The following is a 56,838-nucleotide window of genomic DNA, read 5'->3' on the forward strand; positions in this document are numbered from 1 at the left end:
AGCTTAAAAAATCAAATTCAAACTTGACCTAAAAGTTAGCCATTTCCCCCTCAATTTCAAACTGAAACAATAAATCCCATGTTAAACTATTCAATGGTTTTAGCAGGGACTCATCTATGCACTTTGTTCATCTTGGTATTCATACAGAATTTTCGATTACTGAATCCATCGTACGGATACCTGACTTGGTCAAAGCTGCCGAAGAAGAACAGATGCCTGCCCTTGCGCTCACGGATCTTTCTAACCTGCATGCTGCCGTCAAGTTCTATGGCAAATGTCTGAGCAAAGGCATCAAGCCGATTCTGGGTTCTGAAATTCGCCTGAATGATGCCGAACATCGCATGACCTTATTGGCCATGACCAATACCGGCTGGCGTAATTTGACTGAACTGGTATCTGAAGGCTTTATCAGTGGTCAGCAACTGGATATCCCCTGCGTTCAAAAACAATGGATTTTAAATCAGCCTGAGGACATGATTGCCCTGCTCGGTATGCACTCCGATGTCGGCAAAATGCTGATGAGTTCAAATCCGCAAAAAGCCGAACCGCTGCTGGAAGAGTGGGTCGAAAAATTTGGTAATCGTGTTTATCTTGCCCTGACCCGTACCAATCGTCCGGATGAAGATAACTTTATTCTGGAAGCCGTTAAGCTGGCAAAAAAATACAATATCGGTGTGGTCGCACATAATGATGTGCATTTCATGACCCGTGAAGATTATGAAGCGCATGAAGCACGGGTATGTATTGCAGATGGTTATGTGCTTGGTGACAACCGCCGCCCTAAAACCTATTCACCTGAACAATATTTCAAATCTGCTGAAGAAATGACGGCGCTGTTCTCGGATATTCCATCTGCGATTGAGAACACCTATCACATTGCCAAACGCTGTAATGTGACGCTGCAACTGGGCAAATACTTCCTGCCTGATTATCCGATTCCTGAAGGTCATACCATTGATACCTTCTTTGCACACTTGTCCAAAGAAGGTCTGGAAGAACGCCTGAATTTCCTGTATCCGCCTGAACAACGTGATGAAGACTGGCCAGAAATCCGCAAGCCTTATGATGAGCGTATCGAATACGAGATTAACATCATTAACTCGATGGGATTCCCGGGCTACTTCCTGATCGTGATGGACTTCATTCAGTGGTCGAAAAGTAACGGCGTTCCGGTCGGTCCGGGCCGTGGTTCGGGTGCAGGTTCACTGGTCGCCTATAGCTTAAAAATTACCGATCTTGACCCGCTGCGTTATGAACTGCTGTTCGAACGTTTCCTGAACCCGGAACGTGTTTCGATGCCCGATTTCGACGTCGATTTCTGTATCGCAGGCCGTGACCGCGTGATTGACTATGTAGCACGTACCTATGGCCGTGATGCGGTCTCCCAGATTGCAACATTCGGCACTATGGCGGCCAAAGGTGCGATTCGTGATGTTGCCCGCGTTTTGGGTAAATCTTATGGCTTGGCGGATCGTATCTCGAAAATGATTCCGACCAAGCCTTTAGGTCTAAGCCTGCTTGAGTCACTAGAAGCTGAACCCCAGCTTAAAGATATCGTCACCAATCCATCCAATCCAGACCATGACGATGCAGCCGAAATCTGGGAAATGGCACTGAAACTGGAAGGTATTACCCGAAACACCGGTAAACACGCCGGTGGTGTGGTGATCTCGCCAACCAAAATTACCGATTTCTCTGCGGTCATGTGTGATGCCGATGGTACCGGACGCGTGGCACAGTTCGATAAAGACGATGTCGAATCTGCAGGTCTGGTGAAGTTTGACTTCTTGGGTTTGCGTAACCTGACGGTGATTGAAGATGCGGTTAAAAATATCAATAAACGCATCAAATCTGACAAGCCTTTAGATATTGCTTATATCCCGCTTGAAGATAAAGACGCATATCTGGTCTTCGCCAATGCCAACACCACTGCGGTATTCCAGTTTGAATCCGTGGGCATGAAGAAGATGCTGAAAGAGGCACGCCCGAGCAAGTTTGAAGAAATTATTGCCTTCGTGTCACTGTACCGTCCAGGCCCGATGGATCTGATTCCTGACTTTATTCACCGGATGCATGGTGGTGATTTTGAATATTTGCATCCATTGCTTGAAGGCGTACTAGAACCCACCTACGGGATTATGGTGTATCAGGAACAGGTGATGCAGGCTGCACAGTACTGTGCCGGCTATACCCTCGGTGGCGCAGACTTGTTACGTCGGGCCATGGGTAAGAAAAAACCGGAAGAAATGGTCAAACAGCGCCAGATCTTTATTGAAGGTGCGGCAAAGAAAGACATTGATGAAGCGACCGCCAACCATATCTTTGACTATATGGAAAAGTTTGCCGGCTATGGTTTTAACAAATCGCATGCGGCTGCCTATGCTTTGGTTGCCTACCAAACTGCATGGCTGAAAGCGCATTATCCGGCTGAATTCCTGTCGGCAGTATTGACCTCGGAGATGCAGAACACCGACAACGTGGTATTCCTGATTGATGACTGTCGCAAGAATAATCTGGAAGTTTTACCGCCGTCAGTGAATATGTCGCTGTATCAATTCCATGCTATCGATGAGCAAACCATTGTCTATGGTCTGGGTGCGATCAAAGGCGTCGGTGAAGCGGCGATGCAGTCAGTGATTGACTCGCGTGCGCAAGAAGGTTCATTCCGTGACTTGTTTGATTTCTGTCATCGTATTGACCTGAAAAAAATCAATAAGCGTACTCTGGAAGCACTGATTCGTTCAGGTGCATTGGATTGCTTGGGAATTGACCGTGCCGACCTGATGGCGCAACTGCCTGAAGCGGTTCAAGCTGCGGAACAGGCACGTTCCAATCGTGAAACCGGCATCATGGACCTGTTTGGCGAAGTTGAAGAAGTTCAGCGCAAGCCATCTAAGCCAGTCAAACCTTGGGCGGATGAAGTTCGCCTGAAAGGTGAGAAAGACACGCTTGGCCTGTATTTAACCGGCCACCCGATTGATGTGTATCGCAATGAACTGAAAGCCTTTGTGCCTAGTCAGATCAATGAGCTGACGCCGACCCGCCGTGGCGTGACCACCGTGTTTGCAGGATTGGTGGTGGATATTGCCAACTTTCCGAACCGAATGATGATGACCCTGGATGATGGTACGGCACGGATTGAGATTTCAGCCAATCACGAACGCTTCAACCGCTTTAAAGAGATTATCCAGCTCGATAAAGTGGTGGTGATTGAAGGTGAAATTTATGAGCGTGAAGGCTTTGACCGTCCGATGGGACGCCTCACCAAAGCATTTAGCCTGAATGAAATTCGCCAGAAACGTGCCAATAGCATCAAGATTACCCTCACAGCCGAGCATTTCAGCAAGAGCTTGAGCCGTGACTTGCAGCAGATTCTGACTCCTTATTGCAATGTCGATATGTCGGCACATATTCCGGTGATTCTATATCTGGATTACCCGTATGCCACGACGGAACTGCATCTGGGTCTCAACTGGAAAGTCGCCCCACTGGATGAGCTCCTAGCCAAATTGCGTGATTATTTTGGTAAAGAAGCGTTGCATATTGAGTATCAGGTCAAGTCCAAAGCTGCCAAAGCCGTGTCCTATGAACAGGCCAAGCCGGTGGATATTCCCCCGCCGCCTGTGGGCATGAGCATGGATGATGCACTGGAGCTGTATCAGGCTGAATCTCAGCCACAATATTCATAAATCTTGATCTTTAAAACACCTTAAAATTGGAATCCTCATGAGTCAAATTGACAATGCTGCTGTTTCAGCACATCTCTCCCATGTGCGTATTGTCATGGTCAATACCACTTTACCTGCCAATATCGGCAGTGCCTTACGTGCCATGAAAACCATGGGCCTGTCCAAACTGGTTCTGGTGGCGCCAAAAACCTATCCGCATCCGGATATTGACGCGCTGGCAGCGGGTGCCACTGACCTGATCGAGCAGATCGAGATTGTCGAAACCCTTGAAGATGCCATTAAAGACTGCCAGATTGTATTCGGTACCAGCGCACGCAGCCGTACCATTCCCTGGCCGTTGTTAGATGTGCGCCCTGCCGCTGAAAAAGCCATGACCGCCGTGGTACAAGATCAGCAGGAAGTTGCGATTCTATTTGGCCGTGAAGACCGTGGTCTGACCAATGAAGAATTGGCAATGGCCAATTATCATCTGACTATTCCTGTGAATACGGACTATGGCGTACTGAATGTAGCTCAGGCGATTCAGGTAATCTGCTATGAGATGCGCATGGCAACGATGAGTCAAATTGAACAGCCACGTGATGCTAAAGCGACCATGCAAGTCATTGATGGCATTGAAATGGAATGGGATGAACCCTTGGTTAATCATGCCCAGATGGAACAGTTCTATCCGCATTTGGAAAAAATGCTGGCAGAAATTGAATTTATGGATCCAAAAAATCCAAGATTATTGCCTTTACGCTTGCGTCGTCTCTTCGGACGTATACAATTAGATCGTATGGAATATCACTTACTTCGTGGTATTTTCAGCCGTGTTCAGGCATTGAACAACGGTACCTGGAAAAAATCTTCACACACATCATCACAGGACGAGGATCAAATCTAATGCTAAAACAGCTCAAAGAAGATATACAAGCTGTCTTTGCGCGCGATCCTGCAGCACGCAATACCTTAGAAGTCTTAACCACTTACCCTGGCATTCATGCGCTGATCATGCATCGCATGGCACATGAGCTATGGAATAAAGACTGTAAAGGAACTGCGCGTGCGTTGTCTTCGTTTAGCCGCTTTGCCACCGGCATTGAAATCCATCCGGGCGCAAAAATTGGCCGCCGTTTCTTTATCGATCACGGTATGGGTGTAGTCATTGGTGAAACCGCTGAAATTGGCGATGACGTGACGCTTTATCACGGCGTGACTTTGGGTGGAACGACCTGGAATAAAGGTAAACGTCATCCAACCCTAGAAGATGGCGTAGTAGTCGGTGCCGGTGCCAAGATTCTTGGGCCATTTACCGTAGGTAAAAATGCCAAAGTCGGTTCTAATGCGGTCGTTACCAAAGCGGTTCCTGAAAACGCCACAGCTGTGGGCAACCCGGCACGTTTTATTACCAAAGACAAACCCAAAGATGATGCTGAAGCCCGTCGTCGTGACTATGCCGAAAGTATCGGTTTCCAGCCCTATGCCGCGACTGAAGATCAGTCTGATCCGATTTTAGAAGGTATGCGGATTCTGCTGGATCGCATTCAGCAAAATGAAAAACGCATGAACAACTTGTGCAATCGTCTTTCTTTGTTAGATCCGACCTTTAACAAGCAGCAACAGGATGGCCAGCCTTTGAGTAAAAAAGAGTTGGAGATTCTGGAAGAAGCGCGCCGTGAATGTGAAGCGCAAACCAGCCAATCCAAGGCCTGAATATCACACTTCACTCTGTAACACGGGTTTACTTGCATGATCGTTATAGTTTTCATAGACTGACGATCATGCAATTTTTGAATAGATGTTTTAAAAATAACAGAATGGATGACTATTATGACCTTTAAGCCCTTGGCACTTGCTTGCTTAGCATTCACAATTACTGCGTGTTCAACCACTCCTCAGAAATCTGCTGAGAAACCTGTAGATCAAGTGGTTTTTGTAGAACCTGAACTGAGCCCACCATTTTATGCTTTAAATCCATTCAATTATAATGAACCGCCTGAATTTGAAGTGCATTTGAAAAAGGCTGCAGCGCAGCCTGTAACCAAGATGGTGGTGACGGATCCTAATGATCCATCCAAGCAACTGACCCTGGATGTGAATAAACTGATTATTCCAGTGGTAGATAGCAATACACGTGCAATGCGTTATGCAGCACTTGCCAATTCAAATGAAATCGATATCACCGAAATTGACGATTTCCTGCAAATGGTCGAAGGTAAGGCACGTCATTATCCACCACGTTTCAGCGATCGTCAGGAACGCCGTGGTTTTGAAGCCAAATTGCGTGAAGTCACCCGACAACTGGATACTTTAGCGGCCCGTCCAAATGCCTCTTTTGATGTGTTGATGCGTGCTTTTAAAGCCAGCGTGATGGCACGTAACCTGGATCTGGGTTCAGTTTATACCACCAATTCCCTGACCTATGCCCAGCGTATTCTCAAAATTAACCCGGATGATCCTGAAGTCAACTTCTGGTTTGGTTTTGGTCTGTCTGAAGGCGGTGGTCAACGTGAAGCCATCGCTTATCTGGACAAAGCCATGAAAGCTGGCGTTCAGGAGGCTTATCTTTCTGCAGCCAATAACTATATTGCATTGGAACAGAAAAAAAATGCCACTCAAACCTTGGCGAACTATAAGGTGAAATATCCGCAAGAAGCTGAAGTAGCAGACCGTCTGATTCAGGAAATTGAGAAAAATGGTCGCTGGAATGTTTGGCAAATTTTGCAAACATCAACACCCGCTCCGGCTACAGACCCAGCAACAGCACCGGTGACCCCATAATAAAGATTCGCTTCAATTTGATTACAAATAGACTGCTACGGCGGTCTATTTTTATGGGAAAAAATTAGTAAAATACAAAACATTATCCCGCTTTATAACTTGAATTCAGTGAAAAGTTTTATGCACGAAAAAATAAATAAAAGATTAATGCTGTGCACTTTACTCATCACCAGCGTACTCAGCGGCTGTCAGGTGGTCAGTGTTAAGGAACAGGCGATTAATGTCACGCTGAACAATGAGCGTGACAGCATCTTGACCCGCGACAAGCTTAGCGAAGCCAGTCTGAATGTGTTGTCCATGACAGGTCGTGAAGCTCAGATCTGTATTGATCAGCCCGAAGAATGTGTGGAAGATCTGAAAAGTATTCCCCAGATTTTAGATGAACAATTGCTTTCTACAGCAAGTGAATTATATCTAGCCAACTCCTTACAAAATGCCAAGTCTGCTGAATGTAACACCGGAATTTTAAACAAAACCCGATCACCGGAAAAACAGCAACAACACAAGCAGAACATCCAGAACTGTCTGGATCAGCAGCTCACTATGCTGGATAAAAGCATTCGTTATAGCTATGCCTATCTGTTTAAAACCGAGCGTGCGCCGCAAGAGCGTATTTTTGATAACCGCCAGGTCCAGATTCGTGACTTTTATAACCTGGCAATTGCTCATCTGATTCAACGCTATGCTGAACGTTATGAAGCCAAACAGTCCGGCCAGCGCATTCAGGTCGGTGACAGTGTATACACCATTGATCTGGAAAATTTTCCGCAGCTGAAAAACCAGACCATTGAACAGCTGATGTCTACCTATAATATGAACTTTTCCGGCCTACGTTCCATCACCCGCCGTGATGGTTTTGGTTCAGAATTTTTAGTGGTCTTACCTGAAGCACAGCAAACCGAGCAGGATAAAAAATATATTGTCGATCCGCTCAAGCACAACTATCCAAATGGTAAAAATCCAAACATTCATTCAGCCCGCTATCTGGCGACCACCATTACCGCTGTGCCTAAATCAGCGAATTCGACCGAACAGATTTTATCTACTTCGGAGTTTCACCTGAAACTCTATGATCCTTATAAGCATGAAAAGATCAAAGTGGCTTCGAAAGAATATGCGCTGGCCGCCAACTTTTCTGCACCTTACGGCTTATGGCTGGCCGAGAACAATCTGGGGCGTTTAGCCTATCTGACCCTGATTAATCGCGAAGACAGTCTGAGCATGCCGCATCTGTATATGCTGGAACCTTATAATCCGGACAAGAAAGTGCTGGTATTGATTCATGGTCTGGCCAGTAGTCCTGAAGCTTGGATTCGTCTGACCAACGATATTATGGGTGATCCGGTATTAAGGGAAAATTTCCAGGTCTGGCAGGTATTTTATTCTACTAACATGCCGATTCTGGAAAGCCGTTTTCAAATTAATGCCCTGGTTCAGCAAGGCTTTGCCCGGGTTGCGAACAATGCACCAGCTAAAAAAGATGCAGTACTGGTCGGACACAGTATGGGAGGTGTGATTGCCCGTTTGATGGTCAGCCAGGCCGATATTACTCAAGATGCATTCAAGCTGGTACAAAATACCCGCATTGCACAATTTAAGGATAACCCGCTCTTTAAAGCACGCCTGCAAATGCAGCCTATTCCAAATTTCACCCGGGCCATTTTCTTAGCGACACCGCATCGTGGGACAGAATATGCCGATCGCTGGCATACCAAACTGGCCCGTAAAATTATCCGCATACCGGGTGCATTTTTGGGTGCCTTTGCCGATACCCTGCAAGGTGAGATCGGGCTAAACGAGTTTGTCAAAGAACTGGGGCATGACCTGATTCAAAATGGCCCAAGCGATTTGAGTGAAAATTCGAAATTCACGGCGTTGACCCAGGATATTCAGCCTTCTAAAAATATCAAATTTCATTCTATTATCGGCAATACCGTAGATACGCAAGATACCAAGCTCATGAGCGATGATATCGTTTCATACGAAAGTGCTTACTTGGAAGGTGCTGTATCTAGCAAAGTCATTAAGGGTGGCCACTCGATTCAGGAAACGCCTGAAGCCGTACTGGAATTACGCCGGATTCTCAGATTACATCTGACCGATCTTGGTCTTTATGATCCGGAATAAACTATCGTCTTGATTTAGACTCACCACCGCATGTTCACATCCGGTGGTTTATTTTTTAAAATTGCAAATAGTGCTGAATAAGAAGCCATAGCGGCAGATCTGAGCGCTGACTTAAAGATTCATCTGGAATTTCATTTCTTTCTAAAAATTAAATTTGATAGACTTGCTGCAATACAGCTTTAAAGCTGAATTGAATCAGCAGATTCATTTCACATTTTCGATCTCCTGTGCTCAACCATGTTGGATTGGCCTTATTGAAAATGTGCTTTAAATTTCCCTGCATAGCCTATTGAGCAGTATTTGCATTTATCTCTTGTTGAAAGGATTTATTTTTAATGACCAGTTCAGAAATTATGGCTGATCTTTTTACCTTAACGCCCATGATGCAGCAATACATGTCGGTGAAAATGCAGCATCCGCATTCTTTGATGTTTTATCGTATGGGTGATTTTTATGAACTGTTCTTTGAAGATGCACACAAGGCAGCCAAGATTTTAGGCATTACCCTGACCCATCGTGGTAAAGCCAATGGTCAGCCAATTCCTATGGCGGGCGTGCCTTATCATGCAGCCGAGGGCTATCTGGCACGTCTGGTCAAAAAAGGCGAAACCGTGGTGATCTGCGAGCAGATCGGCGAGGTTACTGGGAAAGGACCGGTTGAGCGTGGTGTAGTTCGGATTATTACGCCGGGCACCCTGACCGATGATGCCATGCTCGGTGCACATCAAAGCTCGAATCTGGTGGCTTTATGTATTCAGCAGAGTCAGATTGGCATTGCACTTCTCGATCTCAGCGCTGGCTTATTTAAAGTACAGCAGCAGGATTATGATCTTAACCAGCTCATGATTGAACTGGCACGTTTGATGCCAAGCGAAATTCTGCTGGATGAAAATATCGCTGATCCGACATTGACCGAACAACTCAAACAGCAACTGGATATCTCGGTCACCAAACGTCCAAATGTTGATTTCAACCTGAATAATGCACAAAAAACCTTATGTGACCAGTTTGCCGTCAGCACGCTTTCAGGTTTCGGAATTGATCATTTACCTTTGGCTAAAGCAGCCGCAGCGGCACTGATTCACTACGCCAAAGAAACCCAGAAAACTGCGTTACCGCATATCCGCACGATTCAGCTAGAACAGAGTTCAGATTTTATTGCTTTGGATCCGGTGACACGCCGTAATCTTGAACTGATTGAGCCTTTATTTGAACATGGGACATCCTTATTTCAGCTGATCAATGATTGCCAGACTGCCATGGGGGGGCGCTTGCTCAGTCGCACCCTGATGCAACCTTTACGCGATACCGCCTTGCTGGATGAGCGCCTGGATGCCATTCAAGCCCTGCTGCAAGGTTTCCACGAAGTACCTGTACGTTTGGTACTAAAAGAAATTAGCGATATTGAACGCGTGCTGAGCCGTATTGCGCTTGGCAGTGCCCGTCCACGTGATCTGGTGCAATTGCGACAGGCCTGCGCGCAAATTCCATTTTTACGCCATGCCCTGCAACCGATTGTCAGTCAGCAACAGTCCAAACTTTTAGTACAACTCAATGAAGAACTCGGCGACTTCCATGGTCTGCATCAACGTCTGATGTCCGCCATTGTGGAAAATCCACCCGTCCTGCTTCGTGATGGTAATGTCATTGCAGAAGGTTTTGACAGTGAACTCGATGAACTACGTCAGATTCGTGATCATGCCAGCCAGTTCCTGATTGATCTGGAAATTAAAGAGCGTGAACAAAGCGGCATTCCGGGACTGAAAATTGGCTACAACCGCGTCAGTGGCTATTATATTGAGCTGACCCGCGCACAGGCTGAACAGGCACCCGAGCACTATATTCGTAGGCAAACCCTGAAAAATGCCGAACGCTACATCACACCTGAACTGAAAGCATTTGAAGACAAAGTCTTATCAAGCGAATCGCGTGCCTTGGCCCGTGAAAAAATGCTGTTTGAAATGCTGCTGGATGAACTGCGTCAGGATATCGGCAGTTTACAGATGATGAGCAGCGCCATTGCCCAGATTGATCTGATTGCTAATTTTGCCCATCAGGCGCGTTTACGCAACTGGTCGCGTCCAAAATTTAGCCCTGAAATCGGTGTAAGTATCACTGCTGGACGACATCCAGTGGTAGAAGCCCTCAGTAAATCGGCCTTTACTCCGAACGATACGCGACTGGATTTTTCCCATCGCATGGCCATCATTACCGGCCCCAACATGGGTGGTAAATCCACCTTTATGCGCCAGACTGCATTGATCGTGTTGCTGGCTTATTGTGGTGCCTATGTTCCAGCGCAAGCTGCAACTTTAGGTCCGGTTGACCGTGTCTTTACCCGTATTGGTTCTGCCGATGATTTATCGACCGGCAAATCAACCTTTATGGTGGAAATGACCGAAACCTCGCAAATCCTGCATCATGCCACCAGCCAGTCTTTGGTACTCATGGATGAAGTTGGCCGTGGAACCAGTACCTATGATGGCTTGTCTTTGGCTTGGGCCTGTGTGCTGGATCTGACCAAACGCATTCAATGTTTATGTCTATTTGCTACCCATTATTTCGAACTGACTGAACTGGATAAGGAAAGTGGCATTAACAACTACCATGTCACGGCCAAAGAGCTGAATGGCAATCTGATTTTATTGCATAAGGTGCAACATGGCCCGGCCAGTCAAAGTCATGGCTTGCAAGTCGCGAAATTGGCAGGCATTCCGGCTGCGGTGATTAAAGAAGCGCAAAACCGCTTAAAGATTCTGGAAAAACAGCATCAGGCCAAGCCACTGAGCCCGCAGCATGATCTGTTTGCAATGCCTGAAGTTATGGAGCCTATAGAACGTATCATCGAAATTGAGAAAGAATCGCCTGCACTGGACTTACTCGAAGATATTGATGTAGATAGTTTAACTCCGCGTGAAGCCTTGCAGCAGTTATATGCGCTCAAAGACCTGATCAAACAGCCAAGTTAATTCTCGGTCCTAGACCTCATCTGGCATAGGGTCGATGTCCTGAACATACCGATGAATGCTGTAATTCATCGGTATGCGACCTTTTTTCAAATTTAACAGCCCTATATATAACAAATATCAATAAAAGGAATTGTTAGTTCCCCCTGTTTTTGCCTAAAATACAGCATTCGTAATTAGAACCATATTTTTTAGGTAGCTGTCGCCATGACCTTCGTTGTCACTGAAAATTGTATTAAATGTAAATATCAAGACTGTGTTGAAGTTTGCCCTGTAGACTGTTTCTATGAAGGTCCTAACTTCCTTGTGATTAACCCGGACGAATGTATCGACTGTGCGTTATGCGAACCTGAATGCCCGGCAAATGCAATTTTCTCTGAAGACGAATTACCAGAAGGTCAGGAAGTCTTTATTGAACTGAATGCTGACCTGTCACAAAAATGGCCAAATATCACACAAATTGGTGACCAGCCAGCAGACCGTGAAGAATGGAATGGCAAAGCAGACAAATTACAATACCTTGAAAAGTAATTAGTTTAAACTTTAAAAGATCAGCAAATGCTGATCTTTTTTATACTCAACGCACACATTTCATTGCAATATTCTCCAAATTTCTCCCTATATTTAGTCTAAAATAGCGCTATTTTGTAAATATCTGATTTCTATAAATGAAGAACTTGTTAAAGGGATTATTGAGTCTTTGTATAATTCCTCTTGTTTTTGTGGGCTGTACCACAACCACAAAACAACCTGGACAGGCCACCACACCTGCTGGAAAACGGATTTACATTCCACAAGAACGTGTTCAATACGATCGTAAAGCCCACCCAAAAACTGTGCCTTATGTGTATACCCACTGGGTATCGGCACTGGATAATTTGTCACGCGTGCGTGAATATGAGGTTTTTCTGGAACGTCATGGGGTTGGCAATATCATTCCGAGTTTCGAATTGATGCGTACTGCACGTGATTGGGCCAAGTGTGGCCGTTCCCAATACATGATTCCAAGCCGTGAATTATGGGCCAATCAGATCCCAACTTTAAAAGTCTTTAAATATCTGGTTGCAGCCAATGTACTGACTGATTTTGAAGTCACGTCAGTCTATCGTGACCTGCCTTTAAACCAGTGTGCCGGTGGTGCCAACTCTTCACGTCATCTGTACAACTCTGCCATCGATTTCCGGATTGGGCCTGAATATCCGCAGGCACAAGATTATAGCTATATTGAAAATACCAAGTTCAAATTGTGTCAGTTCTGGGTACAGCATGGTCAAAGTCTGAATATGGGACTTGGCATGTATGCTTCAGGTCAAATCCACATCGATACCCAAGGTTATCGTACCTGGGGACCGAGTTTAGGCCGTAATTCCTCGATGTGTAATTACTAAGTCATGACAACCACTCTACAAAGTTCATTCAGGACATTGTAGAGCCTAAAAAATCATCACCTATAGAACAATAAATTGCGCTCTGCCGCGAAAAGTTTAAAATGCACGCATCGCAATCGAGGTGCTAAGACTATGCAACAAATGTGGACAGACATTGATCACTACATTGATTCACATTTAATTCCTGAAGACCCTATTCTGAATCAAACTCTTGAGAATACCGCAGCGCACGGTTTTCCTGATCATCTGGCTGTAGCACCGAACCAAGGCATGTTGTTGCAGATGCTAATCCAGATGAACCAATGTAAACGTATACTGGAACTCGGCACATTTGCAGCATATAGCACCATGTGGCTGGCACGTGCCTTGCCTGATGATGGCTATATCCTGACGATTGAAGGACGTGATACCCATGCGGCAATGGGTCAGGAAAATATTGATCGCGCGCAGCTTAAACAGACCGTCGAACTGAAATGCGGCCGTGCAGCAGATGTGCTTAAAGCCCTGCCTGCAGATACTGAAGCTTTCGATTTCATCTTTATTGATGCAGATAAACAGAGTTACCCTGAATATCTGGAGCTCAGTTTAAACCTGTCGCACTCAGGTACACTTATTTTTCTGGACAATGTCATTCGTGCTGGCGAAATCATTAATCCGGACAATAATAAACCAAGTATTGAAGGCATTCGTGACATGTTTAAAGCGCTTCAAAATCATCCACGTATCTTGTCATGCACTGCTTTACAAACGGTTGGCAGCAAAGGACATGATGGTTTTGCACTCGCGATTGTGAAATAAAACAAGAAGAACAAAAATCACCCAATGACATATTTATTATAAATAACATTAACTTATAAATATTAACCACAGAGTTATCCACAATATATGAGGATAACTCTGGTCATTTTTAAATCAAGCTGTAACAATTTACGATTAGACTTCGCGCTTGGCTATTTTATGCAATCCTTACTTCGCAACCAGTAAAGGTACTTTGGAATTCCGGAAAATCGTGGTCGCAATACTGCCCAAAAAGAACTGGTGAATTTTACTGTGACTAAATGCACCCAACACGATCAGTTGAATCCCGAGTTCCTGTTGATAGGTCAAAATATTTTCTGCGACATCGCCATAGCGGTATTGTGGCACCACATCTAAACCGGCCTGATTTAAATATTGCAAAGGTTCATTTAGAATTTCAGCATGATCACCGATATATAACAGATGACATTGCAATAAGCGCAGCAGATCACTTTCCGCAATCCGTTTCATCATCTTGATACAGGTCGGTGAATATTCATAGGCGAAAATAAATCGTGTCGGCGGCTTAAACTGTTCTCCGACCGTCATCACGGTACAATTGGCCCCACGAATAAAATTTTCCACATTGGTACCGATCGGTTTGTTTTTTTCAGCCGAGCGTTCACCAAGCAATCCAATCACCGCGATATCATCAGGCTGCAGGATCTGGAAGCTTTGCTCCAGAAAATCACCCTTTTCCTGAATATGTGTGGTTTGAATACCGTGTTCTGCCAGAATCCGCTCGGAAATGTGTTGCAGCAGGTTATTGCTATAATCCAGCGCAATTTCACTTTGTTTTTGTTCAAGCTCGGCCAGTTCTTTGAGTAACATGGCATTACTTTCAAAGCCGATCACTCCACTGATTTCCCCCAGATGATAACTGGCCGGGTAATAATCCAAAACCTGTAACAGAACCAGTTCACGGCCAGTCTGTTTGGCAATCCATGCCGCCGCGTCTGCCAGCGCGTTTATACATGGTGATGAGTCGATGCAGGCGATGACACGTTTCATGTTTAGCCTCTCTTCTATTTATGATAAAAATTTCTTAGTTATTTTTAACTTAGCATAAGCATTCAAAAATGTGCAGCGAAATCTGTAAGGCTTGACTTGAAATATGTTAACTTTTATGTGAACAAATATAGATCAATATATCGAACCATCTGCTGAGTCAGGCTGTTGCATCAAGCACTTGACTTCCAAAAGCTTATTCACGATAGCGAATGAATTGGGCCGGATTACCGGCGACAATCGCACGCTTCTCGACATCCTTGGTCACCATACTGTTCATTCCCACCACGGCCTGATCTGCGATTTTAATTCCGTCCTTGATACCGACATGCGCACCGAGCCACACATCCCGACCAATCTCGATGCCTTGCGAACGTACTGGCTGCTGATAAATCGGCTGCTCCAGATCCATACCATGATCAAAGGCATAAAGATGACAATAAGCGGCGATGCGCACCTGATCATGCAGTTTAATCCCCACCCGGCCACCATCCAGAATACAGTGATGATTGATCGCCACTTCATTACCGATCTCTAGGGGGCCATGTAAGGTGCAATCTGCAGCAATAAAGCTATTATCACCAATAATGATTTTGCGTCCCGGCTCCGCGAAAATATGTGCAAGAGGTGAAATAAAACAGTTTTCACCAATCTCGACGGTTTCCATTTCCATCAAGTAAGCCTGATAGTCCTTTTGCCACGCTTCTGCCCAACCGCGATTTTTTGGCTTTAAAGACCAGTACAGCCAAGGCATGTAATTCAGGCGATGTTTATGCTGCTCACGATATTTCAGTAATGGATCTACGTCAGTCATCTGTCGCTTCTTCTATGATTTTGAGCTGTTCACGGCCGCGGGTCACATCTTGAATTTTTAAGGCAAAAGGTTGAATTTGATGTAACTGAAATAAGGCACTGACCTGTACTCCTTCAGCTGTATATTCTTCCTGATAGTCAATCTGTTGCTGATTCAACTCATATTGAAAGATGGCCCATTCATTGAATTGACAGGAAAATTGCACCTTTTTCTTTTCAATCAGTTCATTTTTTTCTGCCAACAACAAACATTGTCCAGCACAACCGCCATAGGCACGCACCAAGCCACCTGTTCCCAGCTTGACCCCGCCATACCAGCGATTCACCAGTACCAGCACATTGGTCAGCTCATTACCTTCAATCGTCGCCAGAATCGGGCGTCCCGCTGTGCCTGAAGGTTCACCATCATCATTAAAGCGTACCTGATGGCCAATTTTCCAGGCCCAGCATTGATGGGTGGTGCTTGGATCGCGATAAGCTTCTAGAAAATCTTTCACGTCCTGCTCATTTTCAACAGGGGTGGCAAAGGCCTGAAAGCGGCTTTTTTTGATGTCTTCCTCAAAACTGACCAGGCTGGCAATGGTAAATGGCATAACTTCAGGCTTTAAACTCTCACTGCTGCAGTATACCCGCTTTGCACAGACAAATAAAAAGCCTCTCCACGGAGAGGCCTGATTTTGATCGATTGTTTTACTCAATTGCTTGGCAAATATTACCGTTCACGCAAGGCTTCTTTGGCTTTATTAAATGGCTTGATCAGATAATCCATCACGGTTTTTGAACCAGTACGAATATCCACGGTGGCCACCATCCCTGGAGTAATATTGAACTCCTGCCCGGCATTATTGCTGAGCTTGTCGCTGTCGGTACGAATATAGACGCGGTAATAGAACTGATCTTGCTTGACTTCATCACGCAAGGTATCTGGTGAAATCATCGCAACTTTACCATTTAACCCACCATAGATCGAATAATCATAAGCTGTAATTTTAACCAGTGCTTCCTGATCAGGGCGAATAAAGGCAATATCACGCGGCGAAATTCGTGCTTCAACCAGTAATTTTTCATCCAGTGGCACGATGGTCATCAACTTGCCATTTTGTGGAATCACGCCGCCCAGCGTCATCACATCAATCTCTTTGACGACACCGCGAACCGGTGATTTAAAAACGGTTCGACTCAAAGTATCCGACTTGCCACGTACCACCTGTTGCTGGGTTTCTACATCAGTATTGGCTTTGGACAATTCTTCCCGCGCATTCACATAATATTGATTACGGATATCATTCATCTGATTACGCAGGTCATTGGCTTCACGTTTTAGACGCAACACTTCAACTTCACTGGCTGCCCCTTTGGCGACCAAGGGAGCGGTCATTTCCAGTTCTTGCTGCACCAGTAACAAAGCCTGTTCCAGGCCTGCAACAGATTCTTGCAAATTGGCTCGACGCGACTGATACAGGGCCGTTTCTTCTTTAACCAATTTGGGGTATTTCAACACTTCTTCAGGAAAGACCAACGGTGCGCCGGTGACTTCCGCACGTAAACGGGCTGAAGTGGCACGTGATGACACCAGCAAGGATTCTGATTCACCGACGTTGGATTCAAAGCGGGTCGGATCAAGCTGGGCCAATACTTGCCCACGCTCGACAATCTCACCTTCTTTGACATTAAGTTTAGTCAAAATACCGCCATCCAGAGACTGAATCACCTGCTCTTTGGATGATGGAATTATTTTTCCAGTACCAGTAGATACTTCTTCCAATTTGAATAACCAGGCCCAGGTCAGTAATACCAGTAGGCCAATGCCGATAATCCAGATGATGACACTTGATTTGGGTAAGGGCGGTTCCTGAAAGCTGACCTTGCTGGAACGTTTTAGTTGCTGTAGTTCACTCATGCACTTGCTCCCACAACCCGCTTATTACCACCCTGCGACTGATTCAGGATCTGATCCCGTGGTCCATCCATCACAATCTTGCCATCATTGACCACCAGAATACGATCCACCAGTTCCAATACCGCACGGCGATGAGTGGCGACGATCATCGTACGATGGGTTAAATAGCCTTTAAGATGATCAATCAACTGTTTTTCTGACACATCATCAATGGCAGCGGTCGGTTCATCCAGTAGCAAAATCTTTGGTTGACGGATCAATAGCCGTGCCAATAACAAGGCTTGGCGCTGTCCACCAGAAAAGCCGACACCACCCTCTAAAATGATATGATCCAGCCCTTCTTTTTTCTCCTGTACAAATCCCAGTGCACCGGTAATTTGTAAGGCTTCCAGAATTTGCTGATCGGTGGCCAAAGGTGCACCCAAAGTCAGGTTTTCACGAATTGAACCATAAAATAACTGCGAGTTCTGATTTAGCAAACTCATATCACGCCGCACATCTGAAGGATCAATCAGGGTCAGATCAATCCCATCCAGCTTGACCTTGCCCTGTAACGGTGTCTGCATCCCAGACAAGAGCTGCAACAAGGTCGATTTTCCTGCACCATTACGGCCCAGAATTGCAATTTTCTCCCCGGGCTTGATCTCTAGCTTGGGAATCATCAAACTCGGTTTCGGATCATCATCGCCATATTTGAACACCACACCGTTGAGCTCATAATGCCCATCCAGTGCCGGACGATGAATCAGGTGCGAATAATCCGGCTGGTCCACCGGTTTTTTCATGAGTTCATCCAGACCGGATTTCGCGACTTTGGCCTGTTGCAAGCGACCCAGTACACCCGTAATTTGTGAAATTGGTGCCAGCATGCGTGAAGATAGAATCGAACAGGCCACCAGTGCGCCTGTGGTCATGTCACCCTCCATCACCGCAAAAGCCCCGACCAAGACTACAATTGCAAAGGTCAGTCCCTGAATTTTTTGGGTCCAGGCGGTCATCAAGCCGACAATTTTACGTTGCTGCATGCTGACATCGGCTGACACTTCATTCATATGATTCCACTGGTTCTGGAAACGCGTTTCAGCTCTTAACAGCTTGATGTCTTCAATGCCTTGTACAGCTTCTACCAGCAAGGCATTGCGGATGGCAGATTCGCGCATGCCCAACTGAGCCAGTTGTGCCAGTTTTTTCTGCGCCAGAATTCCCGGAAGAATCATTAAGGGTACAACGAGTAGCATGACCCAGAACAGATTGCCACCGATCACCCAGAAGATCCCTAAGAACAGGAAGAAGAATGGCAGATCGGCAATTGCTGTGACTGTGGTTGAAGTCACCAGTTCGCGGACGCCTTCCAGCTCACGAATTTGTGAAATAAAGGTTCCTGTTGATTTGGAACGTTCGCTGTTTTTAATCCGTAATGAATGACCAAAAACCCGGTCAGAAATTTTTAAATCCGTACGTTTACCAATAATGTCTGACAGATAGATCCGCGAGACACGTAATACAAATTCAAAAATCGCAGCGATCAGCACGCCACCGGCCAACACCCATAACGTCGGAATAGATTGCGATGGAATGACACGGTCATAGACATTCATCGAGAAAACTATCGTGGCCAGTGTCAGAATATTGGCAATTAAAGACGCAAACATCACATCGATATAGCGCTTCCAGTCATTCAGGACAATCGACCAGAACCAGTTTTTCTCAAAGGGTTTGATATATTCATCCACCCGCGCATCTGGAACTGAAGATTCAGGACGCAGCACATAAAGATGCTTTATGCCAACCTCTAACTGTTCAATCGTGAAACTTTGAGATAAACCTTCATCACCACTGAGCTGGATGCTGACATTGCCCTGTGTGTCGATGCGTTCAATCACCCCCACATCACCACTATCGAATTCAACCAGTAAAGGTAAACGCCATGGATTCAGCAGGCTGCGCTCAAATTTATTTTTACGGACATTTAAACCCATCTGACGACTGACTATCTTGAGCATGTCATCGATGTCATGATGCTGGTTCCAGTCCAGTTGCAGGCGTATCCGCTCCTCAGAAGGCTCGATCCGGTAATGCCGGGCAATATTTAAAACCGCTTTAAGCCACGGTTGATAATTTATTGTAGTACTCATGGCTGAACTTCAAACCCCTGAATAGAAATACGGTTAAGCGCGTAAATATCCCGTGTACGGCCGGTGACCTGAATGTACTGTACGATCGCCGAATAAATGTCATAGTGCGCCAATTCAATTTCCTGCGCGGCAGTATGAATGGCTTGCTCGGCGTTCAGCAAATCCACTACAGTTCGGGTACCCAATTTATATTGTTCTTGATACAGCTCTTTGGTGCGTACCGTGGTTGCGCGGCGCTGGGATAAAACCCCCATTTGTTTTTGTTTATTTTCAATCTGCTCGCGGATCAAGCGCACCTGATCCAGCACATCCAGATAGACCGTATTGACCTGTGCGCGTGCAGCTTCTTCGGCATAGCTTGCGGCACGGGTCTGTGAACGCGTTGCACCACCCTGATACAAATTACTGCTGGCTTCAATCATGACTGAATTATAAAAGCCATCATCTTCATTATTATTTGGATTCCGTCCATTCATCGCCTGACTTAGACTACCTTTAACACTAATGGTCGGATAAGGGCTTAGCCGCGCCTGATCTTTTTGCAAACGGGCAACATTGACCCCGGCATGGGCCAGAATCATGTTCGGAATCTGGGTAAATTCCGGATCCTGATAAAGATCGGCCTGTGCCACAATACGATCAGGAATATCCCATTCAACAGTGGATACATCAAATCCTAGCAAGGTACGCAAGCGTTGTTGATATTGTCTGAGCTGGGTCTGCTGTACAATCAGATTCGATTGCGCTGCTTCCAGATTGGACTGGGCCTGAATCGGGTCGGCCTGACTGCTGATTCCGGCGCGGGCACGCAAATTGGCAATTTCTGCAATCCGTCCAATGCCCTGAATCTGCTGTTGGGCAATCTGGGTGATTTGCTGATAACGTTTGATATTCACTATTGCATCTGCTACTTCAAATGCAATCTGATCCAAACTAACCAGCACTCTTGCCTGTTCTTCTGCCAAGCGGGCTTCTTCCACACTGATATTGGTTTTAATTTTGCCAAAGTCATACAGCATCTGGGTGGCATTCAAAGAAACGATTTGTCGTCCACGTTCACCGGAAGTGAGATCCCCTGTCCCGATACCACCGGACACCTGCGGATAATAACCCGCTCTCGCTACATCAATATTCGCTGCCTGCGCAGATAATGTCGAAATACTCTGGGTGATTTCAGGACGTCGCTGCACTGCGCGGTGTACGGCTCCCACCAGATTCATTTTTTGTGGAATACCAGCTGTGATCGTAGGATTTAAAGTTGGCTGTCCTGACTGTGAACGAGTAATCTGTGGCAGCTCAGCTTCTTTTGATGTATCTAATGCATAATGACCCAGCGACGTGATATCAATGGTATGCGCGGATCGTGTGGTTTGGGTGCAATCAGTTGACCCAAACCATTTTTGAGATTGGCAAAATAATGGGGTGAGCTTTCTGCATGCCCCAAAGACACAGATAAAGGCAAAAGAAGAATTAATCTCCTTCTTTTTCATTCTGTTTTCCCCTGATTTCTTTAAAAGTGTTCTGCTCTAAATCGCATAATTATGTAATGTTTTCTTGTTTTAGCATAACAATAGGTCAAATCACTTTAAAAGAAATCTTTTTCACTTTGATTTGATCAAAAAAAACCCTGCATCCGACAACTGGCGTCTGATGCAGGGTTTTTATATAAAGCAGGATTATTTAAACAGTGAAATCATCACCCAGATAAACTTTTCTTACGGTCTCATTCGCCAGGATTTCTTCTGGTGTACCTTCAGCAAGCAATGCACCTTCACTAACAATATAAGCATGCTCACAAATCGCCAGCGTTTCACGTACGTTATGATCGGTAATCAGTACCCCAATCCCGCGATCTTTCAAGGTCGTAATAATATCCTTAATATCTCCAACCGAAATCGGATCGACACCGGCAAAAGGCTCATCGAGTAGCATAAATTTTGGGTCCGCCGCAAGTGCACGTGCAATCTCGGCACGACGTCGCTCACCACCGGATACACTCATACCTAAAGAATCTTTGATATGAGTGATTTTAAAGTCTGCCAGTAACTCCGCCAGACGTTGCTGACGCTGTGCCTTGGTCATATCTTTACGGGTTTCCAGAATTGCCATAATATTTTCTGAAATCGTGAGTTTTCGGAAAATCGAAGCTTCCTGCGGCAAATAACCAATTCCCTTACGTGCCCGTTCATGCATTGCAAGGTCGGAAAGATCCAGATCATCCAGATAAATTTCCCCCTTATCCATCCGCACCAGACCGACTACCATATAGAAACTGGTAGTTTTACCGGCACCATTTGGTCCGAGCAACCCAACAATCTGGCCACTTTCCATGCTGAATGACACATCTTTTACTACCCAGCGTTTATTATAGTTTTTCGCCAGATGTTTAATGGTGAGGGTTTGAACCTGCTGCGATTGCTCCATTAATCACGCGCTCCCGGGAAGGATGTTGAACTAGAAGGTGGAATCACGATTTGTACACGGCCAGACGATGAACCGGTTTTGTTTGGTGTTCCGGTGGCTTCGATATCGCCTTTGTTCATGCTGTATTTTAAAGTTGCACCACGAATACTGGCACCGTCCTGTTGCAGGAAGGCATTACCTGACAAGGTAATAATCCCGGTTTCAGCATTATAGACAATTTTCTGCGCCTGACCTTTGGCAAGACCTTTGGCCGGATCCACTTTTTGCTGGAACTGTGCCGGGCTGCCAGTAGCCGTAATCAGGCTGATCTGGCGCTTATTGTTCAGATTGGCCACAATCGAATTGGCTTGCAGCTTCATGGTGCCCTGTTCAATGATGACATTGCCCGAATACGTCGTCACACCCGTCCGCTCATTGAAAGTCGCCCGGTCAGCCAGCAAGGTAATTGGCTGGTTACGGTCAGATGGCAGTGCAAAAGCAGCGATTGAACCGAGTCCAACCACAGTCGCCAGCGTCATACGCTTCAGGAAAGTGTGCATCATTTTGGCTTTAGGAGTTTGGTTCATACTTTCCTCGAATATTAAAGAATTCGTATTGACCATCATTAAGATTGGCTTTAAGACCCTGGCTGACAAATTCAGCCTGTGGAGATTCCACAATCACTGTCTTGTCTGTTTCAATTTCACGTGTTTTCGGAAAAGTGGTCAGTTCTTCAGTACGAAACTGCATTTTCCCATTTTGCATGATTTTGGTGGCGAGCACTTCTTGAGAGAGTACAACTTTTGTATTGTCATCATAACCATGCGCCATTTTGGCAAAGAAAGTCGCATCGACTTTACCATTGTCATAAGTCGATGCTTGCAGATTTTCCAGCTTTGAGGTTTCTAGCTGCAGATTCTGCTCAAGTCGGTCCACTTGGGCACGAACCGACACCTGGCCTGCTTCATCCGTCTGGGTTAAGTTAATATTTTGAGCGGAATAGGTCATGCTGCGCGCAGAGTCTGCCTGCAGCTTGTTGCCCTTGCCGCTGTAATAGTAATAACCACCACTTATTGCGGCAATAATCACGGCCGTAATATATAAAACTTTAGTATCCATAAGCGGTGTACTTAATCCAAAAGATATGACTTATTAATAAGGCGCACGAGTATATTTTTCAAGTAACTCTTGGTACATGCCTTTGGACATTAACAGCATATCGCAGATTTCACGCACCGCACCACGTCCACCCTGCGCCTGAGTCACCAGATCGGCACGGCGGCGAACTTCGACATGACCATTAGGCACGGTCACTTTCATGCCCGCAATGGCAAAAGCAGACAGATCAGGCCAATCATCGCCCATGTACAGGCAATCTTCAGGATCAATATTGAGCTGCGCACAGGCTTCACGAAGTGCTGTACCTTTGTCTTCACGGCCCTGATAGACCAGATCAACACCCAGATCCGACATACGCTTTTCTACGATATTGCTTTTACGTCCGGTGATAATAATCACCTTGATTCCTGCTTGTTGAACCAGTTTCATGCCCAGACCATCACGAATATCAAAGGATTTGATCTCATCGCCAGTATTGGTCAGCGTTACAAAGCCATCACTTAAAATACCATCTACATCAAGCACCAGTGCTGCAATATGACGTGCCTGCTCTAATAATACATAAGATGCCATTTATTAATTTACCCCAGCCTGAATCAGGTCATGCATACTAATCACGCCAATGACTTTATTGGCATCATCAACAACTACAAATTGATTAATTTTATGTTCATTCATACGTTCCAGTGCGACCACTGCACGTGCTTCCTGAGAAATGGTCAACGGATTTTTGGTCATCACGTCCTGAATAGCCAGATTGACATCAAAACCTTGCTGCTTATCAATCAAGCGACGCAAGTCACCATCGGTAAAAATCCCCAGCAACACATCATTTTCATCGACGACTGTGGTTAAGCCCAAGCGCTTGTTGGAAATTTCGTACAATACTTTATTCATGGCGGTATCTGGCGAGACTTTAGGTAAATCTGCGCCAGTACGCATCAGATGCTTCACGTGCAATAACAGACGCTTACCCAGCGCACCTGCAGGATGTGAGCGTGCAAAATCATCTGAGGTAAAGCCGCGAGCATCCAATAAAGCTACCGCCAAAGCATCGCCCAAAGCCAATGTTGCCGTCGTTGACGATGTCGGCGCTAAACCCAGTGGACAAGCCTCCTGAATATTACCCAGCGTTAAAGCTACATCAGCATTTTGTGGCATTGGACCACGATCATCACCACTGATGGTAATCAGCGGAATTTCCAGATGTTTGATGAGTGGCATCAACATCATGATTTCATCACTCTTGCCCGAGTTTGAAATCGCAATCAGCACATCACCAGCCACCAGCATCCCTAAGTCACCATGACCGGCTTCACCTGGATGCATAAAGAATGAGGGAGTTCCGGTCGAAGCAAAGGTCGCCGCCATTTTACGGCCAATATGACCTGACTTGCCCATTCCGGTAATCACCAGACGGCCAGTACACTGTAAAATAATTTCACATGCCCGGCTAAACCGGTTATCAATCTGTGTTGCTAAAATCTGTAGTGCATTTTCTTCGATGCGCAGTGTTTCAAGTGCGACTTTCTGGAAATCTAGTTGATTCGCTGTTTTCTGTGAATTCAAAGCCTGTTTACCTACGCTAAGGACAGAGAAAAACTCTGGTTTGATGGGCATAATTTTCGCAATTTTAGCATAGCTATGCAATTGTAAGCTTTCTAAATGTAGAAGATTCGACGGATTTTTAATATATTCAGATTGTATTTAACTTGCACAATCTGGTATCTCCACCTCTACATTCGCTTCATTTTTGACGCTGTAAAAGGCGCTTGTTTTTATTTTTTAGGGGAACGCGCTTACGCTATCCAAAATAGTTTTGGTTCAAATCAGACCAGACTCATTCAAATATAATTTAATCATACTGGCAAACACTACCTCTGAAAATGTAAGCTCAATATCGCTATTTCACTTCCTGAACCTCTTCTTTCTAAATCACTCTCGTTGCCTAACTATCCTAAATAACTGAGGCTTTTTGCGCTTTTATCTTTATGAATAATTATGCTTAGGTTAAGATGATTCATCCTTTTATTTGAAGTCTTTTGAACAGCTATGCAACCATTTGTTCTATATAACTCAGAGCAACGCAAAAAAGTAGAATTCGTACCTCGTGTTGAAGGTCAAATTGATCTGTATGTCTGTGGTATGACGGTTTATGACTACTGTCATATTGGACATGCACGTACAGTGGTTGCATTTGACTATATTATCCGTTTCCTGCGTAGCCAAGGCTGGAAGGTCAAATATGTGCGCAATATTACGGATATTGACGACAAAATTATTAAACGTGCCAATGAAAATGGCGAAAGTATCTCAGAATTAACAGGTCGCTTTATTGATGCGATGAATGAAGACTTTGCCAAACTGGGCTGCCTTGCACCTGATGTTGCACCTAAAGCGACAGATTACATCGATCAAATGCAAGATATGATCGGCAACCTGGTCAACAAAGGTACGGCTTATCCTTCCAATAATGGTGATGTCTACTTTGAGGTCGAAAAATTCGCCAAATACGGTCGTCTTTCTGGCCGTAAACTGGAAGATATGCAAGCGGGTGCGTCTGAACGTGTCGACGTCGAAGTTGAAAAGAAACACCCGTTTGACTTTGTCCTCTGGAAACATGCCAAGGAAAATGAACCGTCATGGGCATCACCTTGGGGCAATGGCCGTCCAGGCTGGCATATTGAATGTTCAGCAATGTCGACCTGCTGCCTAGGCAATCATTTCGATATTCATGGCGGCGGTGCTGATCTGACCTTCCCGCACCATGAAAATGAAATTGCACAATCTGAAGCATCTACTGGCGAACAGTATGTCAATTACTGGATGCATGCCGGATTTATTAATGTCGATGGCGAGAAAATGTCGAAGTCTTTAGGCAATTTCTTCACCATTCGCGACGTGATTGAAAAATTCCATCCGGAAGTGGTACGTTATTTTATTGTGTCTTCACACTATCGTAGCCCGGTGAATTACTCGGATGTTGCCTTAAAAGAAGCAAAAAATACCTTGTCTCGTTTCTATCACTCATTTAAAACCTATCAGGCGGTTTATGGTGATCATCTGATTGAAACTCTGGATGAGGCTTTAGTTGAACGCTTTAATACCGCTATGCGTGATGATTTCAATACGCCTGAAGCGATTGCGGTATTGTTCGAAATCAATAAAGAGCTGAATCGTGCGGTGAAAGAAGAAAATGCAGAACAGGCAGCGATTTATTATGCAACTTTGCGTTACCTGACCAATATTCTCGGTCTGGTACGGCAAGACGTAGAAGAGTTCCTCAAGTCTGACATTGGTCAGGAAGCATTGGTACTATCACCTGAACAAATTGAAGATTTGATTCAACAGCGTCAGGATGCCAAGAAAGCCAAAGAATTCGCACGTGCGGATGAGATTCGTCAATCTTTACTTGATCAAGGTGTTGTTCTTGAGGATACCCGTCAAGGTACGGTTTGGCGCCGTGCTGATTAATTAATCAAACAGATTTATAGAGAGTTGACACTGCTGTGGAATTCTCTATAATTCACCTCATTGCGGGAATAGCTCAGTTGGTAGAGCATAACCTTGCCAAGGTTGGGGTCGGGAGTTCGAGTCTCCTTTCCCGCTCCAGAATACGAAAAACCCTTATCGAAAGATAAGGGTTTTTTTATTGTGTTTGAAAAAAATTTATTAATAAAATGCATATCTCAAATCACTTATTCATTCTCTTTCACCCTGACATTTTTTTGGGTTATTCATGACAAAGTGCTATTGTAAATAAACTTCAAAACTTTCAATTCTTTTAATTACGATATCGTTTCATGACTTATAAACTGAATGCACGTCATCTTGTTTTAGACCTTCTCTACGCTTCTAAAAACTCCACCCTGTCTATTAAGCGGATATTAACTGCTGCTGAATTATTGGGTATATCTGACAATGGTATCCGTGTCGCTGTAGCCCGATTAAATCAGGAAAATGTCATTCAAGCTGTAGAGCGCGGCGTATATCAATTGCTAGAGAAAAAATTCGATACTTCTTTTATCAGCTTAAACAAACACCCTGATATGCAAACGGCGACCACATGGAACGGAAAATATGTATTGGTCTATACCGGCACTTTGGGACGTGTAGACCGTACTGCCTTATCTAAAAGAGAAAAAGCGCTGCGTTATTATGGTTTTCAGGAACTAGAGCAAAATGTTTTTATTCGTCCCGATAATTTAACGCTAAACCTAAGTCCATTAAAAACAGCTGTAATCCAGTTTGGATTAGATCCTGACGCACGTTTTTTCCAAGTCAGTCAACTGGAAAGTGAAACCGAAGTTCGTGATTTATGGGATATCGAAGAGCTACATCAGACCTATCATGCAGTACAGCATGATATTAACGACTGGTTTGAAAATTACCAAAATCTGACTTTAGCAGAGGCTGCAAAAAGTGCCTTTTATCTAGGTAAATCTGCCCTGTTTAGTTTACGTGCTGATCCTTTGCTTCCTGCAGAATGGATAGACACCGATGCCCGACAACAATTTGAGCTCGCAGTCCGCAAAATAGAAAAACAGGGTCAACTTTTATGGCAACATTATTTTAAAGACCAAGGGGTCTAATTTATTTCTATTTTATACACAAAAATAAATTGACTGTAATATTTCATCCAAATATATTGAATACAGCAATAAGAACTAAATATAGGCAGAAGAATGAACAGCAAGGTCAGTGTCACAGAACTTTTTAGTCGTGATGAAATTAAAGAACTCACCACGACCTCAGACTTGCACGGTGCCTGGGCAGTAGGTTCGACATGGACCGTAATTGTCATGACCTTTGGCACGGTAGCCTATAGCTGGGAATATTTACCTACGTGGGGGAAAGTCCTGATGTGCGCGCTGGCATTGGCCATTCTTGCTGGACGCCAGCTTGCCATGGCTATTTTGATGCATGATGCCTCGCACCATAGTCTTTTTAAAACCAAATGGTTGAACACTCATTTGACTGACTGGCTCTGTGCACGCCCGATCTGGAATGATGTCAGCAAGTATCGTCCTTATCATCTGAAACATCATGCTAAAACCTCGCAACCAGATGATCCTGACTTGGGGTTGGTAAAAAACTTTCCCATTACGCAAAGCTCACTATTCAGGAAATTCTTCCGTGACCTGAATGGGCAATCGGGGCTTAAATTTCTCGCTGGTCGAGTATTAATGGATCTGGAATTACTGGAATGGAGTGTTTCCAATGACCCCAAGCCAATTCCGCGTGATGATCGCAGCAATTTAGAGTTAGCGAAAAACTTGCTTAAAAATAGTTCTGGTATGTTAATTTCAAATGCAGCAATTTTTTCTGCGCTTTGGGCCAGCGGCCATCCTAAACTGTATTTATTATGGCCTCTCGCCTATATCACCCCATTTCCTTTGTTCATCCGCATCCGTGCCATGGCTGAACATGCCGGATTAGAAACCAGTCATTCTGCCCTTAGCAATACCCGAACTACTCGTGCAGGCTGGCTGGCACGTGCTTTGGTTGCCCCGATTCATGTGAACTATCATATTGAACATCATTTGATGGCCTCTGTTCCGCATCAAAAGCTGGGGAGAATGCACCAGATGTTAAGGGAGCGTGAGTATGTCGATGCTCCGCCAAGTTATCTGGATGTGATTCGTTCACTTTTAAAAAAATAATCAACTTTCCCGATGCTTAGATTATTCCACTTCAATGCTGATGGGTTTCAGCATGTGAATGCGGATGTGAGGATTGTCCCCGATGTTCCGGCGGGCAATCTTCCGCTTCAATCTGCAAGGTCATCTCGGTAATATGATGCTCATGGTGAAGCATCTCAAAGGTCTGATGCCGCAGTTTCTGATAATCCACATTCGGTGCAACCAGATGCACGGTCAGCATGACTTTTTTGGAAGTAATCGCCCAGACCTTGAGCTGATGAATATCCTGGACCCCATCAAGCGCCAAAAGATCGTGACGTAATTTTTCAATATCAATTTCCTCCGGCACACCTTCAAGCAGAATATTGATGCTCTGTTTCAGCAAAATCCAGGTTCTTGGCAATACCCAAAATCCGATTAATACTGCAATGAGTGTATCTATCCACATCCAGCCGGTGAAATAAATCACTAGTGCTCCAATAATCACGCCTACAGATCCCAGTGCATCACTGAGCACTTCCAGATAAGCACCTTTGACATTGAGACTTTCCTGACTACTAGACACCAGAATTTTCATGGAAATCAGATTAATGATCAGCCCCAAAACAGCAACAATCATCATGCCAAGGCTTTGAATTTCTGGTGGATGACTCAAACGCTGATAAGCTTCAAACAAGATATAAATCGCAACCACAAACAGCATTAAGGCGTTAAACAAAGCAGCCAAAATCTCAAAGCGCTGATAACCAAATGTCCGTTTATTGTCTGCCGGTTTTTGTCCAATTTTGATAGCGACTAAAGCGATAGCCAGTGCAGCAGCATCGGTAAACATATGCGCAGCATCAGAAAGTAAGGCCAAACTTTGAGTTAGAAAACCAGCAATCACTTCCACAATTAAAAAAGTGGTGGTTAATCCCAGCGCTATTGATAATTTTCTGGCATTTTTTGCAGTCACGGTGACATGACTATGCTCATGATGATGTGAATTTCCCACCGGCCACTCCTTCCTTCTTATTCAACGAGGACTGTATCCTCAGCATCTTTCAAGTCTTGTTCTGATTCATATTACGCTTGAATTTTACCTATTTAAGTAGTTTTTTATGAACTGTTTTATCAGTCGGCATTAAATTAAAGTTTTAGCTTTTTCATGTTCTTCCAGCCACGCCTGTACCGAAGCACGCTTAAAATTACCCTCGACATATTCTATTATTTTCACAGGAAGTTTCACCTGATGGCTCAGCAACCGATGCAATATAAAGGCCAGATCAAAGTCTGCAATTGACCAGTGTTCAGTTAACCATATATCCTCCAGCATATGTTCTGCCACATTTAACAATCGCTGAATTTCTTCAGTGATCGGAGCTGTAAGAGGTGTAGATATTTTTGGTGGATGAAATACCGAATCGGAAGGCATTTGCTGGCGGATTTGCATAAAATCCGTTTTGACCAAGGCTTGTATGGCCCGACATTTAGCTCTGGCATGAATTTCCTTTGGATATAAGGCTGGATACTTAGGTGCTGGAAAGGCATCTTCCAAGTATTCAGTGATCGCCCATGATTCAAACAGGCTAAAGTTATCTACTATTAAATACGGAACTTTAGCACTTGGACAAATGGCTTGATAAGCCGCAGATTTCTGTTGCTGCTGATCTAAATCGACCACTATTTCCTGAAAATCTAAACCCTTTTCTTTTAAGGCAACATAGACCGACATGGCATAAGGGCTGATTCTGTTTTTATCGACATATAAACTTATATTTTGCATATCCTTGATCCTGATAGGCTTGTTGTTTTTATTCAGTACGGCAGCCTTACTCTACTCTCTTTCCTATATAAAAGGAAAATGACCCGCTTCATGTAGCAATCACACAAAAATGTTTATACAGTTGCCGATAGCGAAGCGATATTCATTATTTTCTATAATGTATGTGATGTGAGGCATAAAGCCTTTTATTTTGCTTTTGATTCACGTTAAATTAAATCATTCTCTTGATATCAAAAAACTATGCTGAACTTAGCTCACCTCCCCGATACCGTGTATGCCATTCAACATTTGGCTTTTGAAGACTTAGGTGCTTGGGAAGATATTTTTTATCAGCTCGGCTTACGTGTGCGTTATTTCGAAGCCGGTATCGATGATCTCACCAAGGCGTTTGAACATCCCGGATTAACAGTTATTCTCGGTGGCCCGATTGCAGTCTATGAAACTGAGGATTATCCTTTTTTACAACAGGAAATGGACTTACTTAAAGTTCGCCTGCAAAAGAATTTACCGACGTTAGGCATCTGTTTAGGTGCGCAGTTAATTGCTGCTGCCTTGAATGCCAAAGTCTATCCGGGAGATGTGAAGGAAATTGGCTGGTCTAAACTCAGTCTTACTTCTATTGAAAATAATCCACTAAAAGCTCTGGATGATATTGACGTCCTGCATTGGCATGGTGATACCTTTGACCTACCTGAACAGGCTGAATTGCTGGCCAGCTCTGATCTTTATCCAAATCAGGCCTTTCGGGTAGGACAGAACATTCTAGCACTACAATTCCATGCTGAAGTGGCCAGTGAAAGTTTAGAGAAATGGCTGATTGGACATACCTGTGAGTTACGCAAAGCCCAGATCAATATCCCTGCCTTGCGGGCGGATCATCAAAGCTATGCACCCGCGCTTGAACAGGCAGCCAGTTCGGTATTGATGCATTATTTAGAAAACCTGCAACTTAAATAACCGTAATAAAAAAGCACCCAACTGGGTGCTTTTTTATTTGTCATTTTTACTTTTTCGGAGCAGGTACAGAAGCCTCGGTAGTAATGTTTACTGTAATTTTATCGCCCACATTTGGAACATAACCGCCTACCCCAAAGGCTGAACGGTTAAATGAAGTGGTTGCATTGAAACCAATCGTTTGTAATTTAGTCATTGGATGTACGCCTTGTTTATTTAAAACTGCATCCAGTACCACAGGTTTAGTGACATCTTTCACGGTTAAGTTGCCGGTGATTTTATATTTGTTTTTGCCTAAAGCCTGAACTTTAGTACTTTTAAAAGTAATATTCGGATATTTGGCAACATCAAAAAATTCTGCTGTCTTAATATGGTCATCCAGTGCTTTCACATTCGTATTAATGCTTGCAACCGGGATGTTCACATTGACCGAAGAATTCGCAGGTTTTTCATTATCAACATTAATGGTGCCTTGGATGTCACTGAAGTTTGCAGATGGCGTAGAGAAACCAAAGTGGCTCCAAGAGAAAACAGTTGCTGAATGAGTCGGGTCAATCGTATAGGCCACTGGTTTTGCCATAGAAACTGTTGCTACAGATGCGACCGCCAAGCCTAATGCTAATGTTTTGAAATTCATGTTTTTATCTCACGTTTTGGATGTAATTAAGTGTATAGAATCTGGAACCGTTTACAGCCCTAAAGATAAAACGTTTTGTTGCAGCGATGAAACGATAAAATTGTAAGTTATTTTTTTAATTTTTGAGCTTTAATCCATACGGTACTGAATGAATCCTGTTTTCTTGGCGACTTTGTTATACAACGCTTGTGCCTGATGGTTTGATTCCTGAGTCAGCCAGTAAACCCGGTCGCAATTACGCTGCTGCGCGACCTGATAGACATGTTGAATCAGCTTGCGCGCCACGCCTTGTCCGCGATAGTCCGGATGGGTAAATAGATCCTGCAAATAGGCATAAGGTCTTACTGTCCAGCTACTGTTATGTTCGATGACATGCACAATCCCAACGACCTTTCCATCTATCAGCGCCGCAAAACCGTACATTGAATCTAGCTCATAATTGGTTAATTTATCCTAGGTATTTTTACTTACCTCATCCGAAATTTGGGTATGATAAAAGCGTTGATAGTCTTGCCATAAAAATAGCCATTCTGGCTGTGATATTTGCTCTAAAGATTTGATCTGGGATGATATTTCCATATTGAGTAACTTCTTTGGTTTATGTATTTAATTATCTTTAAGTCAATTACTTACGATATAAGTCATTAAGTTTTTATGATGACATAAACTTAGATTTATCTTATCTAATGTTCATAAGCAACTGCCAGATGAAAATCATCCGATATAAAAAAAGCCCCGCTCAGGGACTTTTAGTATTTTCTATTAAAGTTTTTCAACCAGAATACGATCCACCTGTTTCAAACCAGAATGCTTTTCATGGTTCTTGCGACGTACTTTAATGATTTTTTCTTCAGCCATTTCCTGAAGTAATAGCTCAACCGCCACCATTGCTTCAAGGGGTAGATCCTGCCCGATCCATTTCTGCTCGCCTGCATCCATTAAAGTAATTTCATCACTAATTTGTTCATACAAGCTCATGTTTATCTCACTCTTTCATTTCAATTATGGGAGAACACTTTTTAGCGGTTGCCACATGAAAACAAGGCTAGAAAGCGGAAAAACAAAAGACGCCCCAAAACTGGGGCGCCCTTAAAAAACCACTTAATCAGTTGATTAAGCAATAATCTCTTTTACAGCTGCTACAACTGCTTCAGTGGTAATCCCGAAGAACTGGAACAGATCTTTTGCAGGTGCAGATTCACCATATGTCGTCATACCGATGACGCGACCATCAAGACCTACAAATTTCCACCAGTAATCTACATGTGCAGCTTCAACAGCAACACGTGCACGAATATTCGATGGAAGAACCGCTTCACGATAAGCCGCATCTTGCTTCATGAATTCTTCAGCACATGGCATAGATACCACACGCACGCCTTCAAGCTGTGCGTAAGCTTCCATTGCCAGAGAAACTTCAGAACCAGTTGCAATGATGATGGCTTTCAATTCGCCTTTTTCTTCAGCCAGTACATAGCCACCTTTCGCAGCATTCTCAATTTGAGCTTGAGTACGAGTCTGGAATGGCAAGTTCTGACGAGAGAAGATCAATGCGGTCGGACCTTCAGCACGCGTTAATGCAGATTTCCAAGAAATTGCTGCTTCAACGGTGTCACATGGACGCCATGTGTTTAGATTTGGCGTACCACGAAGGGATGCGATCTGCTCAACAGGTTGATGCGTTGGACCATCTTCACCTAGACCAATTGAGTCATGCGTATACACATGGATCACGCGCTGTTTCATCAATGCAGACATACGTACGGCATTACGTGCATATTCCATAAACATTAGGAATGTTGCTACGTAAGGGATAAAACCGCCATGCAGTGCAACACCATTCGCGATTGCAGTCATACCGAATTCACGTACGCCATAGTGTACATAGTTACCTGCCGGATTGTCCTGTACGCCTTGCGCGCCTTTCCAAAGGGTCAGGTTAGAACCTGCAAGATCCGCAGAACCACCTAGAACTTCTGGCAATAATGGAACAAGTGCTTGTAATGCATTTTGGCTGGCTTTACGCGTCGCAATCGTTTCAGCTTTGGCATTCACTTCTGCAATATAGGCATCCGCTTTTGCAACGAAGTCAGCCGGTAATTCACCAGATAAACGACGTTTAAGCTCAGCTGCTTCAGTTGGATATTTTGCAGCATAAGCAGCAAATGTTTCGTTCCAAGCTGCTTCTGATTCAGCACCTTTAGCTTTCGCATCCCAAGCTGCATACACATCTTCAGGAATCACAAATGCTTCGTCAGTCCAGCCTAGTGCTTCACGAGTCAACACGATTTCGTCATGACCGAGTGGTGCACCATGACTGTCTTCTTTACCTTGCTTGTTTGGTGAACCCAAACCAATCACGGTTTTACAGATAATGATGGTTGGTTTAGCAGTTTCAGCTTTCGCCTCAACAGTTGCCTGACGGATTGCATCTGCATCGTGACCATCAACTTTAATCACTTGCCAGCCGTATGCCAGGAAGCGTTGTTCTGTATCGTCAGAGAACCAGCCTTCCACTTCGCCATCAATCGAGATGCCATTGTCGTCATAGTAAGCAATCAGTTTGCCCAGACCCAATGTTCCTGCCAAAGAACATGCTTCGTGAGAAACACCTTCCATCAAACAGCCATCGCCAAGGAAGCAGTAAGTGAAGTGATCTACAACTTGGATGTCGTCTTTGTTGAATTGCGCAGCTAGAGTTTTTTCAGCCAGTGCAAAACCGACAGCATTCGCGATGCCTTGACCTAAAGGACCAGTCGTCGTTTCAATCCCTGGTGCATAGCCCAACTCCGGGTGACCAGGTGTTTTAGAATGAAGTTGACGGAATGCTTTAAGATCTTCAATCGAAAGATCGTAGCCCGTTAAATGAAGAAGCGCATATTGAAGCATAGAGCCATGGCCATTTGATAATACAAAACGGTCACGGTTTGCCCAATTCGGGTTGGTCGGGTTATGGTTCATGAATTCACGCCAAACCACATCAGCGATATCTGCCATCCCCATTGGAGCACCTGGATGTCCTGAGTTTGCTTTTTGCACAGCATCCATTGCCAATACACGAATCGCGTTTGCAATACGACGTTCATTAAGCGGGGTTGTCATAAATCAGAGTCCAAAATATTCAGAAATAGGAAATGATGAAAAGACTTTCAAAACTGCTGTCTATTGTCTTAAAAAAACAGCGAGGGGTAAAGACTAACCAACAATATTTATCAGTTTATTGAGTGTCTCTTGCCTTATCGTACAATTATTCCACATTTCTTCTTCGGCTTTGATTCGCTCTACTGGTTTTCAGATTGAATTATCCTTCATTTCAAAAGCGACTTTAGTTTCTGTATCTGGATTCCAAGCTGATAAACAGGATTGAATTTATGCTGATTTTGTTTCTATTTCATATGTCTCACACTATTATTTTTGAAGAAAATTTATATGACTCTCTGATCTATTCATAATGTAATTTGTATTAAATTTTATAAAATATTGGCAGGATTGTTTGATATACAGGTGAAAATCTAATTTGCTTAGGCTAATTTCCAACCTCGGTAGACTTATTGTCCCTGACAGTCTTTAGGCAAATAGCGCTGCTGAATATCAGTGGAGTAACATTTGCCACTATGAACGTCAAAAGCAACCGATTTCCCGCGAATCGCAGCATCTACTCCCTGCTCTCGTATCTTGAACTCTATCCGGCATGCGGCATTAATGATCACTTTTTCGATATATTGACCATGCCCACCAATCTGGCGTCCGGCATCACAGTGCTGATCCGAAGCAATAAACTGAGTTCGATATGCTCCAGCCTGCTCAAACACTTCGGCCAATTGATTCCGCACGATATAAGCTTGATAACTCATAAAAGCCATTGTCACTAAAATCACGATAATGATGAGCACGATCAGCACTTCAATCAGGGTAAATGCCTTTTGATACATGATTTCTGATCTCCGTACAGTCTTGCTCCAAGAAGTCCATAGCAAAAGATATCGCCATTCCTAAACGGCTAATGTGGAAGACTTAGCGCTAATATGAAGACACGCTTGAACATCAACAAGACATTTGGTCGCAAGGCGCACAACCTGAATCTGCTTTATTGATGTAATGATCACTTGCTTAAGTAAATTTTGAATTTTGAGCTTTGTATTTTTTCTATCGTCTATTTTTTTAAGATTTAATCGGAAATCTAAGCATTTAATTTTATGAGAGTCTGAGGGATTAAAATATTGTTGCTTCATATTCTCCAATCAATAATGCTGTCTAAATAGACATATCAATTTTTTTAATTCTATTAATCAATTAAAAACACAATAATTTGAAACAATTTCGACCAATTTTGTCGTGTTAAGCTAGTCCTAGAGCGCAACTCGATGTAACATATCGGGTCTTTAAAATTAACTGTGATAGGACTATGCGCGAGTACGCTGTATTTACTTCGGAATCTGTAAGCGAAGGCCATCCAGATAAAATGGCTGACCAAATCAGTGACGCTATTTTGGATGCAATCTTAAAAGAAGACCCATATGCACGGGTTGCTTGTGAAACGCTTGTAAAAACAGGTGCGGTTGTACTTGCCGGTGAAATCACAACGACAGCAAATGTTGATTTTGAGGCAATTGTACGTCATACCGTAAACGGAATTGGTTATCACCATTCTGATCTTGGCTTTGATGGTTCAACCTGTGCCGTGATCAACATGATTGGTAAACAGTCACCTGAAATTGCTCAGGGTGTCGACCGCCAGAAACCTGAAGATCAGGGTGCCGGTGACCAAGGACTGATGTTCGGTTATGCAAGCCGTGAAACTGATGTACTGATGCCTGCCCCGATTTCATATGCTCATCGTCTTATGGAAAAACAGGCTGAATTACGTCGTGATGGTACGTTGCCATGGTTACGCCCAGATGCCAAAAGTCAGGTCACTTTTGCTTATGAAAATGGTGTGCCAGTACGTTTAGATGCCGTAGTCCTTTCGACTCAACATGATCCTGAAATCACGCAAGCGAACCTGAAAGAAGCTGTGATTGAAGAAATCGTGAAAAAAATCATTCCTGCTGACATGTTCCATGCCGACACCAAATTCCACATCAACCCAACGGGTATGTTTGTGATCGGTGGTCCTGTAGGTGACTGTGGTTTAACTGGCCGTAAAATTATCGTAGATACCTACGGCGGTATGGCACGTCACGGCGGTGGTGCTTTCTCTGGTAAAGATCCCTCTAAAGTTGACCGTTCTGCTGCGTACGCAGGTCGTTATGTGGCGAAAAATATCGTTGCTGCTGGCTTGGCTGACAAGTGTGAGATTCAGGTGTCTTATGCGATTGGTGTTGCTGAGCCAACTTCAATTTCAATCAATACATTCAATACTGCAAAAGTCTCTGAAGAATTGATTATTGCACTGGTTCGTGAACATTTCGACTTACGTCCATATGGCATTACCCGTATGCTTGACCTGATCCAGCCAATGTATAAGCAAACTGCTGCTTATGGTCACTTCGGTCGTGAAGGTTCAGATACTGCATTTACTTGGGAAAAAACTGACAAAGTGGAAGCGCTTAAAGCCTCTGCTGGTCTATAAGTTTTTCTTAAAAAAAGCCTGCATCATGCGGGCTTTTTTATGTCTTTCATTTCTTCATTTTTAGAATTATCTCTGGCTCATGATGCCAAATATCTAAATACCAAACTTCATACTATAATCTGCATGTCGAATGATAGTTTTGAAGCTCCCCTCTCTGTGAATATCACTATTCCATGAAACTTAAAACAACTTCCGACTGTGCCATTACAGTATAAGTATCGAAAAAAGTTACAGTTAATCAACAAATGTTGATCTATTTGCTAGCATAAATCTAAACAAATGGCTGCTAAATTAGATTGCAGCTCTACAACAACAAAAGGATATTACTCGATGAATAAATTACTGATTGCTTTAGGTTTGGCGACCACTGTTGCCTTAGTCGGCTGTAGTAAAGAAGAAGCGCCTGAAACCGGCGCAACCACAGGTGAGCATTTAGAAAATGCAGCCAATCAAGCCGGTCATGATATGGAAGATGCCAGCCGTGAGGCTGCGGTAGAAACCGAACGAGCAATGGATAATGCCGCAGAAAATACTGCTCAGGCAGCGGACGAAGCAGCTGCTGCAACGTCTAGAGCAGCAGATGCCACTGCGGAAGCAGCACGTAAAGCAACTGCAGCAACAGCTGCGGCAGTTGAGGAAGGTGCCGGAGAAGTTCGGGAAAAAGCTGAAAACTGATTTTAGGATTCAGCTTGATGTTTAAAAGCCTGCGATTGCAGGCTTTTTTATCAGAGATGATTTTAAATATCGAATGATCTAAATTGAAATTGCATTATTTGTTGATGGGATCAATTTTTTATCTAAGTGAGTGGATAAAATCAGATAAACTGATAAAACTTATCAAGTATTAGAATGACTTAATTGTGATTCAATCGGCAAAACGGGCTGCATTTAAACTGAAATTCAGTAGAATACCAGCCTTTATTTTTAAAATTTAATCTCCCATGTCAGTCATTGTTGCTGCTTCCCAACGGTCGAATATTTCGGTCTGGGCAGCTTTTATTTTGCTTATCATAGGTACAATCGGTGCCTATCAAATCGTAGGCTTAAATCAGGCCCTATTATTTTTGGTTGGTGGTGCACTGGGCATGACCCTGTACCATGCTTCATTTGGTTTTACTTCGAGCTGGCGTGTCTTTATCAAGGAACGTCGCGGCCGTGGTTTACGTGCGCAGATGATTATGCTGGCGCTGGCAGTTTTACTGTTCTTCCCCGCTTTAGGTGCAGGTGAATTGTTCGGCAACCCAGTCAAAGGCAATGTTAACCCTGTTTCCATGTCAGTCATGATTGGTGCCTTTATTTTCGGTATCGGTATGCAGCTGGGTGGCGGTTGTGCATCAGGTACCCTGTATACCGTAGGTGGCGGTAGTGCACGTATGCTGGTGACGCTCTTGTTCTTCTGTATCGGGTCTGTGATTGCGACCTCCCACCTTGACTGGTGGTTTGCCCTGCCACATCTTGAGCCTATTTCACTGGTAGAAAGTTTAGGCGTCCTCCCTGGATTGCTGTTGAGCTTTATCGTTTTTGCCATCATTGCTGCGGCGACTGTTTATTTTGAAAAGAAACGTCATGGTAGCCTGGAAATTGAGCCACGCAGTGAATATCAGGGCTGGAAGCGCTTTGTTCGTGGTCCATGGCCTCTGATTTGGGGCGGTATTATTCTGACCTTGCTCAACTTTGCCACTTTGGCACTGGCAGGTCGTCCTTGGGGCGTGACCTCTGCACTGGCAGTTTGGGGTGCCAAAGGTGCTACGCTTGTGGGTGTTGATGTAGCTTCTTGGGATTATTGGCAAAAAGCAGGCAATGCCAAAGCACTGGCAGAATCATTATGGTTTGATATTACCTCAATGATGAACTTCGGTATCATGCTGGGTGCTTTGTTGGCAGCAAGTTTGGCAGGTAAATTTGCGCCGAATTTCAATATTCCAAAACGTTCACTGATTGCTGCTGTTGTAGGTGGCATAATGCTGGGCTACGGCGCACGCTTAGCTTATGGGTGTAATATCGGCGCATATTTCAGTGGGATTGCCTCTGGTAGTCTGCATGGCTGGTTGTGGCTGGTGTTTGCCTTTATCGGCAATGGCATTGGGGTAAAACTTCGTCCAATCTTCTTCCCGGATGAGAAACCGCAGCCTGAAAAACTGAGCGGTTGTTAATTTTTAAAATCAAAAGCCCATCTTGATGATGGGCTTTTTTCTATCTTTGAGATTTACAGCACAGCTTTTAAATTACAGCCATAACCCATGGTCTGCTGGACCTGACGATAAGTCGTATAACGATCCAGAATAAAAGTATAAAAATGATCAGCATCAGAGAAATTAGCTTTTAAATTTTCATTCTTGGCATTGGGCAATTTAATGTCATCGACCAGTTCCAGATTGTAATGTCCCAAACGGAACATATCGGCAAAATAACTATTCATCATATCGCAATAGGCGATTTTACTAGGTTTTAATGCGGTACTGCTAACGAGATGCTGGTTCAAGCTTTGCAGATTATTGACATCTAAAGGAAACTGGTGTGCGAAAGCAATGCTTTCGACTTTCTTAAATTTCTGAAAGTCTTGGGCTAACTGGACATTGAGTGCATCAAAACGTTGCTGCAGTTCCTGTGCGGTCTGAACCTGATATTTGGCTGGATCTACGACCGGTTTTTGTGGTTGTTCCGAACATGCAGTTAATCCAGTGAGCAGTGCTAATGACGTTAGCCATACCTTCATGTTTATACACTCAATTTAAATATACCAATGCTTATTATGCCTGAAAGCAGCTTGATGTACTGTTTAAAGTAATTTCTCATTCATATAACGCCAGTAGCGCTTTGGCACATATTGAATATGCAATTTCATGTTCTTGCGCGCCTGAATATTCACACTGTTAAAATAGTCTTTCCAGAGCTGATCATATAGCAGCTCTTGATCATCCAGTTCAATACTGAATGATTGACTATGACCAATCCGGATTTGTGGATCGATTATTTCAGCGTTCATCTCGACCTGATGCATCTGCCTTAAATCATAATAAATACCGTAATTACGCTGCTCGTCATAAATCAGCCAACTTTGATCCTGATAACGCTCCTGAAAATGTCGGGAAATAATCGGCAAGACATTAAAATCCGGTCTGACCAGACTCAGAAACAAACCATCTTTGGCTTTTTTAAAGCGTACAAAAGCCTCCATACGATGCTTTTCCCGCCCCACTTGCTTGGCCCATTGCGACATGCCGATCACCGCAGTATGACCATAATCTTTATCGACTGGACGCTGGTTTTGAAAGACATAGACTGCAAAATCAAAAAGAGTCTGGAACGCTGCTTCCTGCTCTGACAAAAACGTATAGTAAAAAGTACGCAAACTGCTGGAAGATACTTTCTGCTTTAATCCCTGCCACACCCGCTGCCCATGCTGATCATTAGAGGCCACATGGATAAATTCATCAAATAAACCTGTTTGTGCTTGAGGATTGGCCGTCACTATCACGTTAAATTCTTTAAACTCGAAAGCACGAAATACACAACTGAGCAGACCAGTCATGCTGCCATCAAAACAGTAACTTGCCACTAGAAACCAAATCCTAATTGAGGTGAAAGTTGCTGCTGATATTTGGATTGCCCTGACATCAAAATTTGCTGGCGAATCTGATGGGACTGCTGATCTTTCTTAAATTTCGGTGTATCTGCACAGCGGATAAAATGCTGCGCCCGGTTATAAGCCACGCCCATGCGTTTTAGCTGGTCAATATGAATCTGTCCAAAACGGCGGGCCTGTACAATTTTCTGGGCAGAACGTACACCTATACCGGGTACCCGTAGAATCATTTTATAGTCGGCACGGTTAATATCGACTGGAAAGGCTTCAGGATGACGCAAGGCCCAACTGAGTTTGGGATCAATATCCAGCTCCAGATTCGGATGCTGCTCATCGACAATTTCATCAGCAGCAAAGCCATAAAAACGCATCAGCCAGTCAGATTGATACAGACGATTTTCTCTTAATAATGGCGGTGCTGAACCGATGGCGGGTAAGGCTTTATCTTCAGGATTAATCGGGATATAACCAGAGAAATACACCCTTTTCAGCTTGAATTCCTTGTAATGCCGATCAGCCATCAAAATAATATCCTGATCGGTTTCACTATGCGCGCCCACCACCATCTGTGTGGTTTGTCCGGCAGGTACAAACTTGGGGACTGACTTGATCAGCTTGCGTTCATCTTTGAGCTGGATCAACCGGTCGCGTACAATGCCCAAGTCTTTTTGTACTTCGGCATGGGTTTTCTCAGGCGCAAATTTTTGCAGTCCCGCTTCCGTCGGCATTTCAAGATTAATACTCATACGGTCGACATACAGCCCAGATTCGGTAATGATCTCCTGTGATGCACCCGGAATAGTTTTCAGATGGATATAGCCATTAAAGTTTTCTTCGAGTCTAAGTTTTTTGACCACCTGTAGCATCCGTTCCATGGTGTGATCGGCCGATTTAAAAATTCCCGAACTGAGAAACAGCCCCTCAATATAATTACGCCGATAAAAATTCATGGTCAGATCGACGACTTCCTGCACGGTAAATGCTGCACGCTGGACGTCATTGGAACGGCGCGAAACACAATAGGAACAGTCAAAAATACAGACATTAGAGAACAGAATTTTCAATAAGGACACACAGCGGCCATCTTCGGTATAACTATGACAGATACCATTCCCGGTATTGCCCACACCCTTGTCTTTATTTTTACGGTTGCTACCACTAGATGAACAAGACACATCATACTTGGCAGCATCGGCTAAAATTTGCAGTTTTTCACGGATACGATCAGACATGAGCTCAGAGAATATGTGACCAAAAAGCTATTATAAAGTGTTCAATTCTAGGCTAATAAAAGTTCTATCTTCTTGGCGACGTAGCGTGTCGCAAGAAATGTAAATAACACGTAACCCATGCTGCAGTATTTCAAAATAAAATAACCAATATGATTTGCTTAATTTTGTGCTCAAAGGCAAAGTAAAAGCATAACAAGGAGGAAATCTATGTCTTTATTAGAAAATCTCGGAATTAAACATCCTATTTTCTTGGCACCGATGGCAGGTGTCTCTACGCCCGAGCTTGCTGCCGAAGTGTCCAATCAGGGCGGCTTGGGTTCACTGGGTCTGGGGGCCAGCAGTATTGATGCAGCTCGGCAACAGATTTTAAAGACTCAAGAACTGACAGATTGCCCTTTTCAGGTTAATTTTTTCTGTCATGACACTGTTCCTGTAGATGAGGCTGTAGCGCAGGCATGGATTGCACAGTTTAAAGATAAATTTGCCGAATATGGCGCTCAGGCACCAGATCATTTGGAGTGTATTTATCCGAGTTTTAAAGACAATGATGACTTCCTAAATCTGGTATTAGAAACCAAACCGCGAGCAGTCAGCTTTCATTTTGGGATTCCACATCCGCATCAGATTCAAGCCTTAAAACAGGCCGGGATTCTGACCATGGTATCTGCAACTAATTATGCCGAAGCCAAAGCCATTGAAGCAGCCGGAATTGATATCATTATTGCGCAGGGTATTGAAGCTGGTGGCCATCGCGGGATTTTCTCGACCAAGTTTGATGCATCAGTTAAAACCTCGAATCTGGTGAAGCTGATCAAACAGCATTCTTCCCTGCCGATTGTGGCAGCAGGCGGGATTATGACGGGTGAACAAGCGCGTCAAATGATGGATTTCGGTGCAGATGCCGTGCAACTTGGAACTGCATTTGTGCAATGCAAATCCTCCAATGCTAACGAGGCTTATCGTAAAGCACTATTTTCCAAGCCACTCACTCAAGTCAGTGCCAGTATTTCCGGTCGTCCTGCACGCGGCATCATTAACCACTGGCATATTGAAGTGGATACACCCGATCGGCTGGATGTTCCGGCTTATCCATATACTTATGATCTGGCCAAGCAACTACATGCTGCTGCCGCCAAACATGGGGATCAAGGTTATGGCGCATTCTGGGCAGGTTCAAATGTGGCGCAGATTCGTGAAATGGAAGCTTCCGATTTGATTAACCAGCTCGTACTGGAAATGAAGCATCTTTAATCATTGAATCATAAAAAAACCTCTCACATGGAGAGGTTTTTAGTTTATTTAGAATTAGCGTGTGACACGATGCCAGGCATCTTTAACTGCAAATTTAGCTTCTTCCCAGTTGAGGCGGGATTCACCTTTTAACTGCTCCCATTTGGTACGCAGTTCAGGTTCGGCACGATCAAAATCCGTATCATGCTCATACATCGGACGGTTTTCATAACCGACCCGATAAGCACCGCGATAATCACGATCATAATCTAAATCGCCATATGTGCTACGCGTTTCATTGAAATACGGGCGATTATGATACTCATCTCTCCAGTAATTATCTTCTGCACTCAAATGATCTGGATGTCGATAATTATTTGCCTCAGGCAAGTTCTCTGGATGCTGGTAATTATCTGTCTGCTTCCCATGATCAGACGTTGCAATGTCATTACCTGCAATACCGCCAACCACTCCACCGATAATACCACCCACCACTGCACCTGGAGGGCCACCCACCAGACCTGCAACTGCACCTACCGCAGCTCCGCCCAAAGTACCGGCACTGGTCGCAGCCAGATTATCTTCACCTTCATTCATGTCTGGAACACGAGGATTATCTTTCACGGGTGTATTCAAATCTGGACGCGCATTGGTATCAGTCGGATTGATATTCAGGCCTTCACTGCGTTCTTGTGGCAATTCCGTTGACGTTTTATGGCTAAACTCTGTGACTGGACGATTGGTATTTGTCATTACAGATCTCCCTCAATGATGACGATAAACAAGATGGATCACATCTGGTTTATATCTGGATAGGTTCATCATAGAGGAAGCTTGAGTAAGCAATGTCCAAGTCCTGTCCAGTTTAAGTGAACAAACTGTGCTGCTATGTATTAGACAGGCTGAAGTGTAAACAGAATGCAAAAATCCGCCTGCTCAAGATAAAAAAGGTAGGGATTTCATGCAAAAAATATTACATGATTCGCTGAATTTTGCCCGTCATTACTTGGTTTCCATTAAATTCACCTGCTCGACCTGTACATCATTCATGGTTAAACCATGTTCTAGCAGTGCATTAAAATAATCTTCTACCACACGATACTGGTCAGCGGTATTTTCTACCTGATACATGCTTTGACGAAACTCGTTACTGGAACGCAGTCCTTTGGTGTACCAGGCAATATGTTTACGGGAAATCCGGCAACCGGAATACTCGCCGTAAAATTCGTATAACTCTGTCAAATGTCCCAATAGAACATCTTTCACTTCTGTAATACTTGGTGCATCCAGATGTTGACCGGTTTTTAAATAATGGGCAATTTCACGAAAAATCCAGGGCCGACCTTGTGCTGCACGACCAATCATAATTGCGTCTGCACCGGTATAATCCAGCACGTATTTGGCTTTTTCAGGACTGTCGATATCTCCGTTGGCAATCACGGGAATCTTCAACATTTCCTTTACGTCTTTGATTAAAGAATAACGCGCGGTATTCAGATACATATCTTCACGGGTACGGCCATGTAAAGCCAGTGCCGCAATCCCGGCTTGTTCAGCCCGTTTGGCGACCCGCATAATATTTTCCTGACCGTTCAAATAACCAAGACGGGTTTTTAAAGTCACTGGCACGTCAACTGCGGCAACGACTGCATCCAGAATGCGTGCAACTAGATCTTCATCCTGCAATAAAGCAGAACCGGCAAGTCGGTTACAGACCTTTTTGGCTGGGCAGCCCATATTAATATCAACAATTTGTGCGCCATTCGCCACCTGATAACGTGCCGCTTCAGCTAGATCTTGCGGATCTGAACCAGCAATCTGCGCTGAAATCGGTGCCAGTTCGCCATCAAAATTAGCACGATATAAGCTTTTCTTACTCATGCGCAAAGTTTTGTCAGATGTCATCATTTCACTGACCGCATGGCCTGCACCAAAGTATTTGCACAAGGTTCTAAACGGACGATCGGTCACACCTGCCATGGGAGCGACAATCAAATTGTTTGACAGTTGATATGGACCAATATACATATAAATTCATCACTTTTTTGATGGGCATAGTATACTGCATCTGCCTTATTCGCTCATCTTTTCAATTAATTTACGACACCATGAATAAAACTTTCGCTTCTTGTTTTTCTTTTAAGTCATTGTCTGTACTTGTACTTTCTCTGGGTCTTGCCGGTTGTGGCAATGGTTCATGGTGGTCAAAAGATGATGAACCGACACTTGAAGTTGAACATATTCGCAAAGCTATTCCAAACCGTGTCAACCAACGTGAGTCTTGGGCACAAGATATTTATGACATTACCGAACAGCTCGGCATTCCTCAGACCAAGGAAAATGTTTGTACGATTGTGGCAGTGGTTGATCAGGAATCTAACTTTGTTGCAGATCCTACTGTTCCGGGTTTGGGTGAAAAGGCGGTTAAGGAAGTCCAAGGTCGCCTTGATGAAAAATTCAAAGATAAGCTTGGTCAAGCAATTGGTGGCACAGTTGCAGGATATTTCCAGGAAGTTCTCAAGAACCATCCGAGTCCTGAAGACAACTACTTAAGCCAGATGCGCCGGGTCAAAACCGAACGTGAACTCGACGAATTATATCGTGAAATATTTGACTATATGTCGAAGCACTATCATGTTAGTGCCCTGACTGGTGCTGCCAAACTGGTCGGCCAGAATATTGGCGAGAAAATGAATCCAATTACCACCTTGGGTTCAATGCAGGTACATATCAGCTATGCGAAAGAACATAAACGCCAAGGCGGCAATATCGCGGAGTTGCGTACCGATCTCTACAGTCAATATGGCGGTCTGTATTATGGGATTCATCGCCTGATGATGTATCCGGCGGATTATGACAAGCCAATTTATCGTTTTGCGGACTATAACTCGGGCATGTATTCCAGTCGAAATGCCGCTTTTCAGAGCATGTTAAATGATTTAACTGAAGCCGAACTTGATCTGGATGGCGACTTATTGCTCTATACTAAAGATGGCGCGATCCGTTCGCAGAAGAGTCAATCTGAGCGTGAGTTAATCAGTGTTTTTGCCAAAAATAATTTTATTATCACTGAACGTCAAATCCGAGCTGATTTAAAGAAAGAAAAAGATAAAGACTTTGAAGATACGATGACTTATCGTGGTGTCAGCAAGCTTTATCAGGAAAAAACGGGTAAAGATCCTATCTATGCCATTATGCCTGAAGTGGTCATTTCCGGACCAAAATTAAGTCGTGATTATAATACTAACTGGTTTGCTACCCGCGTCGATGGTCGATATCAAACATGCATGCGCAAAATCAAAAATCTAAAACTCTAGCCTTATTTGATTTTGATGGAACCCTGTATCTACATGATAGCTTTACCGGGTTCATTTTCCATGCCTTAAGAAAACGGCATATTGTGAAACGCGGCATGCAAATTTTGCCATGGATACAGGCCTATTATTTAAATTTCTATCCGGCACACCGCATGCGACCCAAATTGTATGCCAGCATGTTTAAAAACAGTGATGCAGAGGAAATTCTGCAATTAGCTCAGGATTATGCACAACAACTAATATTCAAGTTGAATCCGAAATTATTAGAACAACTTAAACAGCATCAACAATTAGGACATGAAGTCGTGCTGGTATCAGCCTCATTGGATTTGTATCTTAAACCGGTGTGCAGTTATTTAAATATCGATTTAATCTGTAGCGAAGTTGAAATCAAAGCTGGGAAATTGACAGGGTTTTATCAAACTCCTGACTGTAGTAACACACAAAAGAAAATTAGAATTCTAGAAAAATATAATCTGGATAATTATGCTGAAATTTATGCTTATGGGAATAGCAAGGAAGATATAGAAATGCTCAGTCTGGCGCAGCAAAGCTATTTTGAGGGTCAAGATCAACAGCTTCCAAAAATTAATATTTCAGCTCATTCGATGCCATATTAGTCCTTTCCATTCTATCGGGTTAACCTACTAAACACCTTTAGACAACGCTATAAATGGCAGATTAACTTTTTTACTTTATGCCTTGAAATCATCTTAAATAGCTTCGTAATCAGGATTTTTACTTCCTGAAGTATTCGCCTCCTAGCTAAAAAAACCACTTCATTTGAAGTGGTTTTTTTAGCTTTAAGAAAAATTATTTCTTAAACGGAAATGCATATTTCACAATACGTTTGATCACACTACCGTATTGTTTTACCAAGCTGGCATTGTTATAGTTCAAACCATATTTTTCACAAACAGCCTGAACTTTCGGTGCCATTTGACGATAGCGACGTGCAGGTACATCAGGATACAAATGATGTTCAATCTGATGACTTAAATGACCCGTCAAGATATGAAACGCTTCAGAACCGGTCAGGTTGGATGAACCACGGATCTGACGCATATACCAGTGACCACGACTTTCATTTTGCAGTACCGATTTCGGGAATACTTCTACATCTTTGGTAAAGTGGCCACAGAAAATAATACTAAAGGTCCAGATATTACGCAGACCATTGGCCACCATATTGCCGGTCAAAACAGGTAAAGCCGCAGGACCTGCGATGAGTGGGAAGAATACATAATCTTTAAACAGCTGTTTACCGATTTTGCTCTGCATTGGACGCCATTCTTCTTTGGTCTGCTCTTTGCTTTTACGGCCTTTGAAGTATTTACCCAATTCAAGATTCTGAATCGCAACACCCCACTGGAACAATAAACAGAATGGCACTGCATAAATTGGTTGCAATAAATAACCCGGTTTCCAGCGCTGTTCCGGGAACAAGCGTAATAGACCATAACCGATATCATCATCCATACCCTTAATATTGGTATAAGTATGATGCTTAAAGTTATGGGTTTGACGCCAGTTGTCTGAAGTCCCTACAATATCCCATTCATAAGTCTGACCATTGAGTTTAGGATCATTCATCCAGTCATATTGACCATGCATGACGTTATGACCCAACTCCATGTTTTCCATGATTTTGGCAAAGCCTAATAGACCTGTGCCTAGCAACCATGCTGGCGGGAACCAGCCTGCAAACAATAAGGCGCGACCGGCAATCGATGAGTAACGAATGGTTGAATAGACACGACGGATATATTTCGCATCTTTTTCACCTAGATCATCTAGCACTTCTTGCTTAATCGCATCGAGCTCACGTGCAAGTTCATCAAGTTCAAACTGGGTTAATTCACGGTTTTTAGGATTTTTAAAATACTGTAATTTTACTGGCATATTCATAAGATAAAACTCGCTTATAAGTCGATGACAAGGTCAGTCTGCGCTGAGTTAATACAAATTTTGAGCAGGTTGCCGGGTTCGGTATTTTGTGCACCGTTGACCAAATTCTTGGTCGAACCTTCTACTTTATTGCAGGCACATTTATTACAAATGCCCATACGGCAACCATGGGTCGGTTTAATATTTTGCTGTTCCAGGCTCACTAGAATGGATTGGCCTTTTGGAATGCTGACAATTTTTTTCGACTGGGTCAGGGTGACATTAATAAAGCCGGTATCCGATAGATCCGCCAAACTCATGCTAAAGGCTTCACCTTTAAACTGTTTTGCCTGAGCAAAAAGCTGTTCTGCTTTAGATACAAAACCTGAAGGACCACAGCAATATACGATGCTATTTTCCAGATTTTGCAGATCTGTCAGATAGGTTTCATCCAGACGTGCAGCAGCTGGCTGTTCTTGAGTGGCATACACATGAAATGAGAAATTTGCATGTTTCTGAGCAAGCTCTTCAAACCGTGCTTTAAATGCGGCATCCTGATCTTTTTTAACCCAGTACCAGAGAGTGACCGGTGCAGATAGTTCACCTTTTTTGCTCAAGCTTTCCAGCATACTGAGCATTGGGGTAATACCACTCCCTGCTGCAAGCAAAATCAATGGACTCGTCTGCGCAGGCAAGGTCATATCACCATAAGGGTGACCAAATTCGATCACATCACCCACTTGTGCCTGTTCTGCAAACCATGTGCTGACTTTACCAGCATCGACTTTTTTCACGCTCAGCAATACATGCTGAGAATCGACACGGGTCAAGCTATAGCTACGTTCATAACGAATGCCATTCACTACCACATAGACCGGATGATGCTGCCCTGCTTCACCAAACTTAAATAAGCGATTCACCTGAATTTTCAGACTCAGCATATCCTGTGCTGCATTTTCTTTGTGCACGATCTTGCCTAATGGCTGATTCAACGACCATACAGGATTGAGTTTCTGAATCCAGAAATTAATCGCATGCTGATCGATTACACTGTCAGACAGTGCATTCAACGGCGTTTTAAGTTTTTGGAGTACATGCATCGTTTGCGACATCACCTTGGGTTTTTAATTATTATACACATGTATATATATTTGTATATGCAACTGTATTGTTTCTAATCATTTCACAAGCTTGACTGGCTCGGTTATAATAAAATGATTCATGCATGAACCTATTGATGAACGAGCCTTCAATGAAAATAAGCAGTGACGCATCTTTATTACAATCGAAAAGCATTGATGAGCCGATTATCGTACGGAGTGTCGGTCGCAAGGCCACCATTACCAAGGAAGAACTGTTTCAGGCTGCGTTGAATCTGATTGGGCCACAAAAAAGTATTTCCTCTTTAAGTCTGCGTGAAGTCGCGCGTGAAGCCGGTATTGCACCGAACAGCTTCTATCGTCATTTTAAAGACATTGATGAACTGGCCATTGAGCTGATTGATCGTGCCGGGATTGTATTGCGTCAGATTTTGCATGAAGCACGTCTGCAAGCTTCTCGCCAGAACAGCATTATCCGCAGTTCTGTAGAAGTCTTTATTGCCCAGCTGGATGCCGATGAAGGCAATCTGAGCCTGTTATTACGTGAAGGCTATACCGGTTCCAAATCTTATAAACAGGCGGTGGAACGCCAATTAAATTATTTTCAGCAGGAACTTCAGGAAGATTTAATTCGTCTGGAACGCCTAAACAATAAGAAGTTATTTCATCCCGATATTGCAGCCAAAGCCATTACCCAACTGGTCTTCAACATGGGTGCTAATGTGATTGATATGCCTGCCGAAGACCGCAAAGAAATTGCCGAACAGACCATGATCATGATCCGGATGATCCTTGAAGGTGCACGTCATCTGGAAGATTCTCAGCTGCGCTAATTTTCCGATTTGCATGAACTAGTATAAAAAGAGACGTAATCAGCGTCTCTTTTTTATGATGATTACAAAAGTGCGAGTTGAGCTTTGACTGCCTTTGCAGTGGCTTCCGGATACTCAAGCGGGAACATATGCCCGCCCTCGACCACAGAATAATTAATCCGATAAATCTTGTGCATCCCTTGTGGCAACCCCTGCTGATAAAACTGGCTTTGCTCTGCAGTCATCAGATGCATCGGCACTTCAGGCGGTCGGCGTGGCGTTCTCCACCACCAGGCTGGCACAGTCCGGAAGATTTCCGCTTCTATCTGTTTTGGAATAGTTAACGTCACCCCACCACGTTCAGGTTCTGGCTGAATGCCGCTCTCGATATAATCAGCAAAACACTGCTCATCGAAATTTTTAAATAAGCGGTTAAACCGGAGTGCTTCAATAGCGACCTGTTTTGATGACCAATAATCTTTGCGTTTTAGCGTAATTCCTGCGGGTGTATAACGATCGACACTTTTTAGATTCAGCTTTTTAATCAGTTCGAACATGGCGCTGTTTTTTCCAATCACAAACGGTGGATCCATAATGACCAGTTTGGAAAACAGTTCGGGACGTCGATACGCCGCCATAAGGGTCACCAGACCACCAAAGGAATGCCCTAAACCAATCACCTGTTGCTGAGGAAACTGCTGCTCGATATCTGCAATAACTTCATCGACCAGATAGCGCCAGTCTCGCGTAATTGGATATTGCTGATTCATGCCGATAAATGGAATCGCTTTGACCTCATAATCTTGCTGAAAACAATGCAAAAACTTTTGATAAGTTGCCGAAGGGATACCATTGGCATGAGTAAAATGTAGGGCTTGCTTCATTATTTTTAAACGCAGCGCGTATTCATCCTGAAATCATCGAATGAGCTTACTGATCTATTCTTTCATTCGGCAGTGCAAAAATGCTCAAAGCATGACCTCAAAGTCATTTCTCTGTACTTCTTCAGAATTTAAAGTCTATTTCTGCGATACAGTCAAATGTTGCATCGGTAGAAAAATCGCGCCGCAACTGGCCTTATCCCCCGCGATGACCACTGCCCGTCCTTTGACAGTAATAGACAAATTGCTGGAAATTGCGGTGACCATGGTCTGGCATTTGGGACAATAATGCTTCATGCCATTTAAATGTACGGCGATACCATTGATCAAAAAAGAGGGTTCACATTCAGTTACCATGCCGCCATGACTGGTCTTTGTACCAAGGGTAATTAATGCTTTTGACATGCTTTGTCATTCTTATTATTCAGTAGGCTAATTTTAAACAGGAGGAAAATGACAGACCAGCATTCTCCGACAAAAAATAATAAACTCGGATTTTGCCCATAAAAAAAGCAGCCCGAAAGCTGCATTTTTTTATTGCGTAAAACTTAAGGCTTGACCACGACCATCACCTGAATCGCTTCCGGTGTTACCGATAGACCATCCAACAGGCTTAGACCCTCTTTCTGCAACTTCTGTAAACGTGCAATTTCATCTTCACGGATACTTGGGTTGAACTGTTTCAGATAGGTCAGACGATCAATTTCATATTGCCATTTATTGCCATACACTTCTTTGGCTTGCTGCTTGAAGCCCGGCAATGCACTGCGTGCCAGTTCAAGTGCCTGTTGATAACGTGCTTCAATCACATCACGACGTGCTTTCACCACCTGACGGCAGCTATTGCCATCTAAATGATGCAGGTACGGTTTCAGGATTTCTGGCGCAATCTTCTGGGAAAGATCCTGACCTTTTTCACTCAGCAAGACACGAATCAACTGTTGCGGCAAACTAGACGGCAAGTTCAATGCTTTCGGTGCCACTACATCGACCTTGAACCATACTTCAAGTAATACCGAACCCTGTGGCAGTGCTGCAGATTTTAGTACCGCAACGTTAGTGCTACCAAAGCCTTGCGTATTGATCATTTCCATCACACTTTCAGTGAATGGATGTTCCAGTGTCAGGTATTGCGCATCTTCGCGGATTTGTGCCTGATCACGATAGAAAGTCGCTGTAATCCCTTCTTCATCCAACGTCAAACCTTGAACCTGCATTTGATCGGTTGGCTTGATGATCACTGTACCGTTACTTTGCTCGTCAAAGTCGATATTTGTGGATGCCATAAAGCGCTTCATGAAAATCGGCAAAGTGGTATTGTCATCATAATCTTCAAGCGCGTTGACAATTTCCTGCGCCACCACCGGACGGCAAGAATTGTATTCAAGCAAACGGTCACGACCTTCCTGCAATTCAGCTTCCAGCGCTTCACGTTGCACGCTAACTTCTTCCAGCAGGTCTTCAAACTCTTGACCTTTGTCTGCCAATAGACAGTCTTTCAAGCGAACAATAAAATTTTCTTGCAAGGTTTGTGCAGCTGGAGAAATATTGCTGAAGATATTCAGCGCTTCGTTATACCAGCGGAACATACGTTCTTGTGCAGTTCCCACCAGATAAGGCACATGAATCTGAATGCGGTTTTCCTGACCGATACGATCCAGACGACCAATACGCTGTTCCAACACGTCCGGGTTCGCAGGTAGGTCAAACAGAATCAGATCAGAGGCAAACTGGAAGTTACGTCCTTCTGAACCGATTTCCGAACAAAGAAGAATCTGCGCGCCATACGAATCTTCAGCAAAATAAGCTGCGGCCTGGTCACGTTCTAACAAGCTCATGCCTTCATGGAACATCGCCGTACGAATACCGGCATGTAAACGCAGTACATTTTCCAACGCCTCAACCACTGGCCCGCTACGCGCAATCAGTAAGACTTTCTTGTGTTTTAAATCGGTACGCAAACGCTCCATCAGCCACATCACGCGTGGATCGGCTTCCATCCACGAGCCATCTAGCTGAGCTTCTTCAGGCCACATTTGCTCACGTAATTTACCATCTTTAGACCAGTGTTCTGGTGCTGGCAATGGCGCTGGCTGACAGTCACGACCCGGGAAACCTTGAATCGCTTCACGCGTATTACGGAACAGGATACGGCCTGTACCATGACGGTCTAAAAGTTCATGAATGGCACGGAAACGCTGTTCAGGATGATCTTCAATCGGATGACCTAACAAGGCCTCAATCGCAGTAAGATGCTCAGCTTCTAGCGGCATGTCTGACATCAACACTTCTGCAATTTTAGCCGTATGCTGATATTGCGCTTCTTCATCGAGGAAACGATCCAGCGAGTTAAAACGCTGCGGATCAAGCAAACGTAGGCGTGCAAAGTGACTTTCTACACCGAGCTGTTCAGGTGTCGCTGTCAATAACAACACGCCCGGCGTATGTTCAGCCAGTTCTTCAACCAGATCATAACGGTCATTACCGCCATCTTCTTCGCTCCACATCAAATGATGCGCTTCATCAACTACCAGCAAGTCGAAACCTGCTTCAAGTGCCTGTTCACGAAGATCTTCATGGTCGACCATCAAATCGACAGAGGCAATAATTTTTTGTTCGGTCAGGAATGGGTTCTGTTCAGGGTCATGTTCTTTGATCGACGCAGTACGGGTCAAGTCAAATAGCGAGAACTCAAGATTGAAACGACGGCGCATCTCGATCATCCACTGATATTGCAGTGAATCTGGTACTAAAATCAGAATACGTTCAGAACGGCCAGTTTTCAGCTGTTGATGGATGATCAGACCCGCTTCGATGGTTTTGCCCAGACCAACTTCATCGGCCAGTAATACACGCGGTGCAAAACGCTGACCGACTTCATGTGCAATATACAATTGATGCGGAATCAGGCCGACACGTGAACCTACCAAACCACGCAGTGGACTGCTTTGCATATTGGCCTGCATCAGCAGCGCTTCAATACGCAGGTCATACCATTCTTTATAATCAACCTGACTGGCCAATAAACGGTCTAGAGGCTTAGACAGCTGGATGGTCGCACCAATACGAGTTTCATTCAGCGATTTACGTTCTTCAGTTCCATCTTCCAGAGTACGAACAACATGATAACGCACCACGCCATTGCGGTCTTCAACGGATTCTACAATCCACTTGGTCCCTTCCTGATCCTGTAATTCATCTTTCACATTAAATACGATACGAGATAAGGGTGCATTGCTGCGTGCATAGACGCGGGTTTCATCGCTTTTCGGGAATAAAATGCTGACCGACCGCTCATCAACATCAATAAGAACGCCTAAACCGAGTTCTGTTTCAGTATCTGATAACCAACGTTGACCAATAGCAAATTGCTGCAATTTTTCCACCTTTATCTTAAGTACAAGATTATGAATATTAGGCTCAATCACGAAACGTCATTGGAGCAAAATTTCACACCTTCAAGCAATGTATTTTGACATAAAGCCCACTAAAAAGTGAGCATAATTCACGCCGATTAAAGAAGTATTTCCTAGAACGGCGCCGGACAATAAAATTCGACCAACTGCTCTGTTTGAGGATGATAAAAACTCAAACGTTCCGCGTGTAAACATAAACGCGAGCTGAGCTGTTGCTGTTCGGATGTCGCATATAAGGTATCGCCAATAATCGGATGTCCGAGATATTGCATATGCACCCGTAGCTGATGTGAACGGCCGGTAATTGGGATCAGTTTCACCCGGGTCACAGGCTGTCCCTGAATATTAAAATGTTCAATCGCCTGCCAATGCGTGATGGCCGGCTTATGATGTGTGGGATCTGCGATATGTAAAGGCGGACGGCTTGGATCATACACCACTGGCACTTCAATAGTGCCTTCACCTTCGAGTGTACCTGCAACCACAGCCTGATAGGTTTTATCAGTCTGGCGTTCCTGAAACTGGCGGGAAATGGTTTTTTGTCCCCATTTGCTCAGACCAAAGGCCAAAATACCGGATGTATCGCGATCCAGTCGATGAATCAGTAAAGTTTTGGGTTCTAATTTGACCAGACGGTTGATCAGGCAATCTTGTAAGTCTTCTGTTTTACCGGGAACTGTGAGTAAACCTGCAGGTTTGTGGATGACCATGAAATCGTCATCACGATGTATCAGATGTTCGGTTAGAAAATTACTCAAAGTTCAATCCCAGGCTGATCGTGAAAAACAAGGCGGCAATGATAGAAAGCTTAGCCAATAATTACAATGCGCATTTATGTAAATGACGATGAAATTTCCGATTTAGCGCATAAAATTGCTCAATCACAGCGCATCAACCTGAGGATTTTAAAATGAAGCTTGCCAATTCATGCAAAGACGGATGCTTTAGCACATCTTCATAACGGATATTGGCACCATGCGCACGCCATATACCAACGAGACTGACCATCGCTACTGAATCCAGACCATAATTTTTTAAGTCGACATAGGGATCAATTTCCAAAGCATCCATATCCAGCTGTTCTGCGACAGCCAACATAATGCCTTTGGTCGACAATACATATTCTGACGGCGCGCTTAAATCCCATAATCGAGTCAGGCTATAGGTATTTAAGTGATGTATCCCCTGTGCCGAAATATTTTCAATCCACTGAATATGCTGATCTTGATTTGACAATAAAATCGCATCATCAACTACACAGATTTGCTCGGTGACACTTTGCAGATGCGGTAAAATCTGTTTCAGCATCGGTGTAACCTGCCCGGCAAAAATCAGTTGCGGATGCATTGAGGCATATTCTCCCAATTGCTGCATGCCTTGCATCAGGTCATCACCATATAAGTCAACAATCGGAATATCGAGTGCTTTGGCTTTATTGCTGATCTGGATCAGATGACTCATTAGGTCGCTTTCTTGTATGCTTACCATCATCCTTAAATTTTGTAATCCCACTAAAACCAAAACAGATTCATTTGATGCAAGCTGCCATTTGGCTTGGGATGGAGCAAGTTGGATTTTTTTAGGGATGGGGTACAGCATGGGAGGCTCTTATAAATACAAAATAGCATGATGATTCATGCTATTTTAGTTTAGCATCGATTTGAAAAACACTTTGATTTCACAGAGGTTTATTGTTCT

General features: G+C 44.0%; 48 protein-coding genes, 1 tRNA gene and 2 pseudogenes. 21 read left to right on the plus strand and 30 right to left on the minus strand.

The features are described 5' to 3' along the window. Positions 1–116: 116 nt before the first annotated feature. The 9 genes from dnaE to MWG72_RS12715 all read left to right on the plus strand — a co-directional run bounded on the left by dnaE (position 117) and on the right by MWG72_RS12715 (position 13,731). A complete protein-coding gene (dnaE, locus tag MWG72_RS12675; protein WP_247144193.1) occupies positions 117–3,689 on the plus strand; it encodes a DNA polymerase III subunit alpha in 3,573 nt (1,190 codons plus the stop codon). A gap of 37 nt (positions 3,690–3,726) precedes the next feature. Then, a complete protein-coding gene (locus tag MWG72_RS12680) occupies positions 3,727–4,575 on the plus strand; it encodes an RNA methyltransferase (RefSeq protein WP_004279927.1) in 849 nt (282 codons plus the stop codon). Then, positions 4,551–5,384, plus strand: coding sequence for a serine O-acetyltransferase (gene cysE, locus MWG72_RS12685; protein ID WP_228127940.1), 834 nt, complete (start codon positions 4,551–4,553; stop codon positions 5,382–5,384). Before MWG72_RS12680 ends, cysE begins: the two co-directional genes overlap by 25 nt. 117 nt (positions 5,385–5,501) lie before the next feature. Then, positions 5,502–6,452: an ABUW_2363 family tetratricopeptide repeat lipoprotein gene (locus MWG72_RS12690; RefSeq protein WP_004646689.1), complete on the plus strand. Its 951-nt coding sequence runs from the start codon at positions 5,502–5,504 to the stop codon at positions 6,450–6,452. Between the two features lie 120 nt (positions 6,453–6,572). After that, positions 6,573–8,579, plus strand: a complete 2,007-nt coding sequence (locus MWG72_RS12695; protein ID WP_247144194.1) for an esterase/lipase family protein — start codon at positions 6,573–6,575, stop codon at positions 8,577–8,579. A gap of 335 nt (positions 8,580–8,914) precedes the next feature. Beyond that, the gene (gene mutS, locus MWG72_RS12700; protein WP_247144195.1) at positions 8,915–11,548 is read left to right on the plus strand and encodes a DNA mismatch repair protein MutS; all 2,634 of its coding nucleotides are present in this window, start codon (positions 8,915–8,917) and stop codon (positions 11,546–11,548) included. Positions 11,549–11,752: 204 nt separating this feature from the next. Beyond that, positions 11,753–12,076: a ferredoxin FdxA gene (fdxA, locus tag MWG72_RS12705; protein WP_004279936.1), complete on the plus strand. Its 324-nt coding sequence runs from the start codon at positions 11,753–11,755 to the stop codon at positions 12,074–12,076. Between the two features lie 137 nt (positions 12,077–12,213). Then, positions 12,214–12,933, plus strand: coding sequence for a D-Ala-D-Ala carboxypeptidase family metallohydrolase (locus MWG72_RS12710; protein ID WP_004279938.1), 720 nt, complete (start codon positions 12,214–12,216; stop codon positions 12,931–12,933). A gap of 132 nt (positions 12,934–13,065) precedes the next feature. Beyond that, positions 13,066–13,731 (plus strand): O-methyltransferase, encoded by a 666-nt coding sequence (locus MWG72_RS12715; protein ID WP_247144196.1) that lies wholly within the window; start codon positions 13,066–13,068, stop codon positions 13,729–13,731. Between the two features lie 168 nt (positions 13,732–13,899). On the opposite strand, the gene MWG72_RS12720 is transcribed toward MWG72_RS12715, so the two are convergent. The 11 genes and pseudogenes from MWG72_RS12720 to MWG72_RS12770 all read right to left on the minus strand — a co-directional run bounded on the left by MWG72_RS12720 (position 13,900) and on the right by MWG72_RS12770 (position 24,729). Then, a complete protein-coding gene (locus MWG72_RS12720; RefSeq protein ID WP_004279943.1) occupies positions 13,900–14,742 on the minus strand; it encodes a universal stress protein in 843 nt (280 codons plus the stop codon). A gap of 193 nt (positions 14,743–14,935) precedes the next feature. Continuing rightward, positions 14,936–15,553: a DapH/DapD/GlmU-related protein gene (locus MWG72_RS12725; protein ID WP_004279945.1), complete on the minus strand. Its 618-nt coding sequence runs from the start codon at positions 15,551–15,553 to the stop codon at positions 14,936–14,938. Next, a complete protein-coding gene (locus MWG72_RS12730) occupies positions 15,546–16,145 on the minus strand; it encodes an IMPACT family protein (protein ID WP_213687169.1) in 600 nt (199 codons plus the stop codon). Before MWG72_RS12730 ends, MWG72_RS12725 begins: the two co-directional genes overlap by 8 nt. A 119-nt stretch (positions 16,146–16,264) precedes the next feature. After that, positions 16,265–17,452, minus strand: a complete 1,188-nt coding sequence (locus MWG72_RS12735) for a beta-barrel domain-containing protein (RefSeq protein ID WP_247144197.1) — start codon at positions 17,450–17,452, stop codon at positions 16,265–16,267. Further along, positions 17,449–19,587, minus strand: a complete 2,139-nt coding sequence (locus MWG72_RS12740) for a type I secretion system permease/ATPase (protein WP_247144198.1) — start codon at positions 19,585–19,587, stop codon at positions 17,449–17,451. The genes MWG72_RS12735 and MWG72_RS12740 overlap by 4 nt, the downstream gene beginning before the upstream one ends. Beyond that, positions 19,584–21,049: pseudogene (locus MWG72_RS12745) on the minus strand (TolC family outer membrane protein). Before MWG72_RS12745 ends, MWG72_RS12740 begins: the two are co-directional and overlap by 4 nt. Positions 21,050–21,267: 218 nt before the next feature. Then, positions 21,268–22,011 carry an LPS export ABC transporter ATP-binding protein gene (gene lptB, locus MWG72_RS12750; protein WP_005104345.1) on the minus strand — a complete coding sequence of 248 codons (744 nt, stop codon included), beginning with the start codon at positions 22,009–22,011 and terminating at the stop codon, positions 21,268–21,270. Further along, entirely contained in the window at positions 22,011–22,577 is a 567-nt protein-coding gene (gene lptA, locus MWG72_RS12755) for a lipopolysaccharide transport periplasmic protein LptA (protein ID WP_004646679.1), read from the minus strand. The genes lptB and lptA overlap by 1 nt, the downstream gene beginning before the upstream one ends. Beyond that, positions 22,561–23,109 (minus strand): LPS export ABC transporter periplasmic protein LptC, encoded by a 549-nt coding sequence (gene lptC / locus MWG72_RS12760; RefSeq protein ID WP_247144200.1) that lies wholly within the window; start codon positions 23,107–23,109, stop codon positions 22,561–22,563. Before lptC ends, lptA begins: the two co-directional genes overlap by 17 nt. Before the next feature lie 33 nt (positions 23,110–23,142). Continuing rightward, positions 23,143–23,682 (minus strand): KdsC family phosphatase, encoded by a 540-nt coding sequence (locus MWG72_RS12765; protein ID WP_004279958.1) that lies wholly within the window; start codon positions 23,680–23,682, stop codon positions 23,143–23,145. A gap of 3 nt (positions 23,683–23,685) precedes the next feature. Then, entirely contained in the window at positions 23,686–24,729 is a 1,044-nt protein-coding gene (locus MWG72_RS12770; RefSeq protein WP_228305177.1) for a KpsF/GutQ family sugar-phosphate isomerase, read from the minus strand. 432 nt (positions 24,730–25,161) lie between these two features. Here MWG72_RS12770 and cysS point away from each other — a divergent pair, with 432 nt between their 5' ends. The 4 genes from cysS (at position 25,162) to MWG72_RS12790 (ending at position 28,772) form a co-directional block, all read left to right on the plus strand. After that, positions 25,162–26,583, plus strand: coding sequence for a cysteine--tRNA ligase (gene cysS, locus MWG72_RS12775; protein ID WP_247144201.1), 1,422 nt, complete (start codon positions 25,162–25,164; stop codon positions 26,581–26,583). Positions 26,584–26,645: 62 nt separating this feature from the next. Continuing rightward, positions 26,646–26,721 (plus strand) — tRNA-Gly (locus MWG72_RS12780). A gap of 191 nt (positions 26,722–26,912) precedes the next feature. Further along, on the plus strand, positions 26,913–27,701 hold the full coding sequence (locus MWG72_RS12785; RefSeq protein ID WP_247144202.1) for a PaaX family transcriptional regulator C-terminal domain-containing protein: 789 nt from the start codon (positions 26,913–26,915) through the stop codon (positions 27,699–27,701). Positions 27,702–27,794: 93 nt separating this feature from the next. Next, on the plus strand, positions 27,795–28,772 hold the full coding sequence (locus tag MWG72_RS12790) for a fatty acid desaturase family protein (protein ID WP_004279962.1): 978 nt from the start codon (positions 27,795–27,797) through the stop codon (positions 28,770–28,772). Positions 28,773–28,803: 31 nt separating this feature from the next. Here MWG72_RS12790 and MWG72_RS12795 read toward each other — a convergent pair whose 3' ends face one another. Next, positions 28,804–29,745, minus strand: coding sequence for a cation diffusion facilitator family transporter (locus MWG72_RS12795; protein ID WP_004279963.1), 942 nt, complete (start codon positions 29,743–29,745; stop codon positions 28,804–28,806). A gap of 129 nt (positions 29,746–29,874) precedes the next feature. After that, entirely contained in the window at positions 29,875–30,516 is a 642-nt protein-coding gene (gene yfcF / locus MWG72_RS12800; protein ID WP_004279965.1) for a glutathione transferase, read from the minus strand. A gap of 240 nt (positions 30,517–30,756) precedes the next feature. On the opposite strand from yfcF, the gene MWG72_RS12805 reads away from it, so the two are divergent. After that, on the plus strand, positions 30,757–31,473 hold the full coding sequence (locus MWG72_RS12805; protein ID WP_247144203.1) for a glutamine amidotransferase: 717 nt from the start codon (positions 30,757–30,759) through the stop codon (positions 31,471–31,473). Between the two features lie 46 nt (positions 31,474–31,519). On the opposite strand, the gene MWG72_RS12810 is transcribed toward MWG72_RS12805, so the two are convergent. The 5 genes and pseudogenes from MWG72_RS12810 to MWG72_RS12830 all read right to left on the minus strand — a co-directional run bounded on the left by MWG72_RS12810 (position 31,520) and on the right by MWG72_RS12830 (position 36,039). After that, positions 31,520–32,107, minus strand: coding sequence for a YceI family protein (locus tag MWG72_RS12810; RefSeq protein WP_034702946.1), 588 nt, complete (start codon positions 32,105–32,107; stop codon positions 31,520–31,522). Between the two features lie 129 nt (positions 32,108–32,236). Continuing rightward, positions 32,237–32,686 (minus strand): annotated as a pseudogene (locus MWG72_RS12815) (GNAT family N-acetyltransferase). A gap of 183 nt (positions 32,687–32,869) precedes the next feature. Next, positions 32,870–33,085, minus strand: a complete 216-nt coding sequence (locus MWG72_RS12820) for a hypothetical protein (protein ID WP_004786275.1) — start codon at positions 33,083–33,085, stop codon at positions 32,870–32,872. A 135-nt stretch (positions 33,086–33,220) separates the two neighbouring features. After that, positions 33,221–35,209: a transketolase gene (gene tkt, locus MWG72_RS12825; protein ID WP_247144204.1), complete on the minus strand. Its 1,989-nt coding sequence runs from the start codon at positions 35,207–35,209 to the stop codon at positions 33,221–33,223. A 446-nt stretch (positions 35,210–35,655) separates the two neighbouring features. Beyond that, the gene (locus MWG72_RS12830; protein WP_005246698.1) at positions 35,656–36,039 is read right to left on the minus strand and encodes a pilin; all 384 of its coding nucleotides are present in this window, start codon (positions 36,037–36,039) and stop codon (positions 35,656–35,658) included. 473 nt (positions 36,040–36,512) lie between these two features. On the opposite strand from MWG72_RS12830, the gene metK reads away from it, so the two are divergent. From metK to MWG72_RS12845, 3 genes are all read left to right on the plus strand, one after another. Further along, entirely contained in the window at positions 36,513–37,679 is a 1,167-nt protein-coding gene (metK, locus tag MWG72_RS12835; RefSeq protein ID WP_005246700.1) for a methionine adenosyltransferase, read from the plus strand. Between the two features lie 330 nt (positions 37,680–38,009). Then, entirely contained in the window at positions 38,010–38,354 is a 345-nt protein-coding gene (locus MWG72_RS12840; RefSeq protein ID WP_005104359.1) for a hypothetical protein, read from the plus strand. A 266-nt stretch (positions 38,355–38,620) separates the two neighbouring features. Then, complete coding sequence (locus MWG72_RS12845) at positions 38,621–39,832, plus strand: YeeE/YedE family protein (RefSeq protein ID WP_004279974.1); 1,212 nt, start codon at positions 38,621–38,623, stop codon at positions 39,830–39,832. 53 nt (positions 39,833–39,885) lie between these two features. Here MWG72_RS12845 and MWG72_RS12850 read toward each other — a convergent pair whose 3' ends face one another. The 3 genes from MWG72_RS12850 to MWG72_RS12860 form a co-directional block, all read right to left on the minus strand. Next, positions 39,886–40,395 (minus strand): hypothetical protein, encoded by a 510-nt coding sequence (locus MWG72_RS12850; protein ID WP_247144205.1) that lies wholly within the window; start codon positions 40,393–40,395, stop codon positions 39,886–39,888. Positions 40,396–40,458: 63 nt separating this feature from the next. Further along, positions 40,459–41,238: a TIGR03915 family putative DNA repair protein gene (locus MWG72_RS12855; RefSeq protein WP_247144206.1), complete on the minus strand. Its 780-nt coding sequence runs from the start codon at positions 41,236–41,238 to the stop codon at positions 40,459–40,461. Next, positions 41,238–42,497 carry a putative DNA modification/repair radical SAM protein gene (locus tag MWG72_RS12860; RefSeq protein ID WP_247144207.1) on the minus strand — a complete coding sequence of 420 codons (1,260 nt, stop codon included), beginning with the start codon at positions 42,495–42,497 and terminating at the stop codon, positions 41,238–41,240. The genes MWG72_RS12855 and MWG72_RS12860 overlap by 1 nt, the downstream gene beginning before the upstream one ends. Before the next feature lie 207 nt (positions 42,498–42,704). Here MWG72_RS12860 and MWG72_RS12865 point away from each other — a divergent pair, with 207 nt between their 5' ends. Next, positions 42,705–43,748: an NAD(P)H-dependent flavin oxidoreductase gene (locus MWG72_RS12865; protein WP_247144208.1), complete on the plus strand. Its 1,044-nt coding sequence runs from the start codon at positions 42,705–42,707 to the stop codon at positions 43,746–43,748. A gap of 54 nt (positions 43,749–43,802) precedes the next feature. On the opposite strand, the gene MWG72_RS12870 is transcribed toward MWG72_RS12865, so the two are convergent. Continuing rightward, on the minus strand, positions 43,803–44,480 hold the full coding sequence (locus tag MWG72_RS12870; protein ID WP_180038555.1) for a hypothetical protein: 678 nt from the start codon (positions 44,478–44,480) through the stop codon (positions 43,803–43,805). A gap of 249 nt (positions 44,481–44,729) precedes the next feature. Continuing rightward, positions 44,730–45,755: a tRNA dihydrouridine synthase DusB gene (gene dusB, locus MWG72_RS12875; protein WP_247144209.1), complete on the minus strand. Its 1,026-nt coding sequence runs from the start codon at positions 45,753–45,755 to the stop codon at positions 44,730–44,732. Positions 45,756–45,835: 80 nt separating this feature from the next. On the opposite strand from dusB, the gene MWG72_RS12880 reads away from it, so the two are divergent. Further along, positions 45,836–47,044: a DUF1615 family protein gene (locus MWG72_RS12880; protein ID WP_004646653.1), complete on the plus strand. Its 1,209-nt coding sequence runs from the start codon at positions 45,836–45,838 to the stop codon at positions 47,042–47,044. Next, a complete protein-coding gene (locus MWG72_RS12885) occupies positions 47,011–47,664 on the plus strand; it encodes an HAD-IB family hydrolase (RefSeq protein ID WP_004729896.1) in 654 nt (217 codons plus the stop codon). Before MWG72_RS12880 ends, MWG72_RS12885 begins: the two co-directional genes overlap by 34 nt. 193 nt (positions 47,665–47,857) lie before the next feature. On the opposite strand, the gene MWG72_RS12890 is transcribed toward MWG72_RS12885, so the two are convergent. Further along, complete coding sequence (locus MWG72_RS12890; protein ID WP_004646650.1) at positions 47,858–48,952, minus strand: fatty acid desaturase family protein; 1,095 nt, start codon at positions 48,950–48,952, stop codon at positions 47,858–47,860. A gap of 14 nt (positions 48,953–48,966) precedes the next feature. Then, positions 48,967–50,031, minus strand: coding sequence for a flavin reductase family protein (locus tag MWG72_RS12895; RefSeq protein ID WP_243474937.1), 1,065 nt, complete (start codon positions 50,029–50,031; stop codon positions 48,967–48,969). Positions 50,032–50,183: 152 nt separating this feature from the next. Here MWG72_RS12895 and fabR point away from each other — a divergent pair, with 152 nt between their 5' ends. Next, on the plus strand, positions 50,184–50,864 hold the full coding sequence (fabR, locus tag MWG72_RS12900; protein WP_004646648.1) for an HTH-type transcriptional repressor FabR: 681 nt from the start codon (positions 50,184–50,186) through the stop codon (positions 50,862–50,864). 62 nt (positions 50,865–50,926) lie between these two features. Here fabR and MWG72_RS12905 read toward each other — a convergent pair whose 3' ends face one another. The 5 genes from MWG72_RS12905 to MWG72_RS12925 all read right to left on the minus strand — a co-directional run bounded on the left by MWG72_RS12905 (position 50,927) and on the right by MWG72_RS12925 (position 56,739). After that, on the minus strand, positions 50,927–51,727 hold the full coding sequence (locus MWG72_RS12905; RefSeq protein WP_247144210.1) for an alpha/beta fold hydrolase: 801 nt from the start codon (positions 51,725–51,727) through the stop codon (positions 50,927–50,929). A gap of 135 nt (positions 51,728–51,862) precedes the next feature. Beyond that, complete coding sequence (locus MWG72_RS12910) at positions 51,863–52,129, minus strand: PAAR domain-containing protein (protein WP_247144211.1); 267 nt, start codon at positions 52,127–52,129, stop codon at positions 51,863–51,865. A 143-nt stretch (positions 52,130–52,272) separates the two neighbouring features. Beyond that, positions 52,273–55,110 (minus strand): RNA polymerase-associated protein RapA, encoded by a 2,838-nt coding sequence (gene rapA, locus MWG72_RS12915; protein WP_114540805.1) that lies wholly within the window; start codon positions 55,108–55,110, stop codon positions 52,273–52,275. A gap of 143 nt (positions 55,111–55,253) precedes the next feature. Further along, entirely contained in the window at positions 55,254–55,898 is a 645-nt protein-coding gene (locus tag MWG72_RS12920) for an RluA family pseudouridine synthase (protein WP_247144212.1), read from the minus strand. 133 nt (positions 55,899–56,031) lie between these two features. After that, positions 56,032–56,739 (minus strand): phosphopantetheine-binding protein, encoded by a 708-nt coding sequence (locus MWG72_RS12925; protein ID WP_247144213.1) that lies wholly within the window; start codon positions 56,737–56,739, stop codon positions 56,032–56,034. Positions 56,740–56,838: the final 99 nt, after the last annotated feature.

It is taken from the genome of Acinetobacter lwoffii, assembly GCF_022967985.1.
Taxonomy (GTDB): domain Bacteria; phylum Pseudomonadota; class Gammaproteobacteria; order Pseudomonadales; family Moraxellaceae; genus Acinetobacter.

What these genes read in the sequence shown, in the direction of transcription:
- fabR (WP_004646648.1), top strand. Translation starts at nt 50,184, where the DNA reads ATGAAAATAAGCAGTGACGCATCTTTATTACAATCGAAAAGCATTGAT.
- MWG72_RS12690 (WP_004646689.1), top strand. Translation starts at nt 5,502, where the DNA reads ATGACCTTTAAGCCCTTGGCACTTGCTTGCTTAGCATTCACAATTACT.
- MWG72_RS12880 (WP_004646653.1), top strand. Translation starts at nt 45,836, where the DNA reads ATGAATAAAACTTTCGCTTCTTGTTTTTCTTTTAAGTCATTGTCTGTA.
- MWG72_RS12740 (WP_247144198.1), bottom strand. Translation starts at nt 19,587, where the DNA reads ATGAGTACTACAATAAATTATCAACCGTGGCTTAAAGCGGTTTTAAAT.
- MWG72_RS12785 (WP_247144202.1), top strand. Translation starts at nt 26,913, where the DNA reads ATGACTTATAAACTGAATGCACGTCATCTTGTTTTAGACCTTCTCTAC.
- MWG72_RS12735 (WP_247144197.1), bottom strand. Translation starts at nt 17,452, where the DNA reads ATGAGTGAACTACAGCAACTAAAACGTTCCAGCAAGGTCAGCTTTCAG.
- MWG72_RS12805 (WP_247144203.1), top strand. Translation starts at nt 30,757, where the DNA reads ATGCTGAACTTAGCTCACCTCCCCGATACCGTGTATGCCATTCAACAT.
- MWG72_RS12680 (WP_004279927.1), top strand. Translation starts at nt 3,727, where the DNA reads ATGAGTCAAATTGACAATGCTGCTGTTTCAGCACATCTCTCCCATGTG.
- MWG72_RS12865 (WP_247144208.1), top strand. Translation starts at nt 42,705, where the DNA reads ATGTCTTTATTAGAAAATCTCGGAATTAAACATCCTATTTTCTTGGCA.
- MWG72_RS12840 (WP_005104359.1), top strand. Translation starts at nt 38,010, where the DNA reads ATGAATAAATTACTGATTGCTTTAGGTTTGGCGACCACTGTTGCCTTA.
- MWG72_RS12730 (WP_213687169.1), bottom strand. Translation starts at nt 16,145, where the DNA reads ATGCCATTTACCATTGCCAGCCTGGTCAGTTTTGAGGAAGACATCAAA.
- metK (WP_005246700.1), top strand. Translation starts at nt 36,513, where the DNA reads ATGCGCGAGTACGCTGTATTTACTTCGGAATCTGTAAGCGAAGGCCAT.
- MWG72_RS12905 (WP_247144210.1), bottom strand. Translation starts at nt 51,727, where the DNA reads ATGAAGCAAGCCCTACATTTTACTCATGCCAATGGTATCCCTTCGGCA.
- MWG72_RS12890 (WP_004646650.1), bottom strand. Translation starts at nt 48,952, where the DNA reads ATGAATATGCCAGTAAAATTACAGTATTTTAAAAATCCTAAAAACCGT.
- yfcF (WP_004279965.1), bottom strand. Translation starts at nt 30,516, where the DNA reads ATGCAAAATATAAGTTTATATGTCGATAAAAACAGAATCAGCCCTTAT.
- fdxA (WP_004279936.1), top strand. Translation starts at nt 11,753, where the DNA reads ATGACCTTCGTTGTCACTGAAAATTGTATTAAATGTAAATATCAAGAC.
- MWG72_RS12725 (WP_004279945.1), bottom strand. Translation starts at nt 15,553, where the DNA reads ATGACTGACGTAGATCCATTACTGAAATATCGTGAGCAGCATAAACAT.
- MWG72_RS12710 (WP_004279938.1), top strand. Translation starts at nt 12,214, where the DNA reads ATGAAGAACTTGTTAAAGGGATTATTGAGTCTTTGTATAATTCCTCTT.
- MWG72_RS12770 (WP_228305177.1), bottom strand. Translation starts at nt 24,729, where the DNA reads ATGCCCATCAAACCAGAGTTTTTCTCTGTCCTTAGCGTAGGTAAACAG.
- MWG72_RS12885 (WP_004729896.1), top strand. Translation starts at nt 47,011, where the DNA reads ATGCATGCGCAAAATCAAAAATCTAAAACTCTAGCCTTATTTGATTTT.
- lptC (WP_247144200.1), bottom strand. Translation starts at nt 23,109, where the DNA reads ATGGATACTAAAGTTTTATATATTACGGCCGTGATTATTGCCGCAATA.
- MWG72_RS12820 (WP_004786275.1), bottom strand. Translation starts at nt 33,085, where the DNA reads ATGAGCTTGTATGAACAAATTAGTGATGAAATTACTTTAATGGATGCA.
- tkt (WP_247144204.1), bottom strand. Translation starts at nt 35,209, where the DNA reads ATGACAACCCCGCTTAATGAACGTCGTATTGCAAACGCGATTCGTGTA.
- MWG72_RS12850 (WP_247144205.1), bottom strand. Translation starts at nt 40,395, where the DNA reads ATGAAGGTATGGCTAACGTCATTAGCACTGCTCACTGGATTAACTGCA.
- MWG72_RS12715 (WP_247144196.1), top strand. Translation starts at nt 13,066, where the DNA reads ATGCAACAAATGTGGACAGACATTGATCACTACATTGATTCACATTTA.
- MWG72_RS12720 (WP_004279943.1), bottom strand. Translation starts at nt 14,742, where the DNA reads ATGAAACGTGTCATCGCCTGCATCGACTCATCACCATGTATAAACGCG.
- cysS (WP_247144201.1), top strand. Translation starts at nt 25,162, where the DNA reads ATGCAACCATTTGTTCTATATAACTCAGAGCAACGCAAAAAAGTAGAA.
- MWG72_RS12925 (WP_247144213.1), bottom strand. Translation starts at nt 56,739, where the DNA reads ATGCTGTACCCCATCCCTAAAAAAATCCAACTTGCTCCATCCCAAGCC.
- MWG72_RS12810 (WP_034702946.1), bottom strand. Translation starts at nt 32,107, where the DNA reads ATGAATTTCAAAACATTAGCATTAGGCTTGGCGGTCGCATCTGTAGCA.
- mutS (WP_247144195.1), top strand. Translation starts at nt 8,915, where the DNA reads ATGACCAGTTCAGAAATTATGGCTGATCTTTTTACCTTAACGCCCATG.
- MWG72_RS12910 (WP_247144211.1), bottom strand. Translation starts at nt 52,129, where the DNA reads ATGTCAAAAGCATTAATTACCCTTGGTACAAAGACCAGTCATGGCGGC.
- MWG72_RS12870 (WP_180038555.1), bottom strand. Translation starts at nt 44,480, where the DNA reads ATGACAAATACCAATCGTCCAGTCACAGAGTTTAGCCATAAAACGTCA.
- MWG72_RS12845 (WP_004279974.1), top strand. Translation starts at nt 38,621, where the DNA reads ATGTCAGTCATTGTTGCTGCTTCCCAACGGTCGAATATTTCGGTCTGG.
- MWG72_RS12765 (WP_004279958.1), bottom strand. Translation starts at nt 23,682, where the DNA reads ATGGCATCTTATGTATTATTAGAGCAGGCACGTCATATTGCAGCACTG.
- MWG72_RS12695 (WP_247144194.1), top strand. Translation starts at nt 6,573, where the DNA reads ATGCACGAAAAAATAAATAAAAGATTAATGCTGTGCACTTTACTCATC.
- lptB (WP_005104345.1), bottom strand. Translation starts at nt 22,011, where the DNA reads ATGGAGCAATCGCAGCAGGTTCAAACCCTCACCATTAAACATCTGGCG.
- MWG72_RS12830 (WP_005246698.1), bottom strand. Translation starts at nt 36,039, where the DNA reads ATGTATCAAAAGGCATTTACCCTGATTGAAGTGCTGATCGTGCTCATC.
- MWG72_RS12860 (WP_247144207.1), bottom strand. Translation starts at nt 42,497, where the DNA reads ATGTCTGATCGTATCCGTGAAAAACTGCAAATTTTAGCCGATGCTGCC.
- dusB (WP_247144209.1), bottom strand. Translation starts at nt 45,755, where the DNA reads ATGTATATTGGTCCATATCAACTGTCAAACAATTTGATTGTCGCTCCC.
- dnaE (WP_247144193.1), top strand. Translation starts at nt 117, where the DNA reads ATGCACTTTGTTCATCTTGGTATTCATACAGAATTTTCGATTACTGAA.
- lptA (WP_004646679.1), bottom strand. Translation starts at nt 22,577, where the DNA reads ATGAACCAAACTCCTAAAGCCAAAATGATGCACACTTTCCTGAAGCGT.
- MWG72_RS12790 (WP_004279962.1), top strand. Translation starts at nt 27,795, where the DNA reads ATGAACAGCAAGGTCAGTGTCACAGAACTTTTTAGTCGTGATGAAATT.
- MWG72_RS12895 (WP_243474937.1), bottom strand. Translation starts at nt 50,031, where the DNA reads ATGCATGTACTCCAAAAACTTAAAACGCCGTTGAATGCACTGTCTGAC.